At 61.6% G+C, this 56,867-nt stretch carries 55 protein-coding genes (2 of these 55 cut by a window edge); 27 read left to right on the top strand and 28 right to left on the bottom strand.

Annotated elements, in window-relative coordinates; genetic code table 11:
- On the bottom strand, nt 1-189 hold the beginning of the coding sequence (locus tag JO965_RS21010) for a site-specific integrase (protein WP_203440941.1). 1,005 nt of this gene lie to the left of the window's left edge; only the first 189 of its 1,194 coding nucleotides appear in the window; its start codon is at nt 187-189; the stop codon falls past the left edge of the window.
- Nucleotides 190-1,040: 851 nt separating this feature from the next.
- On the opposite strand from JO965_RS21010, the gene JO965_RS49210 reads away from it, so the two are divergent.
- The 4 genes from JO965_RS49210 to JO965_RS20990 all read left to right on the top strand — a co-directional run bounded on the left by JO965_RS49210 (nt 1,041) and on the right by JO965_RS20990 (nt 6,333).
- Nucleotides 1,041-2,342 (top strand): M10 family metallopeptidase C-terminal domain-containing protein, encoded by a 1,302-nt coding sequence (locus JO965_RS49210; protein ID WP_203440940.1) that lies wholly within the window; start codon nt 1,041-1,043, stop codon nt 2,340-2,342.
- A gap of 291 nt (nt 2,343-2,633) precedes the next feature.
- On the top strand, nt 2,634-2,921 hold the full coding sequence (locus tag JO965_RS21000; protein ID WP_203440939.1) for a hypothetical protein: 288 nt from the start codon (nt 2,634-2,636) through the stop codon (nt 2,919-2,921).
- Between the two features lie 173 nt (nt 2,922-3,094).
- Nucleotides 3,095-4,069 carry an EamA family transporter RarD gene (gene rarD, locus JO965_RS20995; RefSeq protein WP_203440938.1) on the top strand — a complete coding sequence of 325 codons (975 nt, stop codon included), beginning with the start codon at nt 3,095-3,097 and terminating at the stop codon, nt 4,067-4,069.
- Between the two features lie 95 nt (nt 4,070-4,164).
- Nucleotides 4,165-6,333 carry a mechanosensitive ion channel family protein gene (locus tag JO965_RS20990; RefSeq protein ID WP_203440937.1) on the top strand — a complete coding sequence of 723 codons (2,169 nt, stop codon included), beginning with the start codon at nt 4,165-4,167 and terminating at the stop codon, nt 6,331-6,333.
- 20 nt (nt 6,334-6,353) lie between these two features.
- On the opposite strand, the gene JO965_RS20985 is transcribed toward JO965_RS20990, so the two are convergent.
- The 8 genes from JO965_RS20985 to JO965_RS20950 form a co-directional block, all read right to left on the bottom strand.
- Nucleotides 6,354-7,196, bottom strand: a complete 843-nt coding sequence (locus JO965_RS20985; protein ID WP_203440936.1) for an amidohydrolase — start codon at nt 7,194-7,196, stop codon at nt 6,354-6,356.
- A 5-nt stretch (nt 7,197-7,201) separates the two neighbouring features.
- A complete protein-coding gene (locus tag JO965_RS20980; RefSeq protein ID WP_203440935.1) occupies nt 7,202-8,215 on the bottom strand; it encodes an aldo/keto reductase in 1,014 nt (337 codons plus the stop codon).
- A gap of 323 nt (nt 8,216-8,538) precedes the next feature.
- Nucleotides 8,539-10,107, bottom strand: a complete 1,569-nt coding sequence (locus JO965_RS20975) for a polysaccharide lyase family 7 protein (protein WP_203440934.1) — start codon at nt 10,105-10,107, stop codon at nt 8,539-8,541.
- 529 nt (nt 10,108-10,636) lie between these two features.
- Complete coding sequence (locus JO965_RS20970; RefSeq protein WP_203440933.1) at nt 10,637-11,164, bottom strand: hypothetical protein; 528 nt, start codon at nt 11,162-11,164, stop codon at nt 10,637-10,639.
- Nucleotides 11,165-11,363: 199 nt separating this feature from the next.
- On the bottom strand, nt 11,364-11,609 hold the full coding sequence (locus JO965_RS20965; RefSeq protein ID WP_203440932.1) for a hypothetical protein: 246 nt from the start codon (nt 11,607-11,609) through the stop codon (nt 11,364-11,366).
- A gap of 170 nt (nt 11,610-11,779) precedes the next feature.
- Entirely contained in the window at nt 11,780-13,495 is a 1,716-nt protein-coding gene (locus JO965_RS20960) for a methyl-accepting chemotaxis protein (protein ID WP_203440931.1), read from the bottom strand.
- A gap of 271 nt (nt 13,496-13,766) precedes the next feature.
- Nucleotides 13,767-14,705, bottom strand: a complete 939-nt coding sequence (locus JO965_RS20955; protein ID WP_203440930.1) for a dihydrodipicolinate synthase family protein — start codon at nt 14,703-14,705, stop codon at nt 13,767-13,769.
- A gap of 32 nt (nt 14,706-14,737) precedes the next feature.
- Entirely contained in the window at nt 14,738-16,471 is a 1,734-nt protein-coding gene (locus tag JO965_RS20950; protein ID WP_203440929.1) for an IlvD/Edd family dehydratase, read from the bottom strand.
- Between the two features lie 162 nt (nt 16,472-16,633).
- Between JO965_RS20950 and ytfQ the strand changes: the two genes are divergently transcribed.
- From ytfQ to mmsB, 8 genes are all read left to right on the top strand, one after another.
- The gene (gene ytfQ, locus JO965_RS20945) at nt 16,634-17,596 is read left to right on the top strand and encodes a galactofuranose ABC transporter, galactofuranose-binding protein YtfQ (RefSeq protein WP_371826811.1); all 963 of its coding nucleotides are present in this window, start codon (nt 16,634-16,636) and stop codon (nt 17,594-17,596) included.
- A 130-nt stretch (nt 17,597-17,726) separates the two neighbouring features.
- Entirely contained in the window at nt 17,727-19,235 is a 1,509-nt protein-coding gene (gene ytfR, locus JO965_RS20940) for a galactofuranose ABC transporter, ATP-binding protein YtfR (protein WP_203440928.1), read from the top strand.
- On the top strand, nt 19,236-20,240 hold the full coding sequence (gene ytfT, locus JO965_RS20935; protein WP_203440927.1) for a galactofuranose ABC transporter, ATP-binding protein YtfT: 1,005 nt from the start codon (nt 19,236-19,238) through the stop codon (nt 20,238-20,240).
- Nucleotides 20,237-21,196, top strand: coding sequence for a galactofuranose ABC transporter, permease protein YjfF (yjfF, locus tag JO965_RS20930; RefSeq protein WP_371826810.1), 960 nt, complete (start codon nt 20,237-20,239; stop codon nt 21,194-21,196). Before ytfT ends, yjfF begins: the two co-directional genes overlap by 4 nt.
- Before the next feature lie 20 nt (nt 21,197-21,216).
- Nucleotides 21,217-21,987, top strand: a complete 771-nt coding sequence (locus JO965_RS20925; RefSeq protein WP_203444288.1) for a FadR/GntR family transcriptional regulator — start codon at nt 21,217-21,219, stop codon at nt 21,985-21,987.
- Between the two features lie 347 nt (nt 21,988-22,334).
- A complete protein-coding gene (gene chvE, locus JO965_RS20920) occupies nt 22,335-23,348 on the top strand; it encodes a multiple monosaccharide ABC transporter substrate-binding protein (RefSeq protein ID WP_371826895.1) in 1,014 nt (337 codons plus the stop codon).
- Between the two features lie 84 nt (nt 23,349-23,432).
- Nucleotides 23,433-24,962 (top strand): multiple monosaccharide ABC transporter ATP-binding protein, encoded by a 1,530-nt coding sequence (mmsA, locus tag JO965_RS20915; protein ID WP_203440925.1) that lies wholly within the window; start codon nt 23,433-23,435, stop codon nt 24,960-24,962.
- A gap of 91 nt (nt 24,963-25,053) precedes the next feature.
- Complete coding sequence (gene mmsB, locus JO965_RS20910) at nt 25,054-26,163, top strand: multiple monosaccharide ABC transporter permease (RefSeq protein WP_371826894.1); 1,110 nt, start codon at nt 25,054-25,056, stop codon at nt 26,161-26,163.
- A gap of 88 nt (nt 26,164-26,251) precedes the next feature.
- Here the strand turns inward: mmsB and JO965_RS20905 are convergent, their stop codons facing one another.
- Nucleotides 26,252-26,563, bottom strand: coding sequence for a hypothetical protein (locus JO965_RS20905; protein WP_203440923.1), 312 nt, complete (start codon nt 26,561-26,563; stop codon nt 26,252-26,254).
- 182 nt (nt 26,564-26,745) lie between these two features.
- Complete coding sequence (locus JO965_RS20900; RefSeq protein ID WP_203440922.1) at nt 26,746-26,919, bottom strand: hypothetical protein; 174 nt, start codon at nt 26,917-26,919, stop codon at nt 26,746-26,748.
- Nucleotides 26,920-27,149: 230 nt separating this feature from the next.
- Between JO965_RS20900 and JO965_RS20895 the strand changes: the two genes are divergently transcribed.
- A complete protein-coding gene (locus JO965_RS20895; protein ID WP_203440921.1) occupies nt 27,150-27,377 on the top strand; it encodes a hypothetical protein in 228 nt (75 codons plus the stop codon).
- Between the two features lie 78 nt (nt 27,378-27,455).
- Here the strand turns inward: JO965_RS20895 and JO965_RS20890 are convergent, their stop codons facing one another.
- The 4 genes from JO965_RS20890 to JO965_RS20875 all read right to left on the bottom strand — a co-directional run bounded on the left by JO965_RS20890 (nt 27,456) and on the right by JO965_RS20875 (nt 29,858).
- Nucleotides 27,456-28,163, bottom strand: a complete 708-nt coding sequence (locus tag JO965_RS20890) for an outer membrane protein (protein ID WP_203440920.1) — start codon at nt 28,161-28,163, stop codon at nt 27,456-27,458.
- 294 nt (nt 28,164-28,457) lie between these two features.
- The gene (locus tag JO965_RS20885; RefSeq protein WP_203440919.1) at nt 28,458-28,895 is read right to left on the bottom strand and encodes an NUDIX hydrolase; all 438 of its coding nucleotides are present in this window, start codon (nt 28,893-28,895) and stop codon (nt 28,458-28,460) included.
- Between the two features lie 62 nt (nt 28,896-28,957).
- Nucleotides 28,958-29,443: a phasin family protein gene (locus tag JO965_RS20880; RefSeq protein WP_203440918.1), complete on the bottom strand. Its 486-nt coding sequence runs from the start codon at nt 29,441-29,443 to the stop codon at nt 28,958-28,960.
- 34 nt (nt 29,444-29,477) lie between these two features.
- Entirely contained in the window at nt 29,478-29,858 is a 381-nt protein-coding gene (locus JO965_RS20875; protein ID WP_203440917.1) for a phasin, read from the bottom strand.
- A 200-nt stretch (nt 29,859-30,058) separates the two neighbouring features.
- Between JO965_RS20875 and JO965_RS20870 the strand changes: the two genes are divergently transcribed.
- The 3 genes from JO965_RS20870 (at nt 30,059) to JO965_RS20860 (ending at nt 35,973) form a co-directional block, all read left to right on the top strand.
- Entirely contained in the window at nt 30,059-32,719 is a 2,661-nt protein-coding gene (locus JO965_RS20870; protein WP_246776638.1) for a PAS domain-containing protein, read from the top strand.
- Nucleotides 32,719-33,177 carry a GNAT family N-acetyltransferase gene (locus JO965_RS20865; RefSeq protein WP_203440916.1) on the top strand — a complete coding sequence of 153 codons (459 nt, stop codon included), beginning with the start codon at nt 32,719-32,721 and terminating at the stop codon, nt 33,175-33,177. The genes JO965_RS20870 and JO965_RS20865 overlap by 1 nt, the downstream gene beginning before the upstream one ends.
- Before the next feature lie 72 nt (nt 33,178-33,249).
- Nucleotides 33,250-35,973: a bifunctional acetate--CoA ligase family protein/GNAT family N-acetyltransferase gene (locus JO965_RS20860; RefSeq protein ID WP_203440915.1), complete on the top strand. Its 2,724-nt coding sequence runs from the start codon at nt 33,250-33,252 to the stop codon at nt 35,971-35,973.
- A gap of 178 nt (nt 35,974-36,151) precedes the next feature.
- Here the strand turns inward: JO965_RS20860 and bfr are convergent, their stop codons facing one another.
- From bfr to JO965_RS20820, 8 genes are all read right to left on the bottom strand, one after another.
- Complete coding sequence (bfr, locus tag JO965_RS20855; RefSeq protein WP_203440914.1) at nt 36,152-36,640, bottom strand: bacterioferritin; 489 nt, start codon at nt 36,638-36,640, stop codon at nt 36,152-36,154.
- 81 nt (nt 36,641-36,721) lie between these two features.
- A complete protein-coding gene (locus JO965_RS20850; protein WP_203440913.1) occupies nt 36,722-36,979 on the bottom strand; it encodes a bacterioferritin-associated ferredoxin in 258 nt (85 codons plus the stop codon).
- 217 nt (nt 36,980-37,196) lie between these two features.
- Nucleotides 37,197-37,766 carry a putative glycolipid-binding domain-containing protein gene (locus JO965_RS20845; RefSeq protein ID WP_203440912.1) on the bottom strand — a complete coding sequence of 190 codons (570 nt, stop codon included), beginning with the start codon at nt 37,764-37,766 and terminating at the stop codon, nt 37,197-37,199.
- 72 nt (nt 37,767-37,838) lie between these two features.
- Nucleotides 37,839-38,414 (bottom strand): hypothetical protein, encoded by a 576-nt coding sequence (locus JO965_RS20840; protein ID WP_203440911.1) that lies wholly within the window; start codon nt 38,412-38,414, stop codon nt 37,839-37,841.
- A gap of 57 nt (nt 38,415-38,471) precedes the next feature.
- The gene (locus JO965_RS20835) at nt 38,472-39,143 is read right to left on the bottom strand and encodes a lactate utilization protein (protein ID WP_203440910.1); all 672 of its coding nucleotides are present in this window, start codon (nt 39,141-39,143) and stop codon (nt 38,472-38,474) included.
- Nucleotides 39,140-40,573, bottom strand: a complete 1,434-nt coding sequence (locus tag JO965_RS20830; RefSeq protein ID WP_203440909.1) for a LutB/LldF family L-lactate oxidation iron-sulfur protein — start codon at nt 40,571-40,573, stop codon at nt 39,140-39,142. Before JO965_RS20830 ends, JO965_RS20835 begins: the two co-directional genes overlap by 4 nt.
- A gap of 9 nt (nt 40,574-40,582) precedes the next feature.
- Nucleotides 40,583-41,380: a (Fe-S)-binding protein gene (locus tag JO965_RS20825; protein WP_203440908.1), complete on the bottom strand. Its 798-nt coding sequence runs from the start codon at nt 41,378-41,380 to the stop codon at nt 40,583-40,585.
- Complete coding sequence (locus JO965_RS20820; protein ID WP_203440907.1) at nt 41,377-41,766, bottom strand: cytochrome c family protein; 390 nt, start codon at nt 41,764-41,766, stop codon at nt 41,377-41,379. The genes JO965_RS20825 and JO965_RS20820 overlap by 4 nt, the downstream gene beginning before the upstream one ends.
- Before the next feature lie 135 nt (nt 41,767-41,901).
- Here JO965_RS20820 and JO965_RS20815 point away from each other — a divergent pair, with 135 nt between their 5' ends.
- From JO965_RS20815 to JO965_RS20780, 8 genes are all read left to right on the top strand, one after another.
- Nucleotides 41,902-43,335, top strand: coding sequence for an FAD-linked oxidase C-terminal domain-containing protein (locus JO965_RS20815; RefSeq protein WP_203440906.1), 1,434 nt, complete (start codon nt 41,902-41,904; stop codon nt 43,333-43,335).
- Nucleotides 43,332-44,528 carry a glycolate oxidase subunit GlcE gene (glcE, locus tag JO965_RS20810; RefSeq protein ID WP_246776637.1) on the top strand — a complete coding sequence of 399 codons (1,197 nt, stop codon included), beginning with the start codon at nt 43,332-43,334 and terminating at the stop codon, nt 44,526-44,528. The genes JO965_RS20815 and glcE overlap by 4 nt, the downstream gene beginning before the upstream one ends.
- A 1-nt stretch (nt 44,529) precedes the next feature.
- Entirely contained in the window at nt 44,530-45,147 is a 618-nt protein-coding gene (locus JO965_RS20805; RefSeq protein WP_203440905.1) for a DUF2585 family protein, read from the top strand.
- A gap of 9 nt (nt 45,148-45,156) precedes the next feature.
- Complete coding sequence (gene glcF, locus JO965_RS20800) at nt 45,157-46,509, top strand: glycolate oxidase subunit GlcF (RefSeq protein ID WP_203440904.1); 1,353 nt, start codon at nt 45,157-45,159, stop codon at nt 46,507-46,509.
- A 211-nt stretch (nt 46,510-46,720) separates the two neighbouring features.
- Nucleotides 46,721-48,121 (top strand): chromosome partitioning protein ParA, encoded by a 1,401-nt coding sequence (locus JO965_RS20795; protein WP_203440903.1) that lies wholly within the window; start codon nt 46,721-46,723, stop codon nt 48,119-48,121.
- Between the two features lie 428 nt (nt 48,122-48,549).
- On the top strand, nt 48,550-49,401 hold the full coding sequence (locus JO965_RS20790; RefSeq protein WP_203440902.1) for an SDR family NAD(P)-dependent oxidoreductase: 852 nt from the start codon (nt 48,550-48,552) through the stop codon (nt 49,399-49,401).
- A 10-nt stretch (nt 49,402-49,411) separates the two neighbouring features.
- The gene (locus JO965_RS20785; protein WP_203440901.1) at nt 49,412-49,993 is read left to right on the top strand and encodes an NUDIX hydrolase; all 582 of its coding nucleotides are present in this window, start codon (nt 49,412-49,414) and stop codon (nt 49,991-49,993) included.
- A 57-nt stretch (nt 49,994-50,050) separates the two neighbouring features.
- Entirely contained in the window at nt 50,051-50,758 is a 708-nt protein-coding gene (locus JO965_RS20780) for a DUF2076 domain-containing protein (protein WP_203440900.1), read from the top strand.
- Between the two features lie 51 nt (nt 50,759-50,809).
- Here JO965_RS20780 and JO965_RS20775 read toward each other — a convergent pair whose 3' ends face one another.
- The gene (locus tag JO965_RS20775; protein WP_203440899.1) at nt 50,810-51,139 is read right to left on the bottom strand and encodes a multidrug efflux SMR transporter; all 330 of its coding nucleotides are present in this window, start codon (nt 51,137-51,139) and stop codon (nt 50,810-50,812) included.
- A gap of 120 nt (nt 51,140-51,259) precedes the next feature.
- Nucleotides 51,260-52,021, bottom strand: coding sequence for a L,D-transpeptidase (locus tag JO965_RS20770; protein ID WP_246776636.1), 762 nt, complete (start codon nt 52,019-52,021; stop codon nt 51,260-51,262).
- Between the two features lie 206 nt (nt 52,022-52,227).
- Here JO965_RS20770 and JO965_RS20765 point away from each other — a divergent pair, with 206 nt between their 5' ends.
- On the top strand, nt 52,228-53,073 hold the full coding sequence (locus tag JO965_RS20765; RefSeq protein WP_203440898.1) for a DMT family transporter: 846 nt from the start codon (nt 52,228-52,230) through the stop codon (nt 53,071-53,073).
- Nucleotides 53,074-53,172: 99 nt separating this feature from the next.
- On the opposite strand, the gene JO965_RS20760 is transcribed toward JO965_RS20765, so the two are convergent.
- Nucleotides 53,173-53,661, bottom strand: coding sequence for a PaaI family thioesterase (locus JO965_RS20760; RefSeq protein ID WP_246776635.1), 489 nt, complete (start codon nt 53,659-53,661; stop codon nt 53,173-53,175).
- Nucleotides 53,662-53,720: 59 nt separating this feature from the next.
- Nucleotides 53,721-54,155 carry a MarR family winged helix-turn-helix transcriptional regulator gene (locus JO965_RS20755; protein ID WP_203440896.1) on the bottom strand — a complete coding sequence of 145 codons (435 nt, stop codon included), beginning with the start codon at nt 54,153-54,155 and terminating at the stop codon, nt 53,721-53,723.
- Between the two features lie 196 nt (nt 54,156-54,351).
- Between JO965_RS20755 and groES the strand changes: the two genes are divergently transcribed.
- Both groES and groL read left to right on the top strand, forming a co-directional pair.
- Entirely contained in the window at nt 54,352-54,642 is a 291-nt protein-coding gene (gene groES, locus JO965_RS20750; RefSeq protein ID WP_203440895.1) for a co-chaperone GroES, read from the top strand.
- Nucleotides 54,643-54,696: 54 nt separating this feature from the next.
- The gene (gene groL / locus JO965_RS20745; protein WP_203440894.1) at nt 54,697-56,343 is read left to right on the top strand and encodes a chaperonin GroEL; all 1,647 of its coding nucleotides are present in this window, start codon (nt 54,697-54,699) and stop codon (nt 56,341-56,343) included.
- A gap of 84 nt (nt 56,344-56,427) precedes the next feature.
- Here groL and gstA read toward each other — a convergent pair whose 3' ends face one another.
- A protein-coding gene (gene gstA / locus JO965_RS20740; RefSeq protein WP_203440893.1) for a glutathione transferase GstA crosses the window boundary here: on the bottom strand, nt 56,428-56,867 show its 3' portion. It continues 175 nt past the right edge of the window; the window shows 440 of its 615 coding nt (coding positions 176-615); its start codon lies beyond the right edge, outside the window; the stop codon is at nt 56,428-56,430.

Raw genomic sequence — 56,867 nt, 5'->3', positions numbered from 1 at the left:
CAACGCCTCGACGGTGCCGAGGCTCACCCGCCGCTGCTTCGAGCCTACACGGTACTGGGCGATCCAGGTCCGCTTGCCGCCGGCTCGGATGCGAAGGCCGAAGCCGGGCAGGGCATCGTCGAACACGAGCAGCTCGCTCTTGCCCGGCGGCAGCGTCAGGCGAGCGACATTGGGCTTGGTCAGGCGCATCGTGGCCTCGCTGGGAAGCATATGGGAAGCAATCTCGCGATCCAGTATGATCGCTTCCGGCCTCATCAGACTGAGGGTATTGGCAATTTTAGGCGGAAAAGTGGACGTTCTGATGCTTCCCAATCACTCGTGATCACGTAGAACCCCGGATTGTGGATCTGGGGGTCCCCCGTTCGAGCCGGGGCGGCTGTACCACTTCAAAATCAAAGATTTTGGCGGTTTCGAACCCGCGACCCTGTGCTCTCCCCTGAGACTTTGAACATCTGCTCGTCGTTGGAAGATTGCACTCCTTCTTTCCGACAGGTCTCGATGTCCGTATTGCGGGATCATGATCAGCCGCCAAGCTGGTGCATTGGTTTTAGGCATTCTGAACGCTTCATGGTTGTCCTTCGATCATGAACTGAACGGGGACATACGTTCTCCTCGGGCTTACGATGCCTGCGTTTCTGGCGCTCACGATGGCCAGTGCCCGCCTAGCGAAGACAATCCTGCCTGCTTGGAGATTTTCTCGGCGAAGTGGATTCGGGTCGTCGTCAAAATGCGGCAAAGCAAAGAAAAGCAATAGTTTCACGCAAATGGAACCGGCTCTAGCCAAGCCCTGAACTTCGTGCGGTTACAGAGTGCCATCAAGGTCATTTTCAACAAGGAGCCGCGTATTCCGTCTGATGATGCGGATGGATCGCGCCAACGCGCCAGCGGACATCACTGTGCCAAAATTACTTTATATCTGCTTACTCTCTGGAGTGACGCGTCCTCCCGAATAGATCGGCACCGATACTCTTTCTTCGAAGGCACCCGAGAATGTGCCTCTTAGCATGACGGCGCTCGATCTCTGACCGGAGATTCAGGTCATGGCGACATATCCGGGATTCATCCGTGCGTTGCGCAATGAGAGCGTTGAGACCGCTACCTGGCGCTATTATCGGAATACGGCCGACGGAGAGCCGGTCACTGTCACCTATAACTTCATGGCCAGCCCCATGGGGCCCGCTTGGTACGGCGATCCGAGCTACCGTTTCAAGGTTTATTCAACTTCCGACAAGGCTCTCATCGAGACCGCGCTTCGTGCCTTCAGCACAATTTCGGGCGTTACCTTCGCCAAAAGTGCTTCACAAAATGCGGATTTGATGTTCGGCCAGTTCGACATCAGCGGCAGCGTCGCTGGGTATGCCGACATGCCATGGATCGACAAAACCGGTTCAGGGACTCAAAGCAGTCAGATCATCATGATCGATGTGGCCCAGCCGCTGGCCACGACAGGCTGGGGCTATCAAGTGGTCCTGCACGAGATCGGGCATGCCTTGGGACTGAAGCACACTTTTGAAGGACGGAATCGCCTCTCGCTCGCCGATGACAATACGGACAACAGCGTGATGTCCTACACGCAGGGTGTTACCTCTTACGGTCTTGGACCGTATGACATCATGGCTCTTCAGAGCATCTATGGGCCGGCAAATGCACGACTAGGTTCGTCCACCTACAAGTTCGGCGCGAACAAAATCATCTGGGACGGAGGAGGGACCGACACCATCACCGCGGCCCATCTGCGTGAGAAAATCACTCTCTATCTGGATGACGGCACGCAAAGCTACATCGGGCGAAAGCATGCGATCCTGACGAGTAAGCAGGTTTGGCTCGGACATTTCACCATGATCGAGAACGCCGTCGGCGGCGCCGGAAACGATGCGATCTACGGAAACGAGCTGGCCAACAATCTGAAGGGTGGATCGGGCGATGACAGGCTGACCGGCCGCGCTGGCGACGACCGGCTCTACGGCGGCGGTGGTAACGATCATCTTTCCGGAGGCGCAGGTGCAGATACCTTCTACGGCGGTTCGGGGAAAGATCGATTCATCTTTAAGGCGCTCAGCGAACTTGGATCGTTAGACGCCTTCGATCGCATTCAGCAGTTCGACAGGAACGATGTTCTGGACTTTCGCTCCTTCGATGCCAATCCGGCGGCATCCGGTCGGCAGAAGATCAAGTTCACCGGAAATTTCAGCGCAGATGTTGAACATCAAGCCGTGGGAACGGCGTATTATAACCGGGTCGCAGACAAACTGATGATCGAAACGACGGGCGACGGCGTCGCCGATTATCAATTGGCGATCAAGGGCGTGGACGTACTGAAGTCCGCTTACTTTCTTGTTTGAGTGTTGGCGATCGCAGGAGCCAAGTCTTCATCCCTGCAGCATCCGATATGGATGAGCCTCCGATCACCGCGCTTCGTGTCGGACAGCGTCCTCAATTCATGATAGGATATATTGTTTGGGAAGTCGACACGGGCTCTCCCACCGAGCCCCTTGAGAAGGCTCTTGATCAGGTTGAGCCATACCTCGACTGAAAATTTTTCGATTCTTTGAGGAATAAAGCATCGATCAGAGTGTCTCAGGGAAGCGGTTCTGCGCCGGAACTTCTGGTCCATCTGCGGGGGAATGGGTCCGATGCCTCGTGTAATTCCTAAGATCGCCGACGATCCGTTCGACGGGCTGCGCCTGCCCGTGAACATTTGGAAAGCCCTTGAGGACGCGCATATCGCCAGCCTCGAACAGCTCAAGACCATGATCCCCACCATCGAGCAGGTGCAGGGCATTGGGCCGGAGGAGGCCCAGGTGATCAGAGACAGGCTTGAGCGTCTGGCCACACGGCGTGTCGTCCGGGTCAGGCTGATCTTTCCCAAGCGGCCTCGCAGTAAAAAACGAGCCGTTCGACGGACTGCAAATCGCTCGTGATGCTGATCTCTCCTTCCATGCGTTCTGCCGTCCAGCATGGACCGGATTGGCCTGTTGTCTCACCAACATCGGGGCTATCACCTGCACCTGAATTGAAATAGGACCGGGCGAGCGAGGGGACCTCGCGGAGCAAGGCCCGCCCTCTGAGGATCGGGCGGGGCTAGAGGCTAATCATGGAAACAGAACTAGTGACTTCCGAGGCGCGTCGGGCACGGGCCGGCGTTCTTTATGCCTTGGCGGCATTCTTCATGTGGGGCCTTGCCGTTCCGCTGCACTTCAAGCTCGTGTCGGCCGTGCCAGCTCTGCAGATCCTCGCTCAACGCATAGTCTGGGCGAGCGTGTTCGCGCTAGGTCTGATCCTCGTCGGCCGGCAATGGCGCAAGCTTGTCGAAGCGCTGACCTCCGGCAGATGGCTCCTGCTGCTGTGCCTTTCGGCTGGCCTGATCGCCATCAACTGGCTCGTCTATATCTGGGCCGTCAATTCCGGGCACCTCGTTCAGACAAGCCTCGGCTACTTCATCAATCCACTCCTCAACGTCGTGCTGGGCGTTCTCTTTCTCCGGGAGCGGCTGAGCCCGGCGCAGGTCGCTGCCTGCGTGATTGCTGGACTGGGTGTGCTCGTTCTTGCAATCTCCTCAGGTGAGATGCCCTGGGTCGCGCTGGTCCTGGCCTGCAGCTTCGGCTGCTACGGTCTCGTCAGGAAGATCGTGCCGGTTGCTCCTCTGATCGGCTTTTGCACCGAGTCGCTTCTGCTCACCCCTTTGGCCCTGGGCTATCTGGCCTGGGCCGCCGCGAATGGCCAATCCGTGGCGTTCCAGGGCGATTGGAGCCTCGACGCTCTCCTCATCCTGACAGGGCTTAGCACCGCCTTGCCCCTTATCTGGTTTGCGGCAGCCGCTCAAAGGCTGAAGCTCTCTACCATCGGCCTGCTGCAATACCTGGCGCCCTCGGGCCAGCTTGCGCTCGGCGTTCTCGCTTATGACGAGGCTTTCGGGTGGATCGATGCCCTTGCTTTCGGGCTGATCTGGATCGCCCTTGCGATTTACACTATCAGTGCCCTGAGATCGGCTCCGCCGGTGCCTGAGCCAGAGAACCGGTTAGAGAATGGCTTGCGCCTTGCCGAAAAGGGCATTCCGACGGCCCGGTAGACTTTTTGACGGCTTGGCCTGATGCTGTGGGGCAACCGCGGCCGGGCCTGCGCGATGACTTTCAAGTCAGGCCCTGAAGAGGACGCTAGTCTGCGATGCTTGGGCGCCTGTGGGTCAAAGTGCTGTCAGCAGCCTTTTATGGTGTGGCTCTCCTGTTTCTGGCCACCGTCGCTCCTCTAGGAGCCAAGGCACAGCCTGCACCGGCTCCGAGTCCTCCTCCACCCCAGATCCAGCAATTGCTGCAGCTCCTGCAGGATCCTGCCGTCCGCTCATGGATCGACGAGCAGCAGAAGTCTCCCGTTGCAACGACAGCCCCTGCGGCCGCTCCGACGACATCGGAAATCATGATGCAGCGGATCACGGGCCTGCGGGAGCGCCTTGCCGCCCTCGCGGCTGCCGTGCCACGGCTTCCGGACGAGTTTCGGAGTGCATCCGGTCGACTCCTTGAAGAGTTGCAGGGGCGAAGGCCGCTCGCCGTAGTGCTTCTCATCATCGGATTCCTCGCCCTGGGGGCAGGGGTCGAGTGGCTCTTTCGACGGGTGACGGGTCCGTCTCGACAGCGGATTGCAACCCGGCCCGTGTTCGCTACCTCCGAACGCCTACATGCGGTTGCCTTGCGTTTCGTTTTCAATCTGGCCGACATTGCGATTTTTGCGGTCGGAAGCATTGGAGCCTTCCTGGCGCTCGACTGGCCGCCGCTCCTCAGGCAGGTGGTGGTCGCCTACCTCTTCGCTGCCGTCATGCTGCGGCTGTTCCTGATGGTGAGCCGGTTCCTTCTTGCGCCAAACCATGCCGCGTCAGGAGATACCGAGCGGTTCCGCCTGATTCCGACAGGCGCTGCTGCCGCGCAGTTCTGGCACCGGCGCCTCGCCCTGTTCGTCGGCTGGTTCGCCTTCGGGTGGGCCACCGTCGATGTGCTCAAGATCCTGGGCTTTACGCCGGAGGCGCGCGCCGTGGTGGCTTATGCCCTCGGCCTCGGGCTACTCGCCATCGCCCTCAACGTCGTCTGGACACGGCCCACGCCGGCACCAAGCGCAGCCCCGGAAACCGGAGCGCCGAGGCGCGTGTCCCATATGGTCGCGGCCAGCCTGCTTTCCGTCTATTTCGTTCTTCTCTGGGGCCTCTGGGTGGCAGGTCTCATGGGCTTCTTCTGGCTTGCCGTCATCGCCCTCCTACTCCCGGTTGCCATCTCCGTTACGGAGAAGGCCAGTCGCCACGCCCTGCGCCCGCATGAGGAATCGGAAGCCTCGCGTCAAACAGGTTTGACGACGGTTTATCTGGACCGCGGAATCCGGGCGCTGCTCATCGCCGGCGCCGTGTTGCTGCTGGCCGATGCCTGGCACATCGATCTCGTCGAGATGACAAGCCGCGACACGCTTCTGACGCGCCTCCTCCGAGGCGCCCTGAGCGCCGTGGTCATCCTGCTCGTTGCCGATCTGATCTGGCAGGTGACGAAGACCTTGATCGACAGGCGCCTCACACGCGCACAGATTGTCACGGCCACGAATAGTGGAATCGCTTCGCGCGAGGCGCGGCTACGGACGCTCCTGCCGATCTTCCGCAATGTGATTTTTGCCGTTCTGGCGGTCGTCGCGGTGCTGATGGTTCTCTCCGCGCTGGGAGTGGAAATCGGTCCGCTGATCGCAGGCGCAGGTATTGCGGGTGTCGCCATCGGCTTCGGTGCGCAGACGCTGGTCAAGGACGTGATCAGCGGCGTCTTCTATCTCCTCGACGATGCATTCCGAGTCGGCGAATACATCCAGAGCGGCAGCTACAAGGGGACGGTCGAATCCTTCTCCCTGCGCTCGGTCAAACTGCGCCACCATCGCGGACCGGTTTACACAGTGCCCTTCGGCGAGCTTGGGGCGGTGGAGAACATGAGCCGTGACTGGGTGATCGATAAGTTCCAGATCGGCATTACTTATGACTCCGATCTGGAGAAGGCACGCAAGCTCATCAAGAATATCGGTCAGGACATGGCTGCCGACCCGGAATTCGGTCCGAACATCATTGAGCCTTTGAAGATGCAGGGTGTCGAGCAGTTTGGAGAGTTTGCAATTCAGATCCGCTGCAAGATGACGACCCGACCGGGCGAGCAATTCGTCATTCGACGTAAGGCCTTCGCCCGCATCAAGAAGGCATTCGAAGATAACGGGATCAAGTTTGCAGTCCCGACAGTTCAGGTCGCTGGTGGTGGCGAAGCGGCGCCTGCCATCGCGCAGGAGGGGCTTCAACTCGTCAAGCCGGCAGGTGCTGCAGAATAAACCCTACAGCAACTTAACCATCAGATCGCTTCTCCACTTCGATTCATGCCTAGCTTGTAGAAAAGGCCGGCATTCGTGCCGAAGACTGCATCGTGATGGCGGGTCGGGACGAAATCCTGGCACATGGCAAGCCAATCCGCGTAGTCACCGGCAAGCCTCAGGACTGGCCAGTCGCTGCCCCAGATGAGGCGCTCCGGGCCGAACAATTCGAGAAGCGCATCGGCATAGGGCCTGATCGCCGCCGCATCGCGCCGCTCTCCCGCCTCGGTCAGAAGACCCGACAGCTTGCAATGGACATTCGGAAGCGCGGCCAGGCCGCCCATGGCTTCGCGCCATGGGCGGATCTCCCCGGCTGCGATGCGCGGCTTCGCTCCATGGTCGATTACGATGGGAAGATCGGGATGACGCTCAGCAAAAGCCGTCAATGCCCTGAGATGCTGTGGCATCACCAGGGCATCGAAGCGCAGATCCACGTTCTTCATGGCCGCGATGGCAGGATCGAGACGCGGGTCGTCGATCCAATCCACGTCCGCGATGTCCTGCAGCATCGGCCGAAGGCTCTTCAGTTTCGGATGGGCTGCGAGGCGCGTGATATGACTTGCGGCGTCGGAAGCCTTGAGATCGACCCAGCCCACGATGCCAAGGATGAAGGAATGCCGATCCGCCAGTTCCAGCATGAAACCGGTGTCGTCCATCGTCGGCAGCGACTGCACGAGAATTGTACCGCCGATGCCGCATGCCTGTAGGGTCGATTCCAGATCGTGTGGCATGAAATCGCGATGGATCTCTGCAAGATCTGGCGGCGGCCACTGGCCTTCTCGGTTGCGCATCAGCCAGAAATGCTGGTGAGCATCGATCCGCATCGGACTCACTCGCCTTCGCCGGGGAGGGGAGCGGCTTCGTTCACCAATCCGAACTTCCGGAGTTCCGTCCAGAATTCTGCCGGGATGCCGCTCTCAAACCATTCCACGTTGGTCTTAAGCTGCTCGGCATTGCGGGCGCCGGTCACGCAGGAGACGACGGCGGGATGGGCCATGGGAAAGTGAAGGGCCGCCGCCGGCAGTGGCACATCGAATCTGTCGCACACGTCTTTCAGCGCCTGGACGCGCTGCACGACATCCGGTGGAGCATCTTCGTAATTGAACTTGTTGTTGCCGGCGAGGATACCCGAATTGAACGGGCCTGCGATGACGATTCCGGTTCCTGCGCGAACGCATTTCTCCATCAAGGGAAGGCTCATCTGCTCCAGCAGCGTGTAGCGGCCCGCCAGCATGACGACATCGAGATCTGCTTCCTGCATGGCGTCATGAACGACTTCCGCCTCATTGACGCCGAGCCCAATGGCGGTGACACGCCCGCTGCCGCGCAATTCCAAAAGCGCCCGGAATCCACCCCCGGTGGTGAGCTGGCGCCAGTAATGTTCATGATTGTCGCCATGGGTATAGCGGCCGATATCATGGATGTAGAGAATGTCGATCTTGGTGATGCCGAGGCGCTGCTGGCTGTCCTCGAAGGATTTCAGGATGGCGTCGTAGGTATAGTCATAGGTGGGGCGGAACGGGAGGGGATGGACCCAGCCATTCTCCTCGTCGCTGACGCCATCGTCGGGCACCATCAGGCGCCCCGCCTTCGTGCTGATGACATAGCTGTCCCGCTCGCGGTCGCTCAGCAGGACGCCGAGGCGGCGCTCGGAGCGCGTGTAGCCGTAATAGGGAGCGGTATCGAAATACCGGATGCCCTGGGCCCAGGCGGTCTCGGTCGTGGCCTGAGCCTCGGCATAGCTGGTCGGCGCATAAAGCCCTCCCATCGGTGCGCTGCCAAGTCCAAGCGCGGTGAGGGACAGGTCCCTACGGGGAAGCGTACGGTGCTCGGAGACTTTCATGACAGGCCCTCGATTGTCGCCCGACAGGGAGATGCCGCCCACCGCGCCTTTCGAGGCTTGGTCGGACTGTCGATGTAATGGCGGAGAAGAGCTGTCACGTCTCGCATGCTTCCTCCCTCTGCAACATGACCCTGTTCTCAGCAGGGCTTCTTTTGAGAATTGTCGTTGGCCAATGGAGTATGGCCGGGAGGAATAATTGGTCAAGTTGAAAGGGTAAGGCCTACAGCGTCGATCCAAGATGCTTCGAGACTTCATGCTCGGCGCAACGAAAAAGCGGCTCCGGTCCGGACCGGAGCCGCTTTCAAAAGTTCAATAAGACTCGCTTAAATGACGATGAAGTCGGCAGCCGTGAGCTTGGCGAGATTCTCGATGACGGCGAACTTCACCGCGGCCGTGGAGCCGGTGCCATCCGCGTCATAGGAGAGTGCGCCAGTCTTGTTGTCGTAGATGATGCGGTCGCCGGAATCCAATGCCTTCGACCCGACGACGAAGCTGCTCGAGGAAAGCTTGCCGTACTTGAGCTTGGTGAACGCCGTATCGTTGAGGCGGATCGTGTCGTCGGCGACATTGAAGTCGACGATCACGTCCACATTCTTGGTGCCCGGCTTGGTGTCGAAGGTGAAGCTGTCCTTGCCGGCGCCGCCGATCAGCACGTCACTGCCGTTCTTGGCCCAGATCTTGTCATCGCCGCCCTTGCCGTCGATCAGATCGTTGCCGGACGTGCCCGTCAGGCTGTTGGCACTGCTCGTGCCGTTGATCGTCTTAGTGGTGATGGGACGCAGCGAGGGCGTCGGGGTCGGAGTGGGCATTGGAGCCGTCTCGGCCACGTCGGCGACCTTGAAGGTCACGGTGCCGGTGTCGGTGTCGCCGTCCGCGTCCTTGGCCGTATAGTTGAAGCTGTCCGAACCGAAGAAGTTGGACTTCGGCGTGTAGACGAAGGAGCCGTCGGCATTGAGCTTCACGCTGCCGCCCTGAGCGGTGGCGAAAGTGCCGGCCGTTGCTGTCTTGCCGCCATCGGCCGCAACGTCGTTGGCGAGAACGCCCTGTGCCGCGGAGACCGTAAGGACCGAATCTTCCGTCGCAGCATAGGCGTCGTCCGTCGCGGTGACAGAATTGTCGCCTGCGCCAGGATTCGGCGTCGGGGTCGGCTGCGTCGGTGTGGTGACGGTGCCATTATGGTTGAAGCTCAAGGCATAGAACGAGGTCTGGCCGTAGCCTGATCCATTGCTCTCGTTCGCACCGAGATAAGCGCCGGCCTTGAAGTAGAACGTATCCGACTGCCACACGCTGTTGATCTTGCTGACCGATTTGTAGATCTGGCCGTCGGCGAAGACCGTCACTTCGAGGTTATCGCCCTTGGCGTTGATCGTATAGGAGAAGCGCTCGTCCAGGGACACGTCAGGCTGCTGGCCCGAAGCGTTCACGAAATAGAACTTCGTCTCGCTGTTGTTGGAACCGGCCTGATCGTTGGCGAAATAGAGCTTGCCGTTCTCCCAGTAGAGACGAACCAATTCGTCGTCCTGGCCGTGGATCTGGCCGACGATGATGCGCCCGCCCGCGCCGTCGCGGTTAGGAGCGGCATCGACCTCGAGAGTCGCGCTCATGAAGCCGCCGGTCTTGAGATCCCAAGCGGCATTAGCGGTGCCGTTCATCTCGCGCAGCTCAGAACGGGCGTAGGAGGAGCCGCTGGTGGTAGCGCCCTCGACCGGAGCCACGAAGGTCATCGCCCCGTCGGCAGCGGTGTAGAAATACTTGGAATGCTGGTAGCCCGAGAGATTTTTCACTTCCATGGCATTGCCACTGAAGCCGCCATTCGAATCCACGGGAAGGGTGATCTTCCAGTTGGACAGGTCAAAGTTGCCGCTCGGCGCGACAGAAGAATTCAAAGCCATGTTGTCTGCCCCAAAATTGAGCGAGCCCCTTTCGCGAGGCTTCTGAGTAAAAATTGTGCCGTTCTACGGAGAATTTGCCAGGATAATGGCAGGAAGAAACGCAGGGTACATACAGGTAGAGATGAACGCTAATCTATACGTTCATATTACTGCGGATCTCAAGATTTATATCTCGCTATCCGCTGACGGTGTTGTGAATATTGAATAAGGCAACATCGTGGCGTTGCAAGGAGAATCTTACTCGAAGGTTAAGGATTCTATCGCTCAATAAGATTATAGAGATTTACAAGGATTATAAACCTTGAATTTATTATCGCGAATAGTTTGTGTGCTCGGCTAAAAACAGATGAGTGATACTCACGGTGCCTGATGTAGAGGTTGCCTCGAACCTTCCCAAAGAAAGAGCGCCTCGTCGATTGGCGCTCTAGGTAGGTCGCGGTTGCGACCAGAGGGAGGACCGTGCCAGCCAGGCACATGAGAAGGCTGCGCCTGAAAGGTAAACGAGTCGTTACGAAAGACGATAAGACGGCTAGTCTTTCAGGATATCTTCCGGCCGTGTGATGTCCTGCAGATCCGCATTCTGAACAGGCCCGTAGCCGAAGCGCTCCGCGAGGGCATCGAACGAGTCGCTCATGTCATGCCCGCTCTGCACACCATGGCAGACGGCGAAATACTCGATGACGGCATTCTCCTCTGCTCCGGAGGGCGATGCCAGGTTCAGGACGGCCACTTTCCACTGTCCGCCATCGCTCTGCCAGATCGCCGAGGGTTTCGTCTTGGAGCAGAAATAGAAACCGGTTGACACCGCGCCACCCGTCCTGGGGCTGCGCTTGTCATAACTGCCGTTCGGGTGATGGGAGGTCCATTCCTTGGAGACCACCTTGAAGAGGGCACCGTTCGCGTTGGAGCCGACGATGTCCCGGCTCTCGATGCTGAACCAAGCGCAATAATCCATCCGGCAGCGCCCCTGCATCAGTTCGGCCGAAAGCGCAGTTGTTCCGCCCGATGTGATCCCGGCGATGCAGGTGAAGAGAACGGCGGCACGGACGATCGTCATGAAAACCCTTCACGAGCGGCGTGGCCCATCAGTGCAATACCAGGAGCCAGCCAACCAGCGCCACAGGGGCGATGATGCCGAGAACGAAGGAAACAGCACCGTGGGTCATAAAAACCTCCTGCCGATTTCCTTAACGTAGTCTTAAAGGCCGCCGGAAGCGGTGCGCTGCAGCACGTGCTATGGACGCAGATGCCCCGATTCAGGATTTCTGATCGTCCGATGGCCCTGATTCAGGAGGAGAGGCCGTGGCTGGTCCGTCTTCGGCAGGCGTGCCGTTCCGGGCCTTGCGCTTCTTGTCGAGCCATTTGAACAGCATCCACCCCAGACCCGAGCTGAGGGCCGCGATCACCACAAGGCCGGAACTCGGATAATCACGGAAGTTGATACGCTTCGTGCCATTCAGCTCTTCCAACTCGTCGTCCGGCTGTTCGTCTGTCTCGGGCATGAAACGCGTCTCGTAGGGGATGCCTCCCATATAAGTCCCGCAACGAGGGTTTCCATCGCTTTCTGAAAGCGATGGTATGATCTTGAGAAACCTCTCATCTGACGAGGGCAAAAGAAAACGCCCGGCTCGAGCGAGCCGGGCGGGAATGTTGGGTTCTGTTGGACCAGGGTTCAGGCCGCCTTCACGCCTAAGAGGAAGGCCGAAACCTCCTGGCCGAGATCGCTGGAGTGGCGGGCCAGTTCCCGTGCTGCGCCCAGCACCTGGGACGCTGCCGTGCTCGTCTCGCCGGCGCCATGGTGCACGTCCGCGATGCTGCCGGTCACGGCCTCGGTGCCGCGTGCTGCCTCCTGCACGTTGCGGGCGATCTCGGCCGTGGCCGCGCCCTGTTCTTCCATGGCTGCGGCAATCGAGGTGGAGATCTGCGACATCTCAGTGATGGTGCGGGCGATCTCCTGGATCGCCGCCACCGTCTGCTGCGTCGCCTGCTGCACTGAGCCGATCTGGGCCGAGATCTCCTCCGTCGCCTTGGCCGTTTGGGTGGCGAGATCCTTGACCTCGGAGGCCACGACCGCGAAGCCCTTGCCGGCCTCGCCGGCGCGGGCGGCCTCGATGGTGGCGTTGAGGGCCAGCAGGTTGGTCTGGCCCGCGATGGTGTTGATCAGTTGCACCACATTGCCGATCTTCTCGGCACTGGCCGCGAGCTCCTGCACGGTTCCGCTGGTGCGCTGGGTGCCGGCGACCGCCTTTTCCGCCACCAGGGAGGACTGGCTGACTTGAGCAGCGATCTCGCGGATCGAGATGGAGAGCTCTTCCGTGGCGGCGGCCACGGTCTGCACGTTGGAGGAGGTCTGCTGCACCGCGGAGGCGACGCCGACCGATTGCTGCGTGGTCTGGTTGGCAACCGCCGTCATCGATTGCGCGGTGGCCTCCATCTCGGTTGCCGCGGAGGACAGGCCCTGCGTCAGGGCCGAGACGTTCGTCTCGAACCGCTTGGTCAGCTGATCCAGCACCTCAGCGCGACGCGTCTTTGCATCGGCTTCCAGCGCAGCTGCTTCATCGGCCCGCTTCTTGGCGATCATGGCATCCTTGAAGACCTGAACGGAGCCGGCCATCACGCCGATCTCGTCGCGGCGGGACGTTCCCTCGATCGCCACGGAGAGATCGCCACCGGCGAGCGAGCCCATATTCGCAACGAGCTTCTGGATCGGCTTGGAAATGCTGCGTCCGAGACCGAATGCGATCAGGAGGAGGAGTGCTGCAGCACCGGCGACGAGCGTCAGGAACAGATTGCGATAGGACGCGGCAATCGCGGCGAGGTCATCGATATAGACGCCGCTACCGATCACCCAGCCCCATTTGTCGAAGTTGGCGGCATAAGAGAGTTTCGGGAGAGGCTCCGGCTGGTTCGGCTTCGGGAAGAGATAGGCAACGAAGCCGCCGCCGGCTTTGCCGGCATCTCCGATCTCCTTGAGAAAGGCGACCCCATTGGTGTCCTTCACCGCAGAGTTGTCCTTTCCTTCCAGGGTCTTGCTGAAGGGATGCATCAGCATCACCGTCTGATAATCCTGGATGAAGAAGTATTCGGAGCCGCCATAGCGCAGAATGCGCAGCATTTCGGAAGCGCGCTTCTTCGCTTCGTCCTCCGACATCTCGCCCCGCTTCGCACGGGCTTCGAAATCGGCCACGATGCTGACCGCCGTCTCGACGAGGTGCTTCAGCTCATTCTTCTTCTGCTCGGTCAAGACGGTCGAGATCGTGAACGAACCGAAGATTGCGAGCGCGATCAGGGCGACAATTCCTGCTGCGATGCCGGCATAGAACCGGCCGGCCACGCCGGTGAAGGAACGTGTCAGTTTGTTTCGAATGGTAGAACTCGTGTCAGACATTTTTCTTTGTGAACCTGCCCGCATCGCCACGGGGGGCGCGTGCCCCCGCGACACGCTCTACCAGGTCCTGCAAGTCTCAAAGAAGTGCTTTGTAAGTCAATAAGTGGAAACACTTATCGTTTCTGTAGTTGTTGTTATCCGTTTTTTAATAGACTTAATAACGGGCAGGGTTGTGATGTGAATATTGTCATTGATCAAAAGAAAAGACCGTGGATCTTTTCAGATCCACGGTCAGTTGAACTGAGATCATCCGGCAAAAATCGGGATCGTCTTACCGGCCCCAGCGTAACACGATAGGATCGAGGCGGCGGGCGACTTCGATCAGGCCCTTGCGTGTTTCGGGATGCAGGGGTTGAAGCGGATGACGGACGGCTTCCGACCGGATCACGCCACCTTCCTTCATGAGCGCCTTGGCGGCAGACAGGCCGCATTGCCTGTTTTCATAATTGATCAGCGGTAGCCAACGCTCGTAGGCAACGAGAGCCTCCTCCCGGTTGCCGGCCATGTAGGGATCGATGATCTTGCGAATGCCGTCCGGATAGGCTCCGCCCGTCATCGCGCCTGTTGCACCTGCATCGAGATCAGCCATCAGAGTGATCGCCTCCTCGCCGTCCCACGGTCCCTCGATGGCATCTCCGCCAAGCGAAATCAGCTCGCGCAACTTGGCCGCCGTACCGGGTACTTCGATCTTAAAGTAAGAGACGTTGGCGATCTCCTTCGCCATGCGCGCGAGGAAGGAGGCTGACAGGAATGTGCCAGCCATCGGCGCGTCCTGGATCATGATCGGAATGGTGATGGCATCCGAGACCCGACGGAAGAACTCGTAGATCCCAGCTTCCGACACGCGCAAAGTCGCGCCAAAGAAGGGCGGCATGATCATGACCATGGCCGCGCCCGCAGCCTCCGCCCGCCGGCAGCGCTCGGCACAGATCTCGGTTGAGAAGTGGCTGGTCGTGACGATCACAGGAACCCGGCCGGCGACATGGTTGAGCACCGTCGTCATCACGGATTCTCGCTCGCTGTCGGTCAGCAGGAATTGCTCGGAGAAGTTGGCGAGAATGCAGATTCCGTCGGAGCCCGCGTCGATCATGAAGTCGATGGCGCGCTTCTGGCCTTCGAGATCGAGCTTGCCGTTGTCATCGAAAATGGTGGGGGCCACGGGAAACACGCCGCGGTACGGGCGCGTGGAAGTCTTGCCAGACAAGGACATGGTTTCTCCCTTCAAGGTTCAAGATGTCGTGTTCAGTGGTTGTCGCGCGGGACGGGCGATCCAGTCCGTCCGACGAGAAAGTCCAGATCGACACCTTTGTCGGCCTGTAGAACATGGTCGATATAGAGCTTGGCCCAGCCGCGATCCGCATGCGGGGCGGGCGGCACCCAGGCGGCGCGCCGGCGCTCCATCTCCTCGGCCTCGACGTGAAGATGCAGGCTGCGCGCCGCTACGTCGAGGGTAATCAGATCGCCATTCTGTACCAAGGCGAGGGGGCCGCCGGCCGCAGCCTCAGGGGCCACGTGCAGCACCACCGTGCCATAGGCCGTGCCGGACATGCGCGCATCCGAGATGCGGATCATGTCGCGGACACCTTTCTTGAGCAGCTTCTGCGGCAACGGCATGTTGCCGACCTCCGCCATGCCCGGATAGCCCTTCGGGCCGCAGTTCTTCAGCACCATGATGCAGGTCTCGTCGATGTCGAGATCGTCATCGTCGATGCGGTGGTGCAGCTCCTCGATGGTCTCGAACACGACCGCGCGGCCCGTGTGCTGCATCAGCTCAGGGGAAGCGGCGGACGGCTTGATCACCGCGCCATTGGGGGCGAGATTTCCTTTCAGGATCGCGATGCCGGCTTCCGGCTTGAAAGGCTCCTCGAAGGTGGTGATCACCTCGCGGTTCCAGCACGGCGCGTCCTTCACGTTCTCCCAGATCGGCTTGCCGTTGACGGTGAGCGCGTCCTTGTGCAGGAGGCCGCGCTCGCCAAGCGTGCGCAGCACGACCGGCAGGCCGCCGGCATAATAGAAATCTTCCATGAGGAAGCGGCCGGAGGGCATGAGATCGACGAGGCAGTGGATCTCGCGGCCGAGCCTGTCGAAATCGTCGAGGGTGAGATCGATGCCGACGCGTCCCGCGATGGCGAGAAGATGCACGACCGCGTTGGTCGAGCCGCCGATGGCGGCCAGCGTCCGGATCGCGTTCTCGAAGGCTTGACGTGTCATCACCTTCGACAGCACGAGGTCCTCGTTCACCATCTCGACGATGCGCCGCCCGGCCATGCGGGCGAGATGGTTGCGCCGCGCATCGGCGGCGGGAATCGCAGCATTTTCCGGTAGGCCGACGCCGAGCGCCTCGACCATGGAGGCCATGGTGGAGCCGGTGCCCATGGTCATGCAGTGACCGGCGGAGCGGTTCATGCCGCCTTCCGCCTCATGAAATTCCTGCAACGTCACTTCCCCGGCGCGCAGCTGCTCGCTCATGGAAATGATGTTGGTGCCGGAGCCGATATACTTGCCGCGATAGACGCCGCGCAGCTGCGGGCCGCCCGAGACGCCGATGGTGGGCAGATCCGCCGAGGCCGCGCCCATCAGCAGGGCAGGGGTGGTCTTGTCGCAGCCCATGAGAAGGACGACGCCATCGAGAGGATGGGCGCGAATCGCTTCCTCCACGTCCATGGCTGCCAGATTGCGGAACAGCATGGCGGTTGGCCGCATGGTCACCTCGCCGAGGGAAGAGACCGGAAATTCGAGTGGGAAGCCGCCGGCATCCAGCACGCCGTATTTCACATGCTCGGCAATGGTGCGAAAATGCGCGTTGCAGGGGGTGAGCTCGGACCAGGTGTTGCAGATGCCGATCACCGGTCGGCCTTCGAACTGATCCTGTGGGAAGCCGCTGTTCTTCAGGAAGGAGCGGTAATAGAAGCCCATTTTATCCTGACGGCCGAACCAGGCTTGGCTGCGCAGCTGGCGTTTCTTGTCTTCGGTCATTCTCTCGGTGCCTTTGAAACTTTGCATCGCCTCGCCGAGCGAGGGTTTAAGTCCACGACTTTGGTTGAATAGGCGCTCAATTTGATTCATATAATAGTACTAATAGACAGCTGATAAGGCTGCTAAAGTCGAAGAGCAACGACAAATTTAGGGAGAATGTCCATGAAAGCCCGCTACCTTCTGACGACAATCGGCATGGCCACGCTGATGCTGTCCTCAGGCGTCACCTATGCCCAGACCAAAATGACCATCGGATTTTCGCAGGTCGGATCGGAATCCGGCTGGCGGGCCGCCGAGACGAAGGTCTCGAAGATCGAAGCCGAGAAGCGTGGCGTCGACCTGAAGATCTCCGACGCTCAGCAGAAGCAGGAAAACCAGATCCGCGCCGTTCGCTCCTTCATCGCACAGGGCGTGGATGCCATCTTCATCGCGCCTGTCGTGTCGACGGGCTGGGATGCGGTCCTGAAGGAAGCCAAGGACGCCAAGATTCCGGTCGTGCTGCTCGACCGCTCCATCGATACGAAGGACGAGTCTCTCTACCTCACGGCCGTGACCTCCGACACCGTCTATGAGGGCAAGGTTGCCGCCGAGTGGCTGGCCAAGGAAACGGGCGGCAAGTGCAATGTGGTCGAGCTGCAGGGCACGGTCGGCTCGAGCCCGGCGATCAACCGCAAGAAGGGCTTCGATCAGGTCGTTGCCGCCAATCCCGGCATGAAGATCATCCGTACCCAGTCCGGCGACTTCACCCGCACCAAGGGTAAGGAAGTGATGGAAAGCTTCATCAAGGCCGAGGGTGGCGGCAAGAATATCTGTGCCGTCTATGCCCATAACGACGACATGGCGATCGGCGCCATTCAGGCCATCAAGGAAGCAGGCCTCAAGCCCGGCAAGGACATCAAGGTCGTTTCTATCGATGCCGTGCCGGATATCTTCAAGGCCATGGCCGATGGTGAAGCGAATGTCACAGTCGAGCTGACACCAAACATGGCAGGCCCGGCACTCGACGCGCTCATGGCCTTCAAGAAGGATGGCACGGCGCCGAAGAAGTGGATCCAGACGGAGTCCAAGGTCTATACGCCCGAGACGGCAAAGGCCGAGTACGACAAGCGCAAGGACCTCTACTAATATCGTCGAATGATCAGAGCAGCAGGCGGGCGATCGCCTGCTGCTTCGCTTGAGGGATTGAGCATCGGATCGATCCCAAAAGTGCAAATCCACTTTTGGGTCCGATGCTCTAGGGGCCGGTGAGGACGTGATGCCACCATTGACAGAGCAGCCTCAGCTCCTTGAGATCCGAGGTCTCACGAAGGGGTTCCCGGGCGTGCAGGCGCTCGACCATGTGGACTTCACGCTGCATGCGGGCGAAATCCACGGGTTGCTCGGTGAGAACGGTGCCGGCAAGTCGACATTGATCAAGGTACTGACCGGCGTCTTCAAGCGCGATGCCGGCACCATTCGCCTCGATGGACAGGAGATCGCGGCACGGGATCCTGCGGACGCGCTCTCGCTTGGCATCGGAACAGTCTATCAGGAAGTCAATCTGCTGCCGAACCTGTCGGTGGCGGAAAATCTCTTCATCGGGCGTCAGCCGCACCGTTTCGGCCTCGTGCGCACTGGGGAGATGCGGCGGCTCTCCGAAGAGCTTCTGGCAGGCTATGGTCTCGACATCGATGTCGCCAATCCCTTGAGCACCTATTCGGTGGCCGTTCAGCAGATCGTCGCCATCGCGCGTGCGGTCGATCTCTCGGCCAAGGTGCTGATCCTCGACGAACCGACGGCAAGTCTCGACGCGCATGAGGTCGGAACCCTTTTCAAGATCCTGAGGGATCTCAAGAGCCGCGGCATCGGCATCGTATTCGTCACGCATTTCCTCGATCAGGTTTACGCGGTCTGTGACCGGATCACTGTCCTGCGTAACGGGCGCCTCGTGGGCTCCCGTCCCATCGCGGAACTGCCGCGAATCGAGCTCGTCTCCATGATGCTGGGGCGCGAGCTCGCCGCGGAAGCTCTGCATCGCAACCAGCGTAGCGCCGTCACGGGCGAGCCGCTTGTCGCATTCAAGGATTACGGCAAGCGCCGTCTCATGGAGCCGTTCGATCTGGCGGTGCGCCCCGGCGAGGTCGTGGGCCTTGCCGGCCTCCTCGGCTCCGGTCGGACGGAAACCGCCAAACTGGTCTTCGGCATCGAGCGCGCCGACAGCGGTCAGGCCTTCGTCGACGGCAAGCCCGTGCGCATCGCCACGCCGCGCGATGCGGCCCGCCTGCGGTTCGGATTCACGCCGGAAGATCGCAAGACGGAAGGCATTGTGGCGGAGCTATCGGTTCGCGAGAACATCATCCTGGCTCTCCAGGCGCAGCGCGGGTGGTTGCGCCTGATCCCGAGGCGCAGGCAGGAAGAGATCGCCGACCGCTTCATCAAGCTTCTCGACATCCGCACGCCGGATGCGGAGAAGCCCATCGGTCTTCTCTCCGGCGGCAATCAGCAGAAGGCGCTGCTTGCCCGCTGGCTTGCCACCGAGCCTCGCTTCCTCATCCTGGATGAGCCGACGCGCGGAATCGATGTCGGCGCCCATGCGGAGATCATCCGTCTGATCGAACGGCTGTGCGAGGACGGACTTGCCCTTCTCGTCATCTCGTCTGAGCTGGAGGAGATTTCGTCCTACAGTGACCGGGTCGTGGTCCTGCGCGACCGGCGGCATGTGCGCGAATTGTCCGGATCCGAGGTGAGCGCCGATACCATCATGACAACTATCGCAGGCCATTGAATGAGCGGCATGATTCAGGCCAGTTCTCCCCGCACCCTTCCCAAGGGGCTGCCGCAGGTTGCGGCGCTCCTTCTCGTCTTTCTCGTCAACTGGCTCGTCTTCCGCGACTTCTTCGCCCTGCGCCTGCAGGATGGCCGCCTCTTCGGCAGTCTCATCGACGTGCTGAACCGCGGCGCGCCGGTTGCCATCCTGGCCTTGGGGATGACCCTCGTCATCGCGACCCGCGGCATCGATCTCTCCGTCGGCGCCGTCATGGCGATTGCGGGCGCGATGGCCGCGACATTGACGGCACAGGGCTATCCGCTTCCCGTCGCCCTGGCCGCTGCCGCAGGCATCGGCCTCGCCTGCGGCTTATGGAATGGCTTCCTCGTCGCCGTGCTCGAAATTCAGCCCTTCGTGGCAACCCTGATCCTGATGGTGGCCGGGCGCGGTTTCGCGCAGCTGATCACGGAGGGGCAGATCATCACCTTTGTGAGCGAGGGTTTTGCCGCCATCGGTGGCGGCTCCTTTCTGATGCTGCCGATGCCGGTCGTGATCGCCATCGTGATGCTGATCATCACGCACTTCATCGTGCGGTACACGGCCCTAGGTCTCTTCATCGAGTCCATTGGCGCCAATGTCCGTTCGAGCGCCTATGCCGGGATCGGCACCAAGGTCGTGACCATCGCGGTCTACATGTGGTGCGGCCTGTGCGCGGCGATTGCCGGGCTGATCGTGACGGCGGATATCCGCGGCGCCGATGCCAACAATGCCGGACTCTGGCTCGAACTCGATGCGATCCTGGCCGTGGTGATCGGCGGCACGTCCCTGTTCGGTGGCCGCTTCAGCCTCGGCCTCTCCGTCGTCGGAGCCTTGATCATCCAGGCGATGAACACGGGCATTCTGCTGAGCGGCTACCCGCCGGAATACAACCTCATCGTGAAAGCCATCGTGGTGCTCGCCGTTCTTCTCGCCCAGTCACCCGTTCTGTCGGCCGTCCGTTCCGTGTGGAAGGCAAGAGCATGATCAGGCGCCATCTTCCGGTTCTCATCACGCTTGCCGTCTTCGTCGTCGGCTACCTGATCTGCCTCGCGCAGTTTCCGAGCTTCGCTTCGACCCGCGTGATCGGCAATCTTTTGACCGACAATGCCTTCCTGGGCATCGTGGCGGTCGGCATGACCTTCGTGATCCTGTCCGGTGGCATCGATCTCTCGGTCGGCTCTGTCATCGCGTTCACCGGCGTGTTCCTCGCCGTCACCATCGAGAAATACGGCCTCAATCCCTATCTCGCCTTCGTTCTCATCCTGGGGATCGCCGCGCTGTTCGGGGCCGGTATGGGATTCCTGATCCACACTTTCCAGATTCCGGCCTTCATCGTGACGCTGGCGGGCATGTTCCTGGCACGCGGCCTGTGCTTCGTGCTCACCACGGATTCGATCCCGATCAACGCTCCCGCCTATGGCCAGATCACCGATATCGCCTTTCGGCTGCCGGGCGGCGGGCGGTTGACCGTCATCGCCATGATCATGCTGCTCACCTTTGCGATCGGCATCGTCCTGGCGCATTTCACCCGGTTCGGCGCCAACGTCTACGCGTTGGGAGGCAACCGGACCTCAGCGGAGCTGATGGGCGTGCCGGTAGGGAAGACCACCATCCGCATCTACATGCTGTCGAGTTTCCTTGCCGCCTTGGCCGGAATCGTTTTTTCCTTTTATACCTCCGCTGGCTATTCACTGGCTGCGACCGGGGTCGAGCTCGACACCATCGCAGCGGTTGTCATCGGTGGTACACTGCTGACGGGAGGTTATGGGACGATCATCGGCACGCTTGTTGGCGTGCTCATTCAGGGATTGATCCAGACATACATCACGTTCGAGGGAACCTTGAGTTCCTGGTGGACCAAGATCGCCATCGGCGCCCTGCTGTTCGCATTCATCGTGCTGCAGCGGGGGCTTTCGGCGGCATCCCTTCGAACAAGGTAGAGTAGGAAAGCAGGTTGACGATGTTGAACGGTGTCCAGCGGCCTTCGAGAGCGCGATCAGCCCATGATCTCGTCGCCCATGGGATCGGCCATGACATCATGCAGGGTCGCTTTCCCGTCGGCAGCACCCTGCCGGGTGACGCAGAGCTGATGGAGCTTTTTGGGGTTTCTCGGACTGCCTTGAGGGAAGCCATGAAAACCCTGGCGGCGAAGGGGTTGATCGAATCCAAGACGAAGGTCGGCACCAAGGTTCTCGACCGCAACAACTGGAACATGTTCGATGCCGACATTCTCGAGTGGCATCTCGAGATCGGGGTCGATGCCCGCTTCCTCGGATGGCTGTTCGAGATCCGGCAGATGCTGGAGCCCCTGGCCTGTTCCACCGCCGCGGTGCGTCGCACGCCGGAGCAGCTCAAGGAGATGCACAGGGCGCTGCAGGCCATGTATCAGTGCGAGACCAGCCGCCAAGGCTTCACCAAGGCGGATCTCGCCTTCCATCAGGCCATCCTGGAAGCCTCCGGCAATCCCTTCCTGCAATCGATCGGCTCCGTCATCGGCGCGGCGCTCGCCACGTCCTTCACGATCAGTTCCCCGGTTTCCAGCGACGACCGCTTCAGGGAGGTCATGCGGCAGCATCAAGCGGTGTTCGATGCCATCGAGCAGCGCAATCCCACCGCCGCAAGCGATGCCATGTCCGAGCTGATCCTGCAGGCGGCGGAGCGGGTCCAGATCAAGCATGTGGAAAGTTCGCTGGCGACGGTCCAGATTCATGCCTTTTCGGGCGTCGAGTAGTTCGGTCGTTGCCGGGTTTCCCGAAGGATTCGGGATAGCAGGGCTCGCTGGGAGTTCTGTTGTGCAAAAATAGTATTATAGTATGATTTATTGGCTGGCATGAGAGGTCTAACACTCAGCCTGTGAGAGGGGAGTAGGGCTGTCCCACAGGGCAACCCCGCTCATCATAGGGGTCAAAAGCGGCAGCTGGCCAGCATCGAAAGCCCAAGCCGACCTGGAGCCCTAAAGCGAAGAACGCTGAATATGCGCCGGGCACAATGATGTCGTTCCGGGCATGGACGAGAGGGAGAACGACCTTGAAGACATACACGACCACATTGGCGGCCGTGGCTCTTGGAGCCTTCGGCATGCTCGGCGCCGCCCAGGCGCAGGATAAAGGCACGGTCGGCGTGGCCATGCCGACGAAGTCGTCCGCGCGCTGGATCGACGACGGCAACAACATGGTCAAGGTGCTCAAAGAGAAGGGCTACAACGTCGACCTGCAATATGCGGAAGACGACATACCGAACCAGCTCTCACAGGTTGAGAACATGATCACGAAGGGCTCCAAGGTTCTCGTCATCGCGGCCATCGATGGTACGACGCTTTCCGATGCCCTTCAGCAGGCTGCCGACAAGGGCATCAAGGTCATCGCCTATGATCGCCTGATCCGCAATTCCAAGAACGTCGACTATTACGCGACCTTCGACAACTTCCAGGTCGGCGTGCTCCAGGGCGGCTATATCGAGAAGGCGCTCGGCCTGAAGGAGGGCAAGGGCCCGTTCAACATCGAGCTGTTCGGCGGCTCGCCCGACGATAACAACGCCTTCTTCTTCTACAACGGCGCCATGTCCGTGCTCGACCCCTACATCAAGAGCGGCAAGCTCAAGGTTGCCAGCGGCCAGACCGGCATGGACAAGGTCTCGACCCTGCGCTGGGATGGCGCTGTCGCCCAGGCCCGCATGGATAACCTGCTCTCCGCCTTCTACACCGACAAGCGTGTCGACGCGGTTCTCTCGCCTTATGACGGCCTGAGCATCGGCATCATCTCCTCGCTCAAAGGCGTGGGCTACGGCACGCCGAAGCAGCCGATGCCGGTTATCACCGGCCAGGATGCGGAAGTGCCCTCGATCAAGTCGATCCTGGCCAAGGAGCAGACCTCGACGGTGTTCAAGGATACTCGCGAGCTTGCCAAGGTGACGGTCAACATGGTCGACGCCGTGCTCTCCGGCAAGCAGCCGGAAGTCAACGACACCAAGACCTACGAGAACGGTGTGAAGACCGTTCCGTCCTACCTGCTGAAGCCGGTCAGCGTCGATGCCTCGAACTGGAAGGAAGTTCTGGTCGGCAGCGGCTACTACAAGGAAGACCAGTTCAAGTAATTGGTTTTCGCGAAGAGTGGACCCTGCGCACTCGCGCAGGGTCCTTGCTCATTTCTGGAAGGCTTTGTTGCCTGAGGTTATGCGATGAATGCGATCCTTGAGATGCGGGGGATCACCAAGACGTTTCCGGGCGTGAAGGCGCTGGATAACGTCAACATCACCGTCAAGGCCGGCGAGATCCACGCGTTGGTGGGCGAGAACGGGGCCGGAAAATCCACGCTGATGAAGGTTCTGAGCGGCGTCTATCCGCACGGCTCCTATTCCGGCGAGATCCACTACGAGGGCGAGGAACGCCGCTTCTCCGGCATTGCCGACAGCGAGAAGCTCGGCATCATCATCATTCACCAGGAGCTGGCTCTTGTGCCGCTTCTGTCGATTGCGGAAAACATCTTTCTCGGCAACGAGCAGGCCAAGTACGGCGTCATCGACTGGTCGGCTGCATTTGCAAGAACGAAAGAGCTGCTGAAGCTCGTCGGCCTGAAGGAATCGCCCGAGGAGCTGATCACCAATCTGGGCGTCGGCAAGCAGCAGCTCGTGGAGATCGCCAAGGCGCTTTCGAAGAAGGTGAAGCTTCTCATCCTCGATGAGCCGACCGCGAGCCTGAACGAAAAGGACAGCGATGCGCTCCTGAACCTGCTGCTCCAGTTTAAGGCGCAGGGCATCTCCTCGATCCTGATCTCGCACAAGCTGAACGAGATTTCGAAGGTCGCCGATTCCATCACCGTCCTGCGCGACGGCGGCACGGTCGAGACGCTCGACTGTCGGGCACAGGAAGTAAGTGAGGACCGCATCATCCGCGGCATGGTGGGCCGCACCATGGAGGACCGGTACCCGAAGCGCGAGCCGAAGATCGGCGAGACCATCTTCCAGGTGGAGAACTGGTCGGCCTATCACCCGCTCCACAGCCATGTGCAGGTGGTCAAGAACGTCAACCTGAATATCCGGCACGGCGAGATCGTCGGCATCGCCGGGCTGATGGGGGCAGGCCGGACCGAGTTCGCCATGAGCCTGTTCGGCCGCAGCTACGGCCAGAACATCTCGGGCCGGGTGACGCTGCACGGCAAGGAGATCGATGTCAGCACGGTGGAAAAGGCCGTTGCCAACGGGATCGCCTATGCCACCGAGGACCGGAAGACCTACGGTCTGGTCCTGGCCGAGGACATTCGCAAGAACGTCACGCTCGCCAATCTCGAGGGCGTGTCCAAGAACCTCGTCATCGACGATATCCAGGAGCTTGCGGTCGCCAACGACTACCGCGCCAAGATGCGTATCCGCAGCCCCAGCGTATTCCAGGAGACGGTCAATCTCTCCGGCGGCAACCAGCAGAAGGTGGTGTTGAGCAAGTGGCTCTTCTCCGATCCGGAGATCCTCATTCTGGACGAGCCGACCCGGGGCATCGATGTCGGGGCGAAATACGAAATCTATACGATCATCAACAGGCTGGCCGATGCCGGCAAGGGTGTCCTCATGATATCCTCGGAGATGCCGGAACTGCTCGGCATGTGCGACCGGATCTATGTCATGAACGAAGGATCCCTGATCGCCGAGCTCGATATTGCCGAGGCATCCCAGGAAAAGATCATGCACGCTATCGTTAAGTCGGGGAGACGCTGAGATGGACACCAGGACCGCCGACGAGCTTAACGTCCCCCAGCAGAAGACATCGTGGTTGGAGTTCGCCAAAACCCATTTCCGCGATTACGGCATGCTGCTGTCGCTTCTGGTCATCATGCTGTTCTTCCAGGTGGTGACCGACGGCACACTCCTGCGGCCGCTCAACCTCACCAACCTGGTGCTTCAGAACAGCTACATCGTCATCATGGCGTTGGGCATGCTTCTGGTGATCATTGCCGGACATATCGATCTTTCGGTCGGCTCCATCGTCGGCTTCGTCGGCGGACTTGCAGCCATGATGATGGTGCGGTGGGGAATCGATCCTGTCACGACCACCATCGCCTGCCTCATCGTGGGCGGCATGATCGGCGCGGCGCAAGGCTACTGGGTCGCTTATTTCAAGGTGCCGTCATTCATCGTCACGCTTGCCGGCATGCTCGTCTTCAAGGGCCTGACCCTGGCGCTGCTCGGCGGCATGTCGGTCGGTCCCTTCCCGGTGGTGTTCCAGCGCCTGAGCTCCGGCTTCATTCCGGACGTCTTCGGCGGCGAGGGCTTCAACTACACCGCTTTATTCCTCGGCGCCGCCAGCGTGGCTGCGATCATCTATTTCAGCTTCCGCAGTCGCACCAATCAGCTGAAGCATGCGGTCGAGACGGCACCCTTCGGCCTGTTCCTGTTCAAGAACGGTCTGCTCGCTGTTCTCGTGATCGCGTTCTGCTACCTGATGGCGACCTATCGCGGTCTGCCGAACGTCCTTGTCATCATGGCAGTGCTGATCGCGCTCTATGCCTTCGTGACCAATCGCACCACGATCGGCCGGCGTATCTATGCGCTGGGAGGCAATGAGAAGGCGGCCAAGCTGTCGGGCATCAAGACCGAGCGCCTGACCTTCCTCACCTTCGTCAATATGGGCGTGCTGGCGGGCCTTGCCGGCCTGATCTTTGCCGCTCGCCTCAACACGGCGACCCCGAAGGCCGGCCTCGGCTTCGAGCTCGACGTGATCGCAGCCGTCTTCATCGGCGGCGCCTCGGCCACCGGCGGCGTCGGAAAAGTGACGGGCGCGGTCATCGGCGCCTTTGTCATGGGCGTCATGAACAATGGTATGTCGATCCTCGGCATCGGTATCGACTACCAGCAGGTCATTAAGGGCCTCGTGCTGCTCGCGGCCGTCTCCCTTGACGTCTACAACAGGAAGAAGTGAGGGCTGGCGTCAGGCCATCAAGTTCTCAGCACAACGGCGAGCCTCGCGCTCGCCGTTTTCATTTTGAGTTTATTGGAACAGCGCGGCTTCAGCGAGCCGCCGTCATGCCGGCTGCTTCAGGCACCGGGCTCTTGGTCAAGGTCATCTTATTGGCACTGCGGTCGCAGGACACGGTAACGAAGCCATCCGACGCGTTGATCCGAACCGTGACCACATCGCTTGTGTTGACAAGCTTGACAGGTTCCTCGTCCACTTCCTGCGCAGCCTCGTTGATGATGGAGAGGCATTCGCCGAATGGCATGGAGGCAATGCGGGTATCGGCGGACTGAGCCAGAGCAGCCGAGCCGGCAGCAAGGGCACCGAGGGCGCCGAACATGATTGCAAGCAAAGAGGAGCGCATTGACCGATTCTCCCAACGCTCGGAGATCACCACGCCCGAGGCCTTCCCGATGTGTCCTATCGCACACGGGGAAGGAACGTGCCTCACCATGGACCGTTCCTCGCTGTCAATGTCGCAGGGGAGGGGTGCTCGCCGTCATCGACAGATATCGCACGACCACCGTTAGAGATGTCTGAAGAACCTTAGCCGCTCGACTCCTTCTGATGTCCGGACATCTGGCGCCCTCGTTGCTCGGCTCTTTCCAAGGCTTCAGCGAGAAGGTGGCGGCTCTGCATCAGGGCATGCTCATCCGGCATCGCCACGCTCAACGTGGCGAGGATCCGTTCAGCCTCCATCTCATGGCGTATTTCAGGCATGACAATCTCCAGCAAGCTATGCTGATGCAACTGCCTATCGTCCCTCAGGTTCCTGTCCGTCGCATCGGTACGGTGAGGCGACATATTTATGACGTAATAATATCTAGCTTGAACAACATTGCTTGACGGTTTCAGGGACTATGTTCCTGGCCGGCAAAATCGATTAATGCTAAGTCTCTCATATTACGCGTTCAGACATGATTCATCCCAAGATTGTCAGGGATGGTCCCATGACGACCAGCGGACCAGACCCTTTGAAGGATGCTCTCGTTCTCCAGGCTCGGGTGAGGGGCTTGCAAGCCCTGCTCGAATTGCAGCGCTGGCAAATCGAGGTGCTCAACAACAGGCTTTATTCGTCCGAGCCGGGCGGCGTTGCTGCGCGACGTCTGCTGGACCTCAAGCGAAGCGAGACAAAGAGGGATGCGTTCAAGGTGCCGGAGGGCATGAACGATCCCTGACAGGACAGTTGATCCCCAGCCATACAAGAAGGCCCGGTGCTGCCACCGGGCCTTCAGCTTTTTCGGGCTGCTGCGTGATCAGTTGAACTTGTAGTTCACGCCAGCGCGCAGCACGCCGAATTCTGCATCGCGATCCACGTTCACGCGTCCGCCACGGTCGTAGTTGTCCTTCGTGTCGAGATCGACATAGAGGCCTTCGACCTTGGCGGTGAAGTTGTTGGTGATGGCGTATTCCACGCCGCCGCCGAGGGTCCAGCCCCAGTTGATCTCGTCGCCGCTGTGATAGCCGAGCAGCGGATCGTAGCCACGGTTGCCGCCGATATCGCCATAGGCGAAGCCGCCGGTGCCATAGACGAGGGCGCGGTCGAAGGCGACGCCGGCGCGGGCGCGGATCGTGCCGAAGAAGCCATCCGAGTCACCCGGGTAGTAGGTGGTGCCGTAGGAAGCGCCCTTGTTGCCGACCGCAGCATACTGAAGGTCCGTCTCGAGGCCGCCCACAAACATGCCGAATTGGTAATTGTAGCCAGCCTGGGCACCGCCGACGAAGCCGCCGCCGCGGCGACCTTTGACCGTGCCGAAAGCAGGATCGTAGAAGCGGCTGTCGCCGACATTCCAGCCGTAGCCGGCATTGAGACCGGCGTAGAAGCCGGTCCAGGTGAAGACCGGAAGTGCATTATAGGCGGGAGCAGGAGAATAGCGGCCCGGCAGATCAGCCGCGTGGGCCGTCGACGCCGCAATGGCGAGAGCCGCTGTGGCAGCGAGCAGTCCAAGAGCAGAGGTACGCATTACTGTTTTCCGTGCTTAACATAAAGATCAGATAGGCATTTATTGCCTGTCGCGGGTCTAATAAGGTATCGCGAGAGATTGTTGCAATATCGGCGACCGTAACCATTCGAAACATGATTGACGGTTTATGAATGTTTACTGCCCATCAACCATGCTGCCGATGATCGTCTTGAGATAGCCGGCGATTATGTGCAGATCACAGCGTGAAGTTCGGCCGTGAGGCCTCAAAGCAAGAGACAAAACTTGGCGTCGCCCTTTTTCGGGGCGAGGCCTTTTTGTCGTCTCGTGCTGTGTTCAGATGTCGCTCAGGTTCGAAGCCGAGGCCAGAGCGCGTCGGGCAATCACATCGACATCCGCACTCATGGCCAACGTGTTCGGATCGAGTTCCGAAATAGGAAGCCAACGCGCTTCGAGAGCATCATCGCCAGCGATCGGCTCGCCTGAAATCCACCGACATTGCACGGCGATCAGGATGTAATGCTGCTGAATGTCACCACCTGCATCCCGCACCAGAATATCGAGCGTGGTGATGATGCCTTGGGCTTCCGCATGGACAGCGGTCTCTTCAAGAAGTTCTCGGGCCGCTGCCTCCTTGACCGTCTCGCCGAACTCGATCTTGCCGCCGGGAAAACCCCACAGCCCGGCATCGGGCGGATTGGCACGCCGCACGAGCAGTGTCCGGTTGTCACGGATGACGACGGCGATGACGGCGGGAATTGGTGAAGGCGACATGAAAAAGGCCCGGCCTGGAAGGGCCGAGCCTTAACGCATGATGATGCTGACGAACAGCGGAGTTAGCGGCGAAGCGTCGATTGCAGCGGCTCGAGGCTCTTGGTGAACCAGAGCGCCGTGGTCTCGGCGATGTCCTTCCACTGGGCGGACGCCGTCTCGTAGGCCTGGCGCGTTGCTTGGCTCTGAGCCTTGAAGGCCTCTGGCAGGGGGGAAGGGCTGATCGCCGAGCGCCAAAGATCGAGAGCCACATCGCGCTGCGTGTTCACCGCGTCGATGATTTTGTCGTTCACCTCAAGGGCGCCCTTGGCCGATGCGGCCACAGCCTCGCTCACGGCCTGACGGAAGACGTCACCCTGCTTCTTGGCGGAAGAGAAGATGGCTCCTGCCTCAAGGGGAGTCGTGGCAATCGTGGGAAGGGATGCGGGCTTCGCCTCCACAACGGCTTCGACGATCTCGGCTGCCGAGACTGCTGCCATCTCGACCAGATCGTCGGCCTTCTGCACGCTCTTCACTGTACTCTTGGCTCTGGGCTTCTTCACTTCCGCCATCGTGACGTCCTCGCAGGTTTTAGGGAGAAGGAGATTACTTCTTGGATCCCGGCTGCTTCATGGCCGACTGGGCCAGGGAGCCGAATTCCTTCATCTGGGTCTGCATAGCCTCGAACTGAGTCCGGACGAACTCGGCCTGGATCTGCATGGCCTCCTGCATGTCCTTGGCGCGCACCATCTTCTGGGCAAGGTCGAAGGCAGCAGAGAGGTTCTGCTCGGTATAGGAGAAGGTCTTGCGGGCGGCGTCCTTGGCGCTGGCCTGGACGGTATTCGCCGAGCCTTCGAACGTATCCGCCGTCTTCTGGGCGGCGTTCATGAAGCCATCGATGGCCTTGCGGGCCTGCTCGACGCTCTTTTCGGCGAAATCGCGCATCTCCGGGGGAATCTCGTAACCTTGGGTCGGGTTCGTCGCCATGGGGTGCTCCTTGTCGTTAAGGCATTTGTGCAGTGCAATATCACATTGTGCGCCGCAAAATCAACTCCCTATGCCTCGCCTATTAAGGTTACCTCAAAGTAAAAGGATTCAAGTGTCCCGCCTTGCATGCTTGGCCGCAGATATTAGTCTAGAACCTCTCCAAGAGGTGACTCTGAGGCAGTTCACAGCAAGGGCCGTTGATGACGGGTGGTCCCGATCCAATTGAAGCGCTGATCGCGCGGCTTGCCGCCGAACCGGACTTGAGCCTTCTGGCCGGTCCTGGGGCGGGCGTGCTCGTCTGGGATCAGGCAGGAGAGAGGCTGCTCTGGACATCGCCGGCCGCCGAGGGATTGCGGAACGCCTTCACCGATGAAGCCGGCCGGGTAACCTCGGGCTTCAGGGCGCGTGATCGTATCAAGGCGTTGGCCAGAGGGCTGGCGCCCCGACATGGCATCCGGCAGGAGCGCCTGAGGCTTGATCCGACCCGCCCCTGGCTGCCGGTCGCAACCGTCTGTCGCCTAGCATCCCTGGAGAACGGCGAGACGGTTCTGGTCACGGCTTTCCTCGGGGCCGTACCCAAGGCATCCTCTCTCTCGCGCAGGGTACCGCGGGCTGAGCCGACGAGCCCTGAGACTGTCACGCATACCGAAGCCGCTCCTCAGTCGGAAAGGCGTCCTGGCCCGATCCGGTTCATCTGGCACACGGATGCGGAAACACGTTTCACCGATGTATCGCCCGATCTCGCCCAGACTGTCGGAGCCATGGCCGGCGATATCGTCGGGCAGACCTGGGAGGAGGTGTCCGGTTCGGTCGTCGAGGATCCGGATGGAGCCGTCGCGGCTCTGTTTGCCCGTTGCGAGACCTGGAGCGGTCGCACGGTCCTCTGGAGCATCGACAATTCGCGCCAGCAGGTCCCCGTCGATTGGGCCGGCATGCCGGTCTTCGGTCCGGGGCGGCAACTCATCGGCTTCCGGGGCTTCGGCCTCCTGCGCATGGATGCCGTTCAGGAACGGGAGATCCCGGACGCCGCAGCCGATCTGATTGCGCAAAGTCTGGTCAACGACGAGACGCTCCCGTTCCGTCCGCCCGAGGAAATACCGTCGGAGGAGCCGGCGGCTGAGCCCGCGCCGTCGGAGGAGGAAACTTGGTTCTCGAACCTTCGCGACCAGGTGGCCCAAGCGCTTGCCAGCACCAATCCGCCCGAGCCGGAGCCCATCGAACGGGACCGCCCGGCCGAGAAGCCGACTCAGACATCGGGACTCTCCAATGCGGAGCGCAATGCCTTTCGGGAGATCGCTCGCGCGCTCGGAGCGCGCCTGGAGGAGGACGCGCCTAGTCCTGAGGAAGCGGCCTCCGAGGAACTGGAACCTGTTGCCGAAGCGGCACCGTCTCTTCCGCCGCCAGCCGGCCCGGCCAATGGCGATCGCATCCTCGACCGGCTGCCGATCGGGATCCTGGTTCATCGCGGCGAGAGCATTCTGTTTGCCAACCGCTTCCTTCTCGACCTGACCGGCTACGACGATATCGAGCAGATCCGGACCGACGGCGGTCTCGTGCATCTGTTCCGCGGCTCTCCGGCGCTCGGAGAGGCAGGGGGTGAGGATTCCGCTCTTGCGCTCACTAACCGCCAGAACGAGAACATCGCTGTCACCGTGCGCTCCTCATCCACCGATTGGGATGGCGAACCGGCGGATCTCATGGTCATCGGCAAGGCTTCCAGGGTGGATGCTCCGCCGCCCTCTCCGGACAGTCGCATCCATGAGCTGGAGGCGATCCTCGACACGGCGACCGATGGTGTCATCGTGCTCAACGAGACGGGGCGCATCCTCTCCCTCAACCGCTCGGCCGAAGCGCTGTTCGGCTACGACGAACGGGCAGTGGCGGGCGATGCGATTACCGTCCTTCTCGCACCCGAAAGCCATATGGTCGCCCTCGATTATCTCGAAAGCCTGCGCTCGCCGGGCGTGAGAAGCCTGCTCAACGACGGGCGCGAGGTGCTCGGCCGGGAACGCCAGGGCGGCTCGATCCCGCTCTTCATGACCATGGGCCGCCTGGGCGACGGGCCGAACCGCCGGTTCTGCGCGGTTCTTCGCGACATCACCGTCTTCAAGAAGGCGGAGGGTGAGCTGATCGGCGCCAAGCACGCGGCCGAGGAGGCGAGCGCCCAGAAGTCCGACCTCCTGGCCAAGATCAGCCACGAGATCCGCACGCCCTTGAACGCCATTCTCGGCTTTGCCGAGGTCATGCTGGAGGAGCGGTTCGGAGCCATCGGCAACGACCGCTACAAGGAATATCTCAAGGACGTTCACGCCTCCGGCTCCCACGTGATCAGCCTCGTGAACGATCTCCTGGATCTGGCGAAGATCGAGGCCGGCCGGTTGGAACTGTCGTTTACGGGCGTCAGCCTCAACGAACTGGTTTCGTCCTGCGTGACCCTGCTCCAGCCGCAGGCCGCGCGCGACCGCATCGTCATGCGCACGAGCTTCGCGCCGAAGCTGCCCCCGGTGGTGGCGGATGAGCGCTCCATGCGTCAGATCGTGCTCAACCTCGTCTCCAATGCCATCAAGTTCACGGATGCGGGCGGGCAGGTGATCGTCTCCACGGCGATGACCGACCGGGGCGAGGTGGCGTTCCGGGTGCGCGATACCGGCATCGGCATGACGCCGGAGGAGGTGGAGGCCGCTCTCGAACCATTCCGCCAGCTCGCCACCTCGCGCAAGCGCGGCGGCACGGGGCTCGGGTTACCGCTGACCAAGGCGCTCGTCGAGGCGAACCGCGGCGCGCTGCAGATCGCCAGTCAACCGAGCGAGGGAACGCTGGTCGAGGTGATCTTCCCGCCGACACGAGTTCTGGCGGAATAGTGACCCGCTTCACCCTGCGTCGAGCGTTCCTGTCGGACATGCCGATTGTCGCGCGTCTGAACCGCCATGTGCGCAGAACCTGTCTGCCTTATCTGCCCGATCTGCACACGCCAGATGAGGACCTGGCCTTCTTTCAGGAACACGTCTTTCCGACGTCGGAGGTCTGGATTGCGGAGACCGAGGGGCAGCTGGTCGGCTTTGCCGGGGCAAGGCTCGATTGGCTCGACCACCTTTATGTCGATCCGGCCTGGCACAGCCGGGGTGTGGGGCACGCTCTCTTGTCAGCCGTCAGAAAAGAGCGATCTGAACTGAATCTCTGGACGTTCCAGGACAATGCGCAGGCGCGCCGCTTCTACGAGCGGCAGGGCTTCCGGCTGATCGCCACGACCGATGGTTCCGGCAATGAAGAGCGCATGCCGGACGTCCATTATCGCTGGGTGCGCGATCAATCGACATGACGGCGCCTATTGCGGTTATGAGACGTTGCAATAGGTTCTGCCTTGTAAGGCTCCACGAGACGAAGGATCGCCATGTCTACCTATCGCCTCGACAAGCTGCTCGCTCCCCGTTCCATCGCGGTGGTTGGCGCTAGCCCGCGTCCCGGTTCCCTCGGCCTGACCTTTCTGCGCAATCTCATCGCAGGCGGCTTCGAGGGAGACCTTTTTGCCGTCAATCCGCATCACATTGAGGTCGAGGGAAGGCCCTGTTTCCCGTCCCTGTCTCAGCTTCCCGAAACGCCCGATCTCATCGTCGTCGCGGTGCCGCCTGAGCGCGTGCTTGGCGTGATCGAGGAGGCGGGGAGCGTGGGGGTATGCGCCGCCATCGTGGCGACGGCCGGCATGGGCTATGGTGCGGGCTCTCTGGGCGATCAGGTCAGACTTGCCGCGCGCGCCCATGGCCTGCGCATCGTCGGCCCCAACTGCATCGGCGTGCTGGCGCCGCGCGCCAAGATGAATGCGAGCTTTGCGGCCCACAGCGCCAAGCCCGGCGATCTGGCGCTCGTGTCTCAGTCCGGGGCGGTGGCGGCGGGTCTCGTGGAATGGGCGGCACAGCGGCAGGTGGGATTTTCCGCCATCGTGTCCTTGGGCGACAAGATCGACGTGGATTTCAGCGACTGCCTGGATTTCTTCTCCGCCGACAGCGGCACCCGCGCGATCCTGCTTTACATCGAGTCCATCGACAACGCCCAAAAATTCATGTCGGCGGCCCGCGCCGCCGCCCGCGTGAAACCGGTGGTGGTCATCAAGGCGGGACGGCATGCACAAGGCGCAAGAGCAGCAGCGACCCATACCGGCGCGCTCGCCGGGTCGGACGCGGTCTATGATGCCGCCTTCCGTCGGGCCGGTCTGCTGCGCGTGCTCGATCTCGACCAGCTTTTCGCTGCGGCCGAGACGCTCGGGCGGCAAAAGCCTTTCCCTGGCAATCGACTGGCAGTTCTGACCAATGGAGGTGGTGTCGGCGTTCTTGCCGTCGACCGGCTGATCGATCTCGGCGGGACGCTCGCTCCCCTGTCGGACAAGACACGGGAAATCCTCAACGCCATCCTGCCGCCGACCTGGTCCCATGGGAATCCGATCGACATCATCGGTGATGCGGAGCCGGCCCGCTACGCGGGGGCTCTCGAGGCGCTACTGGCCGACCCGGAGAACGATGCCATCCTCATCCTCAACGTGCCGACGGCGATTGCCGGTGCCTCGGACGTGGCTTCTGCCGTCGTGGACGTGATCAAGCGCGACCGCGCCAGGGGCTATCGCCAGAAGCCGGTCTTCGCCGCATGGATCGGCGAGGATCCGGACTCGGCCCGCGTCTTCGAGGAGGCGCGGATCCCGCATTTTGCCACCGAGGCCGATGCGGTGCGCGGCTTCATGCAACTCGTGCGCTACCGTGAGGCGCAGGACCAGCTGATGGAGACGCCGGACAACCTGCCTCACGACTTCGTGCCCGACACAGAGGCGGCCCGGTCTGTCGTCGCGCATGTTCTGGCTCAGAATCGCCGCTGGCTCGATCCGCTTGAGGTCAATGCGTTGCTGCGGGCCTATGACATCCCGACTGCTCCAGTGACTCTCGCGATCACGCCGGAGGAAGCGGCGGAGGCCGCTCGTCCGATCATTGCCGAGGGTGGTACAGTCGCTGTCAAAGTGCTCTCGCCCGATATCGTGCACAAATCCGACATCGGCGGTGTGAAGCTCGATCTGACGACAGAGGAGGTGGTGCGCAAGGCCGCGGCCGAGATCTTCGAGCGTGCCGCCCGCCTGAAGCCACAGGCGCACGTGACCGGCGTGACCGTTCAGCCGATGGTGCGGCGGGCCAAGGCCCGCGAGCTCATCGTCGGCCTGGCGGACGATCCGTCCTTCGGTCCCGTCGTGCTGTTCGGGCGCGGCGGCACGGCAGTGGAGGTCATCAACGACAAGGCGCTGGCCCTTCCGCCCCTCGATCTCAAGCTTGCGAACGATCTCATCGCCCGCACCCGCGTATCACGTCGCCTGAAGGCGTATCGCGACGTCCCGGCCGCCGATGAGTTCGCGATTGCGCTGACGCTCGTGAAGCTGGCGCAGATGGCGGCCGATATCCCTGAGATCCGCGAACTCGACATCAATCCGCTTCTGGCCGACCAGACCGGCGTGATCGCGGTCGATGCCCGGGTGGCGGTCGCGCCTGAAATCCGAAAAGGGAGCGGCCATCCGCGCTTTGCCGTGCGACCGTACCCGAAGGAATGGGAGCGGACGATCACGCTGCGCAACGGGCGGATGGCCTTCGTGCGGCCCGTGCGGCCCGAGGACGAGGAGGAGTTCCGGCGCTTCTTCGAGAAGATCACGCCGGAGGACTTACGCCTTCGCTTCTTCGCTCCGGTGCGCGACTTCAGCCACACTTTCCTCGCCCGCCTGACGCAGCTCGATTACGCCCGCGCCATCGCCTTCGTCGCCTTCGACGAAGACACGGGCGAGATGATGGGGGCGGTCCGTCTCCACGCGGATGCGAACCACGAGACCGGCGAATATGGCATTCTGCTCCGCTCCGACCTCAAGGGGCTCGGCCTTGGCTGGGAGCTGATGCGGCTGATGATCGAATGGGCGAAGGCGGAAGGCCTACGCGAGATCGAGGGTCAGGTCCTGCGCGAGAATTCTACCATGCTCGACATGTGCCGCAGCCTCGGCTTCTCGATCAAGATCGATCCGGACGATCCGGAGCTGCGCCTCGTCACTCTCCCGATTGCCTCCATCGAGGAGCCGGGGAAGCTGGCGCAATCGGCGTGAAACACAAAAGGCACGCCATGAAAGCGTGCCTTTATTATCTCCAGAAGCCTCATCCTGAGGAGGATCGCGTGAGCAGTCCGTCTCGAAGGGTGGGGCGTCTTCAGTGCACTCTGGAACCTCCTTCGAGACGGTCGCTCCACGACCTCCTCAGGATGAGGTTAGTTCCACAGAGCAAATCTTAATCGTGGTCGTCTTCGAGCCCGCCGATATGCTTCTGGGCATAGAGCTCGATGCCGACCTGCTCGACGAGGGTGAGCTGGGTCTCGAGGAAGTCGATATGACCCTCCTCGTCCTTCATCAGATCCTCGAACAGGTTCTTCGAGACGCGGTCGCCGACGCTTTCGCAATATGCCGCAGCTTCGCCATAGAGGTTGCGGGCGTCGTATTCCGCCGCGAGATCGGATTCGAGGATTTCCTGGACGGTCTGGCCGATGCGCAGGGGATCGAGCACCTGCAGGTTGGCGAAGCCTTCAAGGAAGATGATGCGCGCGATGAAGCGATCGGCGTGGTGCATCTCCTCGATGGATTCCTTGCGCCAGGTTTTCGCAAGCTCCTTGTATCCCCAATCGTCCAGGACCCGATAATGCAGCCAGTATTGGTTGACCGCCGTCAGCTCGCTGCGCAGGCCGCGATTGAGATACTCGATGACCTTGGGATCGCCCTTCATCCTACCCTCTCGTCCATTCGACGCCGGATGCGCCGGCTCCTTCTTTAGAGGATTTATGAACTAGGGCAAAAGGCACTTTTTTTAAAGAGTGGGTTCAGCCGCCACTTTTTCGAGGACGGTCGGACAGCAACCTCGGTTGCAGGCGGCAATGGGTTCCACGCCCGCATCGACGAGCGCTTGGTCCATGATGGCACGGATCGTCCGTGCGCAGCGCCCGCAATTGGGGCTGCAGCCGAGACAGCGATAGACCTGCGCCGGAGTGCGGGGACATTCCGGTCCCGGCTTAAGGCACGCTTTGACATCACCGTCGGAGAGGATGTTGCAGGAACAGACGATCATTTGTTGTTCTAGTTTAGAATTACTAAAAACTATATTAGATATCAAAGACTTACCGGAAAAGAGAGCCGGGCGCCAGTACTATTCCGTGTGCCCAGATGTCACGGTTAAGCTGTAACACTTAAGCGCATCGTGCGGACCCGTAAGGGCCGCGTCAGTGAAAAGTGGCTCTGGTTTTTCGCGCCGAACGATGCGCCGCTTGAGGGATCGATCAGATGCTCTAGCCGAGGCGCTTGAACAATTCGGGGTAATCGAGAACGAATCCGTCCTCATCCACGGGAAGGTCGGCGGTGAAGCCGCTCTCCAGGCTCTCGAATCGATAAAGCGAGCCTGCCTCAAGGGCCGTATAGCGCTGGTTGGCAGGCGCGACGGTCAATCCGGGTACCTCGATATAGCAGAGGCGGATGTCCATGCTCTCGCCGGTCTCCAGGCCAAGACGCCGGATCGGGAGCGTGTTCGTAAGCGGCGTCGCCTGGATGTCGATATCGATGCAGCCCTGAAGCCCCGGCTGGTCCTTGCCATTCTCCCGCCAATGCCCCCGACCATCGCTCTCCAGATGCAGCGCGTGGCCGGAGGTCGTTCTCAAGAGAACCTCCTTCGTATGCCACAGGGCATCCAGCTTGAGGCGATAGGAGAGGCCGAACTCGATTTCACCCTCCCGGGCAATCACGACGCCGGAAAGATCGAGCCCGCCATCGGCCGGGCGCACGTCTACGTGCTCCAGCCCCTCCTCCCAGCCGTCCCAGGCCGACCAGCGGATGGCGCGGAAGATGAGGGTCGGGATGGACATATCGAGGCTCCAAATCATCACAACAGGGAACGTTATTCTGCATACGAGAAGACATCCGAGCTATGGCACCCGCTATTCCGTCTCCTCCCCCGTTGGAGACACGGCTCCGTCAGCTACGCGCATGGCTGCGGCCGTTCCATTCAACGCGATAAGCGCAGACACAAAAAACAAGGCTGCAGAAGACAAACCAGGGTTTACTAGAAAAGATATGAAATAACTCAATATATCATGCAAATGATCGAGGGATGGAAAGCCATCTTCTATGGTTATAAAAAATATCTCCAACAATCGTATGACAGCTATCGATAGCACATAGCTTCCTAGTAGGCTTCCAAGTGTGCTGAGGATGGTCCCGGATCGGGTTGATGCATTCAGATAATATCTGAAGACAAGTGTTGACCCAACTATCAAAGAGGCGATGTAGATTCCTGGAAATATGTGGATGAAGTATGCATGTAGCTCATCCACGTAGGTTGGGCCTGAGCCATATCTCAGCAAGTTGATGAAATGGGAGAGGGTAATAATTCCGGTATTCATGCCCGCAAAAAGGGTTGCAACACGATAAAGTCCGTTCTGGCTTAAGAATGGAAGGCCGAGAATAAGCGGCGTGACGACGATGAATGCCCCCAGCCAGTATAGATAAACCATCGTACTCTCCTCGATCTTGAGGAGAGTTATGTATCAACGTTTCAAATATTTCCGTGCTCAGTCGCACACGACGATCACATGCAGCCGCCTTGGCCCATGGGCGCCGAGGAGCAGGGTCTGTTCGATATCGCCGGAACGGGACGGGCCGGTGATCCAGTTCACCGTGCGCGGCATGGTGCCCTTGCCATAGGCGAAGCGGACCTGACTCCAGACGGATTCGTAATCGCCGGCGATGTCCTTGGCCGAGACCACGATGATGTGGTTGTCGGGCAGGAAGTTGAGGGTCGAGGGGTTCTCATGGCCCGACACCATTGCCAGCGTGCCGGATTCGGCAATGCCGCCGAAGGCGTGGCTCACGGCATTGAGGTCGCTGCCCTGGCTTGGGCCATGGGCGATTTCGAGAGTCGTGTCCGACCAGGGCATGGCCTTGAGGCGCGGATCGTCGCCCATGCGCAGAGTCGCGGGCAGATTGTGGTTGCGCAGGAAGAGGGCGATGGATTGCGGCACCTCCGCCGGAGAGGCGACCTCCGTCACCGTGGCAAGCGCGGTTTCGACCATGGTCTTGAAGAGCGCGATCCGCTCCTCGCCCGAAACCTGTCCGCGCTTGGGGATCACGCCCTTGGGGGCGCGTTCCAAACGATCCGCCACGATCTGCTGGCGGATTTTCTCGCTGCCTTTGACGCCGAGCGACCGGCGAATGTTGGCGAAAATCTCGTCGCGGGCGCTCATGCGCGGGCTCCCTTGCGCTCGCGTTTCCAACGCTGCTGGAATGTCTCGCCCTGCGGGGCGGGGAAATCACGGTACTTGGTCCAGCCCTTGGCCATCGGCAGCCATGAGAAGCGTCCGCGCTGGCGGCCCGCAAGAGCCAGCGCGCCCATGGCGGCGCGGGTCGCGAGCCGGTAGAGGGCAGGGCGCTTGGCGAAGAAGCCCCAGAATTTCAGGCCCGAGCGCACGGTCGCCGGCGTCAGGTGCCGTTCGAATTCCCGCTCGCGCCAGTGGCGCATGAGCTTGGGCAGCGGAATCCGCACCGGGCATACGCTCTCGCAGCGCCCGCAGAAGGTGGAGGCGTTGGGGAGATGCCCCGCCTTGTCGACGCCGATGAGGGAGGGCGTGAGCACAGCGCCCATGGGGCCGGGATAGACCCAGCCATAGGCGTGTCCGCCGACCGCGTGATAGACCGGGCAATGGTTCATGCAGGCGCCGCAGCGGATGCAGCGCAGCATCTCCTCGAAGCTCGTGCCGAGCATGGAGGAACGCCCATTGTCGATGAGAACCACGTGATAGTTCTCCGGCCCGTCCGCATCCGCGCTGCGGCGGGGGCCGGTGGAGAAGGTGGTGTAGACCGACATCTCCTGGCCGGTCGCCGAGCGGGCGAGCACGCGCAGGAGCTGGCTGACATCCTCCAGGGTCGGCACGAGCTTTTCCAGCGAGGCGAGCACGATATGCGTCTTCGGCAGGATCTGGGTCAGATCGCCGTTGCCCTCGTTGGTGACGATGATCGAGGTACCGGTCTCGGCGATGAGGAAATTGGCGCCGGTAATGCCCACATCGGCCGCGAGAAAACGCTCGCGCAGCACCGCACGTGCTTCCGTCAGCAGCTGCACGGGCTCCGAGAGATCGCGCTTCGCGTCGAGATGGGTGTGGACGCGCCGGAAGTCCTCTTCCACTTGGCTTGCGTTGAGATGGACGGCGGGCGCGATGATGTGGCTCGGGAGCTCGTTGCGGAGCTGAATGATGTATTCGCCGAGATCCGTCTCGACCGGCCGGATGCCGTTCGCTTCCAGGTGATGGTTGATCCCGATCTCCTCGGAGATCATGGACTTGCCCTTGGTTACCGTCTTGGCACCAGCCTCGCGGCAGATGGTCAGAATGATGTCGCGGGCCTCGTCCGCATTGCGGGCGAAATGCACGTGCCCGCCGGAGGCTTGCACCTTTTCCTCGTAAGCTTCGAGGTAGAGGTCGAGATGCTCCAGCGTGTGGTTCTTGATGTCCCGTGCCGCATCCCGCAACGCCTCGAATTCCGGCAACTTGTCGGCCGCCGCCTTGCGCTTGTCGATGAAGCCCTGCTTCACGTTGCCCAGCGCCTTCTGCAGCTGATTGTCGTTCAGCGCCCGCGCGGCATTCTGCTTGAACTGGGGAGATGTGGAATGAACGGTCATAGGTGAGTTTTACTTGACGGTTTCAGCTTTGGCGACACCGATCGGCGGCTCGTCGGTCATGCCGGCCAGAACCTCCGCCACGTGGCGCACCTGGATCGGCTTGCCGTCGCGGGTGAGCTTGCCCGCCATGTTCATGAGGCAGCCGAGATCGCCCGCCAGCAGGGTCGGGGCGTGGGCCTCCTCGATGTTCTTGGCCTTGGCATCGACGATGGCGCCGGAGATATCGCTGTATTTGACGGCAAAAGTGCCGCCGAAGCCGCAGCAGACATCGCTGTCCTTCATCTCGACGAGGGTCAGGCCCTCGACGCTGGCGAGAAGCCGGCGCGGCTGGGTCTTCACGCCGAGTTCGCGCAAGCCCGAGCAGGAATCGTGATAGGTCACCGCGCCGTCGAAGGAGGCGTCGACCTTGGTGACCCCGAGCACGTCAACCAGGAAGCTCGTCAGCTCATAGGTCTTGACGGCGAGCGCATCGGCCTTGGCACGCCAGTTCGGGTCTTCCTCGAACAATTCCGGGTAATGGGTCTTGATCGTGCCGGCGCAGGAGCCGGAGGGAGCGACCACGTAGTCATAGCCGTGGAAGGCCTCGATCACCTGCATCGCCAGGTCCCGCGTCGTCCCCCGGTCACCCGAATTGTAGGCCGGCTGGCCGCAGCAGGTCTGGACGGGAGCATCGACGATGCAGCCGGCATCCTCCAGGAGTTTGACGGCCGCAAAGCCCACGGACGGGCGCATCAGATCGACGAGGCAAGTGACGAAAAGGCCGACCCGGGGCTTGCCGGGCCGGCCTTGGGAGGGCAGGTCGCTCATTGGGTCGCCTTCTTGCCCGAGGCGTCGAACTGCTTCAGATAGGCGACGAGGTCGTTGACCCGCTGCTCGTCCTTGAGGCCGGCATAGATCATCTTGGTGCCTGGAATCTTGGCCTTCGGATCCTTGATATATTCCCTGAAGGTCGCCTCATCCCAGGTGATGCCGGAGTTCTTGTTGGCGGGAGAATAATTATAGCCCTCGATCGACCCCGAATGGCGGCCGAAGAGGCCGTTCAGAACCGGACCCACGGCATTCTTCGCGTTTTCTCCGGTTTGGTGGCAGGCCCGGCATTGCGCAAACACCTTCTCGCCGGCAGCTGCGTCCTGAGCCTGGGCAGACCCGAGCCCCGCGAGAAGCAGGGCGGCGGAAAGAACGAAGGAACGCATGAAAAACTCCTTTGCTGGACACCTGTCCCATCTTAGAGAGGTTCTACATTATTAGAAAACGCCATCAGGAAAAGCCGCCTTATTGTTAAGGTAGCCATACCTTGAACGCAGCGATGATTCCCCAGGGAGGGTGTCATGACCATTGCATTTCCGAAACCGGACGAAGCGGTTTTGGCGCGCCGGAAGGACATCGTCGAGGGTTTGGGACGCCTTGTCGCGTCAGAGGCCCTGATCGTGTCCGAGGATGAGCGCCGGGCCTTCGAGACCGATGGCCTGACCGCCTATCGCCAGATGCCGCTGGCCGTGGTGCTGCCTTCCACGACGGAGGAGGTCTCGGCCATCATGCGCTTCTGCCACGAGAATGGCGTAAAGGTGGTGCCGCGCGGGGCGGGAACCTCGCTCTGCGGCGGGGCCATTCCACAGGAAGATGCCATCGTGCTCGGCGTCGCCAAGATGAACCGGGTGCTCGCCATCGATTTCGAGGGTCGTACGGCGCGCGTTCAATCGGGCATCACCAATCTCGGCATCAGCCAGGCTGTCTCTTATGAGGGCTTCTTCTACGCCCCCGATCCGTCGAGCCAGCTCGCCTGCACGATTGCCGGCAACATCGCCATGAATTCGGGTGGCGCCCATTGCCTGAAATACGGCGTGACCACCAACAATCTTCTGGGCGTCACCATGGTGCTCCTCGACGGTACGGTGGTGGAGATCGGCGGCGAGCATCTGGATGCGGCGGGCTACGATCTCCTCGGGCTCGTCTGCGGCTCGGAAGGCCAGCTCGGCGTCGTGACGGAAGCGGTGGTGCGGATCCTGCGTGCGGCTGAAGGCGCGCGGCCGGCTTTGTTCGGTTTCAGCTCGGTGGAGGATGCCGGCGCCTGCGTGGCGGCGATCATCGGGGCAGGCATCATTCCGGTGGCTCTCGAATACATGGACAAGCCCGCAATCCAGATCTGCGAGGCCTTTGCCCATGCGGGCTATCCGCTCGACGTGGAGGCCATGCTGATCGTCGAGGTCGAGGGCTCGGATGCGGAGATCGACGACATGCTCCGCCGCATCGTCGCCATTGCCGAGCCGTTCAAGCCGAAGACCATGAAGGTCTCGCAATCCGAGGCCGAGAGCGCCGCGATCTGGAAGGGCCGCAAGTCGGCCTTCGGTGCGACTGGCCGCGTTGCCGATTACATCTGCATGGACGGCACGATCCCGACCGGCCAATTGCCTTACGTGCTCAATCGTATCGACGAGATCGTGAAATCCTACGGGCTCGGCGTCGCCAACGTGTTCCACGCCGGCGACGGCAATCTGCATCCGCTCGTCATGTTCAACACCAACGTGCCGGGCGAGATGGAGAAGGCCGAGAAGGCGGGCGAGGATATCCTCAAGCTCTGCGTCGAGGTCGGCGGCTGCCTGACCGGCGAGCATGGCGTCGGCATCGAGAAGCGTGATCTCATGACCCATCAGTTCAACGCCACGGATCTGGAACAGCAGATGCGTGTGCGCGGCGTGTTCGACCCGCTCTGGCTGCTCAACCCCGCAAAGGTATTTCCGCTCGAAGGAAGGCTCGCCGCGTGATCGTCGATTCCCCTTGCCATACCCCCCGCGACGAGCAGGACGCTTCCATCATCATCCGCGAGGCTGCCGATAGAGGCACGCTTCTGAACGTATCCGGAAACGGCACCAAGGCGACGATGGGGCGTCCGAACCAGACCGATGCCTCGATCTCGTCGTCGGCCATGACCGGCATCACGCTCTACGAACCGGCGGAACTGGTGATCTCCGCCCGCAGCGGCACGCCGGTGCTGGAGGTCATGCGCGTGTTGGCCGCGAAGGGGCAGGAACTGCCGTTCGAGCCCATGGATTACCGCGCCGTTCTTGGCACCAAGGGTGAGCCGACCATCGGGGCGGTCGCGGCCATGAACATTTCCGGTCCGCGCCGCATCATGGCGGGTGCCGCCCGCGATAGTCTGATCGGGGTGCGCTTCGTCAACGGACGCGGCGAGGTGGTGAAGTCCGGTGGCCGTGTGATGAAGAACGTCACAGGCCTCGATCTCGTGAAGCTCATGGCAGGCTCCTGGGGCACGTTGGGTTTTCTCACCGAGGTCACCTTCAAGGTGCTGCCCAAACAGGAGCGCATGGCGACCCTCGTCATTCGCGGGCTCGACGACAAGCAGGCTATCGAGGCCCTGTCGATGGCGCTCGGATCGCCCTTCGACGTGACGGGCGCTGCGCATGTTCCGGACCGCGACCGGAAAGGTGGGAATACGCTGATCCGGCTCGAAGGTTTCAGGGTTTCCGTCGATTACCGCGTGAACGAACTCAAGCGCCTGCTGAAACGCTTCCGCTTCATGGACATTCTCGAAGGTGTCGGGGCCGAGGCGCTCTGGCAATCGGTGCGCGATGCGACGCTGCTGACCGATCAGGGCAATCGCGCGATCTGGCGTGTCTCCACCACCCCGACAAAAGGCCCCGATTTCGTTGCCCAGGTCGCGCAATCTCTCGATGCACAATGGTTCTATGATTGGGGCGGCGGGCTCGTCTGGATCTCGACACCGATCGACGACGATGCGGGTGCCTCCGTCCTGCGCGAAGCGACCAGAACCTTCGGCGGCCACGCCACCCTCGTGCGTGCGCCGGCCGAGACCCGCTCCATTCTCGATGTGTTCGAGCCGCAATCCGAGGCGCTGATGACCATCACGCGCGGCATCAAGGCCTCCTTCGATCCCGCCGGAATTCTCAATCCGGGCCGGATGTATGCGGGAATCTGAGATGGCAGGTACGGCTTCTCTCGCGCCGGAGGCAAAGACCTCGAGCGGCTCGCGGACGGCGCTCATCGTCGGGCTTGCGCTGGGGCTCATTGCGCTCGCTGCCGCGATCCTTCTGGTGATGGGCCGCACGCCGATCTGCAAATGCGGCACGATCGAGCTGTGGCATGGGATCGTGAAGGATTCCGGCAATTCGCAGCATCTGACCGACTGGTACACGCCCTCCCACATCATCCACGGGTTCCTGTTCTATTGCGGAGCCTGGGCGATCGGTATCCTGCGCGGAAAGGCACTTCCGTTCGGCCTTGCCCTCCTGCTCGCCATCGGGCTCGAGGCGACGTGGGAAATCGCCGAGAACACCGACGCGGTCATCGAGCGCTATCGTGCAACGAACATCGCTCTCGATTATTATGGCGACAGCGTCATCAACTCGGTTTCGGACATTGTTGCCATGATCGCCGGCTTCGTGCTGGCGCGGTTCTGGCCGGTCTGGCTGACGGTTCTGGCAGCGGCGGTCATGGAAGCGTTCGTCGGGTTCTGGATCCGCGACAACCTGATCCTGAACATCATCATGCTGATCCATCCCGTTGAGGCCATTAATCAATGGCAAGGGGCGATGTGAGATAAAACAATGCAAACCAATTTCACGCCCGATCAGCTCAGAGATCCCGCCATGGCAAGTTCGGAGAAGATTCTCCGGACCTGCGTTCATTGCGGTTTCTGTACCGCCACATGCCCGACTTACCTGCTTCTCGGCGACGAGCTCGATTCCCCGCGCGGACGCATCTACCTGATGAAGGACATGCTGGAGAGCGGGAAGCCAGCGTCGCCGGAGGTGGTGAAGCATATCGACCGCTGCCTCTCGTGCCTGTCCTGCATGACGACCTGTCCGTCCGGCGTGCATTACATGCATCTGGTCGATCACGCCCGCGCCTATATCGAGGCCACCTATACGCGGCCCTGGCATGACCGGCTCCTGCGCTGGGTGCTGGCGAGCGTTCTGCCCTATCCGGCCCGCTTCCGCTTCGCGCTCGGCGCGGCGATGCTGGCCAAGCCCCTCAAGGGCGTGATCGGCGCGCTGCCGCTTCTCGGTACCCGCCTGCAGGCGATGATCGATCTGGCGCCGGTGAAGGTCCCGGCCCGCTCGCCCTTCGACCAGCCCGGCACTTTCAAGGCGCGTGGAGAGCGTCGGGGCCGGGTCGCCATCCTGTCCGGCTGCGCCCAGCCGGTGCTCAAACCCGGCTTCAACGAGGCCGCTATCCGCCTCCTCAACCGCCACGGCGTTGACGTGGTCCAGCCCAAAGGGGAGGGGTGCTGCGGCGCGCTCGTCCACCACATGGGCCGCGATGAGGAGGCCCACGGCTTCGCCAAGCGCAATATCGATGCCTGGATCGCCGAGATGGACGGAGAGGGGTTAGACGCCATCATCATCACGGCGTCGGGCTGCGGTACGACGATCAAGGATTACGGCTTCATGTTCCGGGAAGACCCGGACTATGCCGAGAAGGCGGCCCGTGTCTCCGCGATCGCCAAGGACATCACCGAATACGTCACGTCCCTGACCCTCATGGAGCCGGTGCGCGAGACGGATCTGGTGGTGGCCTATCATTCCGCCTGCTCCATGCAGCACGGACAGGCGATCCGCACCGAGCCGAAGACGTTGCTGAAGCGGGCGGGCTTTACCGTGAAGGATGTGCCGGAAGGGCATATCTGCTGCGGCTCGGCCGGCACTTACAACTTGCTCCAGCCCGAGATCGCCGTGCAACTCAGGGCGCGCAAGGTCGCCAATATCGAGCGCACCAGGCCCGACCTCATCGCCACCGGCAATATCGGCTGCATGACCCAGATCGGGAAGGGGACCGACATTCCCATCGTCCATACGGTCGAGCTTCTCGATTGGGCGACTGGTGGCCCCATGCCGGAAACCTTGGAGGCGGCAGGGTTTCAGAAGCGCGGTCAGCCGTTAACCATCGCAGCAGAGTGAGGCTGCTACACTCTTACGCAACGAAATTTTATTTCCAAACTGAGCCCTTCTGAGCTAAAAGTTAGGAAAGTGTAAATTTCAGGGGCGTAAGGGCCGGCACATGTCTTCGGGTTGGACGTCTTTCAGAAACCGTTTTGGCAAGAAGCAGGATGAGGCTGATTCTGAGGGCCTCCCTCAGGTTTCCGCTGGCCCTGTAGCTACGGCCATGCCCGTGGCCGCGCCTGTGGAGAAGAGCGAGACGATCGTCGTCCGCCCCAATGGCGCGCTCGATTCCGTCGGCCAGAAGAACGAGCTGATCCGTGTCCGCTTCGCCAACATGATCGACCGGCTGGAGGAGATTCGCAGCCTCAAGGAGGATTTCGCCCTCCTCAACGAGCCGGTGAACGACCTCATCCGCAGCTATCCCCAGCTTCAGTCGCGCCTTCTCGAAACCGAGGCGGTGCTCAAGCAGGAAACCGAGACGACCATCGCCCTGCGCCGGGAGCTCGGCGACCTCAACAACCTTCATGCCCGCACGTCGGACGACCTGAACTCCGCCGTGTCCCAGCTACGCAAGGCCGAGACCAAGGTCCGCGAGCAGGATTCCTTCATCGAGGACCTGCGCCTCAACGTGAAGGACAAGGAGGCCATCGTTGGCGACCTCGAGAACCAGCTCGCCATCGAGACCGAGCGCGCCCGCAACATCACGGAAGAGAACCAGGCCCTGCGTCTCGAAGCCCAGGAGGCCGACCAGACCGTGGCCCGCGCCGAGCGGGAGCTCATCGAGACCCGTGAGCGCAATGGCCTGCTCGATCACGAGGTCAAGCGCCTGCAGAAGGTGGCGGAGGAGCAGAACTATCGCCTCTCCAGCCTGACCAACCGTTATGGCGAGCTGGAGACCCAGCTCGAGTCCACGCGCCAGCGCGCCTCCGAACTCGAGACCAAGCTCATGGCCGAGCAGGTGCTGCGCCAGCGCCTGGAAACCCAGATCGATTCCGAGCGCTCGGCCCACCAGACCGATCTCTCGGCACTCGACATGAAGATCGAGGGCCTCAATTCCCGCCTCTCCGCCACGGACAAGATCCTGGCCCATACCCGCGACCAGTTGCGCGACAAGAACGAGGCCCTGCGCGGCGTCGAGCGCAATCTCAAAGAGACGACCATCGAGAAGAACACCCTCGACCGCCGCCTGGAGGCGACCCAGCAGGAGGTCGAGCGTCAGGTGGCCATGGTCAACGAGCTCCAGCGCTCGCGCATCGAGCTGCAGGAGCGCGTCGAGATGCTCAACAAGGCCATCGCGGCCAAGGACTTCCAGATCGAAAGCTCCGACAACAAGCTCGCCAGCCTCTCCGAGCGCATCGACCAGCTCACCAAGCGCTTCGACCAGGAGCGCAGCACGCTCGAATCCGCCAACCGCCGCCTCACCGAAGAACTGCAGAACGAGAAGGCCGAGCGCTCCCTCGTGCAGGGCGCGCTTGAGATCGCCCGCGAAAGCCGCACCAAGATCCAGAAGAAATACGTGGCGCTGCGCAAGAAGACCCGTCTCGACACGCAGGAAGAGGACCCGATGCTCTTCGACGAGGATGAGATCGAGACCAATGTCCGGCCGTTGAAATCGCCGGACGCGGAGTAAGCAAGATACCTCCAAAGCCCCGCAGAGTTGCGGGGCTTTTTTCTTTGGAGAGGGCGTTCACGGAGCACTGTGGGAGCGCCGTGTTTGATCGTATCGTCAGCACTCTCCCTCCCTCGTCATCACCGGCCTCGTGCCGGTGATCTCGATCCGAAAGGCACTGTGCTTCACAGCATCGGGATGGCCGGCATAAGGCCGGCCATGACGTCGTAGTTGTCATCCTTAGGCCAAGCGAAGCGAGGGAAGGGGATCCACGTACAAGCACGGTGCTATAGATTCCCTTCCCCTCCGCTGACGCTCCGGCCGGGAATGACAATGCGGAGAACGATGTGACGAACGCATATAGCCAATCACTCCGCCGGCCTTGGCGAATGATCCGCTGCGCGCCACTTTGGGCTCATCGTCGAATCGCAAAACGAAGGATCCCAGCGATGGCCCAGCATCCAGCAATCGCCTCTGGCCGCGTCGCCGTCATCACCGGAGCCGCGAGCGGCATCGGGCTTGCGGCCGCCAAAAGGTTCGCGGAGCTCGGCATGAAAGTCTGCCTTGCGGATCTGGAAGGTGAAGCGCTCCGGCACAGCGCGGAGGACGTGGCACGCGTTGCCGGCAAACCGGAGAACGTCCTTGCAGTCGCGACCGATGTCGGGCGGCTGGAGGGTGTCGAGAACCTCAAGGAGAAGGCCTACGCCGCCTTCGGCGAGGTCGCCGTGCTGATGAACAATGCCGGGACCGAGAGCGGCGGGCAGATGTTCGGCGACCTGACACGCTGGCGCGCCATTCTGGAGACCAATCTCTGGGGCGTCATCAATGGCGTGCAGGTCTTCGCGCCGGCCATGATCGACCAGAAAAGCCCTTGCGCGATCATCAACACGGGATCGAAGCAGGGCATCACGACGCCGCCGGGCAATACCGCCTACAACATCTCCAAGGCCGGCGTGAAGGTCTTCACCGAGGCGCTGGCGCATGACTTGCGCAACCGGCCCGATTGTCAGGTGAGCGCGCATCTTTTCATCCCGGGCTTCGTCTATACGGGTTTCACCAAGGCGAGAGGCATTTCCGAGAGACCGGCCGGTGCCTGGGAGCCGGAACAGGTCATCGATTTCCTGCTGCAGGCTCTGGAGCGAAACGACTTCTACGTGCTCTGCCCCGACAACGAGACAACGCGGGAGATGGACGAGAAGCGCATCCGCTGGGCCGCCGAGGACATCATCGAGAACCGCCCGCCGCTTTCGCGCTGGCATCCGGACTACAAAGATGCGTTCGCGAAGGTGATGGAAGGTTAGAGACTTCGTCATGAGTTTCGATTCGGCAGCCTTCCGGCATCAGGTCAAGGCGATCCTCGACGATCACGCCAGGGCGTTCGGGTCGCCCGATGACAGGCATGCAATCCTGCGCCGCCAGATCGAAAGCGGGGATGACATTCATTCCCGCCGCACCTTTCCGGGCCATGTCACGACATCGGCCTTCATCCTCGACCGGACGGGGCAGAACATCCTCCTGATCCACCACCGCTCTCTCGACCGCTGGCTGCAGCCGGGCGGCCATTATGAGGCGCCGGAGGGTCTGCCGGACTCGGCTCTTCGGGAGGCGGTGGAAGAGACCGGCTTGCATGGACTTGTGATCGACCCGTGGCATGACATCTCCGGCATGCCCATCGACATCGACAGCCACCGTATCCCGGCACGGCCCGAGCGGAATGAGCCCGAGCATTGGCATTTCGATATCCGCTATGTCGTGAGAGCAGGGGAGGGCAGTGCCATTCAGCCCGACCTGCGGGAGGTGCATGGTGCCGAATGGCGCGACCTTCACGATTTGGAAAGCATCGCACCGCAGGCGCTGCAGAATATGCGCAGGCTCGGCCTTGTCAGCCCCTAACAAAAGCCGGGGCCATGCTTACATCCTCCTCCAACGATCGATTGCAGGAGGCATGCCATGAACGATCAGGAACGCCAGGTCATCAACGATATCTTCGGACGCCTGGAGCAGGTGGCGAACCAGCCGCGCGATCCGGAGGCCGAGCGCTTCATTGCCGAGAAGCTGCGCCAGCAGCCCTATGCGCCCTATGCTCTGGCGCAGGCCGTCTTCGTTCAGGAACAGGCCTTGGCCAATCTTCAGGCCGAGAACGAGCAGCTGCGTGCCGAGCTCGATCGCGCCAGCCGCCAGCCGCAGCAGGGCGGTTTTCTGTCCAGCATCTTCGGCGGTGGCGTTGCGTCGCGTCCGCCGGGACCGGCCTATAATGCGCCGCCGGCCCGCCAGGCCTCGCCCTGGGGCCACGCCCCACAACATCCGCAGCAGCATTACGGTGCTCCCCAAGGCGGCATGATGGGCGGCGCGCCCGGCCCATGGGGCGGCATGCAGCGCGGCGGTGGAGGCGGCTTCCTTGGAACTGCCCTCTCGACAGCGGCGGGCGTTGCCGGCGGCGTGATGATCGCGAATGCCCTGAGCCATGCCTTCAGCGGCGAGAACAATCCGTTGAGCAATGCCGCATCTGCGGCCGGTCTCGGCGGTGCCGACCAAGCGGCGGAAGCCGGCAATGCCGGCATCACGGATTCTCTCTATCAAGACGCGAGCCAGCAGGAAGATCAGGGCGATTTCTCCGACTTCGGCGGCGATGGCGGAGACGAGGGCGATTGGGCCTAAAGGTCGCTCACCTGCGTTCGGAAGCGCCCGCCATTCGGCGGGCGTTTTGTTTCAGTGGCCGGCGGTCTTCGAGAACACATTGATGATCAGCACGCCCGCCAGGATGAGCGCCATGCCGATGACGGCGGGCAGGTCCAATGCCTGGCGATAGAGGAGGAGGCCGGCAAGCGCGATCAGCACGATGCCGACTCCGGACCAGATCGCATAGGCGATGCCGATGGGAATCGTGCGCATGGTCAGGGACAGGCAGTAGAAGGCCAGTCCATAGCCGACGATCACGATGACGGAGGGCCAGAAACGCGTGAAGCCTTCCGCCGCCTTCAACGCCGATGTGGCGATGACTTCGCTGATAATGGCGGCGAAGAGATAGGCGTAGTTCATGGCATTCCTCATGCGATGGGCAATGCTGCCTTAGATCAGACCGCGTGCGATTCTCAAAAGCGAGTGGCCGGGGCGAGCCCGGCCATCACAAGCAATGATGAAACGCGATGATTGGTGCGATCAGATCACGATGACTCTCGTTCCGACCTTCACGCGGTTATAAAGATCGACTACGTCCTCGTTGAGCATGCGGATGCAGCCGGAGGAGACGGCCTGTCCGATGGTGTGCGGCTCGTTGGTGCCGTGGATGCGGTAGAGCGAAGAGCCGAGATAAAGGGCCCGCGCGCCGAGCGGGTTGTCCAGTCCGCCTTCCATGAAGCGGGGGAGGTCGGGACGGCGGCGCCGCATCTCGGCCGGCGGACGCCAGGACGGCCATTCGCGCTTCATCGAAACCGTCTTGCGGCCGGCCCATTCGAAGCCGGGACGCCCCACGCCGATGCCATAGCGGATGGCGCGTCCGCCCGACTGGACGAGATAGAGGAATTTGTCGTTCGTATTGATGATGATCGTGCCCGGATTCTCGCCGCCGCGATAGGATACGAGCTGGCGCTGGAACTGCGGCGCGATCGCATAATCGATGCTGTTGTCGTATCCCGTGCCGTTCCCGTAATCCTGTGGCAGGGACGCGACCACGCTGCCCGTGGACTGCACGTCGTAAGGATAGACGGCCCCGCGATAGGCCCGAGCGCGAGAGGCAGGGCGCGTCACGAGAGGATAATTCTCGGCATAGCCATCCTCCGTGTGTGCATAGGGATAATCGTAGCCCGGAGAGATGTAGGTGTTGCCGTAGAAATGGCCATTCCTGGCGATGGGCTGTGCGGAGGCCGCAGCAGGAAGAAGGACGGCCAAAAGCATTGCGGAGCAAGGGATCCAAGCGCGCATCGAAGTATCCTCGTCTGTGTTTTGCAGAATAACGGGAAGCGCGGCTTTTGTTTCCGCCAAGCTCGATGAATTTATGCGTAAGTCGGAAGAGCGCTTTCCTGTCGATGCGCTGAAAAGAGGGGTGAAGCCTCAAGGAAAGTGCTGTAAGAGCCTCTTTTCTCGACGGCGCTCATCCCGGACGCCGGTTTTCACATCGTCGTGACATCATGAAATTCGGTCCCGCCCTCCGGGCGGCCGCGGGCATCGCGGTTCTGTCCATCATGGATGCGGTCATCAAGGGGATGTCCGCCCATTACCCCACCTTCCAGGTCGCCTTCCTGCGTTTCGCCTGCGGCTCGCTGGTCGTGGCCGGTGTGGTCGCTGTCCTGAAGCCCGGCTGGCCGAGCCGCGAGACCATCGCGGCCAACTCACTCCGCTCGGTGATCGCAGTCGTGACGGCGGTGAGCTTCTTCTACGCGCTGGGTCAGTTGCCCCTGGCCGAAACCCTCGTGCTGTCGTTCCTGTCGCCAATGTTCATCGCCCTGTTTGGGATGCTGCTGTTGCGGGAGAGGGTCGATGCCCGGATCGTCGGCGCCATTGCCATCGGTTTCGCCGGAACGCTCGTCGTCGTTCTCGGTCAGACAGGGGAGGCCGGTGCCGCCCGCTCTTGGGCCGGCGTCGCCGCAGCACTGACATCGGCGGTGACATACGCACTCAGCCTCGTGCTATTGCGCCAGCGCGCCCAGCGGGACAAGTTCCTGCATATCGTCATCTTCCAGAATTTCGGACCATTTCTCCTGGTCGCGCCGTTCGGCCTCTGGGCCTGGCAGCCCCTGGATTACACCCATCTGGCCTGGTTCATGCTCATGGGCGTTCTCGGCGTGATCGGCCACGTGCTCATGGCGACCGCCTATGCCAAGGCGGAAGCTGCGCGGCTGGCTCCGCTCGAATACACCGCCCTGATCTGGGCGGTGCTGATCGGCTACGGGGTCTTCAGCGAGATCCCCACCTGGGCGACACTCGGCGGCGGCATTCTCATCGTCGCCGCCGCGATGCTGACATCCAAACGTTAGAGCATCGGACCCAAAAGTGGGCCCACTTTTGGGTCCGATGCTCCACTCTTTGAAGAGCGCATCGTGCGGAAAACCGGGTCCACTTTTCCGCACGATGCGCTAGGCCGCCTTACGGGCGGCCGCGTCGAAGATCATGCAGGTTTCGGTGCCGTGGGCGAGAAGTCGGCCCTTGGCATCGAAGAGCTTGCCCTCCGAGGTGGCGAGCGTGCCGCCGCGATGGACCAGGACACCCTCGCAGGTGACCTTGCCCATGTTCGGCAGGATCGGCCGAACGAAGTTGAGCTTCATCTCTACCGTCGTATAGCCCTGGCCGGCCGCCAGGGTCGTGTGGACGGCGCAGGCCATGGCGCTGTCGAGGATGGCGGAGGTCCAGCCGCCATGGATGGTCCCGAGTGGATTGAAGAAGGCTTCCGTCGGCTCGCCCTCGAAGATCACCCGGCCCTCCTCCACATGGGTCATGTAGACATTGGTCGAGCGCGAGAAGGGTGGGGCCGGGTGGCGGCCCTCGAGCATGCTGCGCAGGAAGGCGAGCCCCGGCTCGGCCGTCAGAACGTCCCGCGACACGATCCCATGAACCCGCTCAAGCATCGCCATCTCCATCTGTGCATCTACACAGTATGGCAGGACTCGAGGTGGCGCAATGGCTTTCAAGAAGGGTAGGTCGCCTTGCGCAGGGCGCGCATGGCCCGGCGGGCCTCCTCCGCATCCGTGTCCTTGAGCTTGGATTCCAGCTGGCCCTGCGCCTGCTGCCAGAGCGGGATAGCCGCTTCCAGGATGGCTTGTCCGGCAGGCGTCAGCCTGTGCCGCAGGCCGCGGCCGTTGCCTGGGATGGGTTCGATCCAGCCGTTCTGGGTCAGGACCCTCAGGTTGCGCACGAGGGTCGTGCGTTCCAGCCCGAGCCGGTCGGCCAGAACGGTCTCGGAGGCCGTCGTCCCATGGCCGATGGCGCCGAGGATGCCGAATTGGGGGAGCTTCAGGCCCAGAGGGCGAAGCGCCGCCTCATAGGTCCGGCTCAGGAGACGGGCCGTCATACGGGCATGGAGGGCGAAACAGGTTCGGCCGATGGCTTCCAGGTCGGTCATGAAACGATCATGCCCCGTGCTTATGAGGGGTCAAGGCTCTCTTTTTTGCGGCTGACCTTAAGGCAGATGTCTTGACTCCCCGTCGGCATATGCCTATCTCGCGGCCAGCGTTAGCACTCATCAGTGAACAGTGCTAACAGCCGCAAGACCAGGGTACAGCCAGAGGGGCTGTGCCAAAAGTCAAAGGGGAAGTTCCATGAAGTTCCGTCCGCTGCACGACCGTGTTGTCGTCCGCCGCATCGAGGCCGAAGAGAAGACGGCCGGCGGCATCATCATCCCGGACACCGCCAAGGAAAAGCCGCAAGAGGGCGAAGTCGTCGCCGTCGGCCCCGGCGCCCGTGACGAGAGTGGCAAGGTCGTCGCCCTCGACGTAAAGGCTGGCGACCGCGTGCTCTTCGGCAAGTGGTCCGGCACCGAGGTGCGTATCGATGGCCAGGATCTCCTGATCATGAAGGAATCCGACATCATGGGCGTCGTCGCGAAGTAAGTTCGCCAAAAAGCCCTTTCCTGAATTTTTTGAACATACCTGGAGGCAAAGCCCATGGCTGCCAAAGACGTTAAGTTCTCCTCCGATGCTCGCGACAAGATGCTGCGTGGCGTCGACATCCTCGCCGATGCCGTGAAGGTCACCCTGGGCCCGAAGGGCCGCAACGTGGTGATCGAGAAGTCCTTCGGCGCTCCGCGCATCACGAAGGACGGCGTCACCGTCGCCAAGGAAATCGAGCTGGCCGACAAGTTCGAGAACATGGGCGCCCAGATGGTGCGCGAAGTGGCCTCGAAGACCAACGACATCGCCGGTGACGGCACCACCACCGCGACGGTTCTGGCCCAGGCCATCGTCCGCGAGGGTGCCAAGGCTGTGGCCGCCGGCATGAACCCGATGGACCTCAAGCGCGGTATCGATCTCGCCACCGCCGAGGTCGTGAAGGACATCCAGTCCCGCGCCAAGAAGGTGAAGTCCTCCGACGAGGTCGCCCAGGTCGGCACGATTTCCGCCAACGGCGACAAGGACATCGGCGAGATGATCGCCCATGCCATGCAGAAGGTCGGCAACGAGGGTGTCATCACCGTCGAGGAAGCCAAGACCGCCGAGACCGAGCTCGACGTCGTCGAGGGCATGCAGTTCGACCGCGGCTATCTCTCGCCGTACTTCATCACCAATGCCGAGAAGATGGTGGCCGAGCTCGAGGACCCCTACATCCTCATCCACGAGAAGAAGCTCTCCTCGCTCCAGCCGATGCTGCCGATCCTCGAGGCTGTCGTTCAGACCGGCAAGCCGCTCCTCATCATCGCTGAGGACGTGGAAGGTGAGGCTCTCGCCACCCTCGTGGTCAACAAGCTGCGTGGCGGCCTCAAGATCGCGGCTGTGAAGGCTCCGGGCTTCGGCGACCGCCGCAAGGCCATGCTCGAGGACATCGCGGTCCTCACCGCCGGCCAGACAATCTCCGAAGACCTCGGCATCAAGCTCGAGACCGTGTCCCTGCCGATGCTCGGCCGCGCCAAGCGCGTCCGCATCGAGAAGGAAAACACCACGATCATCGACGGCGCCGGCCAGAAGGCCGACATCGAGGCCCGTGTGGCTCAGATCAAGGCGCAGATCGAGGAGACCACCTCGGACTACGACCGTGAGAAGCTCCAGGAGCGTCTCGCCAAGCTCGCAGGCGGCGTCGCGGTGATCCGCGTCGGCGGCGCGACCGAGATCGAGGTGAAGGAGAAGAAGGACCGCGTCGACGACGCTCTGAACGCCACCCGCGCTGCGGTGGAAGAGGGTATCGTCCCCGGTGGCGGCACGGCTCTGCTGCGCGCCAAGGGTGCGGTCGCGAAGCTCACGACCGACAACCCGGACGTCCAGGCCGGTATCAAGATCGTCCTGCGCGCCCTTGAGGCTCCGATCCGTCAGATCGCCGAGAACGCTGGTGTCGAAGGCTCCATCGTCGTCGGCAAGATCAACGACAACACGAAGTCTGACACCTTCGGCTTCAACGCTCAGACGGAAGAGTTCGTGGACATGCTCCAGGCCGGTATCGTCGATCCGGCGAAGGTCGTCCGCACGGCTCTGCAGGATGCGGCTTCGGTCGCCGGCCTGCTCGTCACCACCGAGGCCATGGTTGCCGAGGCTCCGAAGCGTGAAAGCGCTCCGGCGATGCCGGGCGGCGGCATGGGCGGCATGGGCGGCATGGACTTCTAAGAAGTCCTCGCACCGCGCGAATAAAAAGAAGCCCCGGAGCAATCCGGGGCTTTTTCGTTGTCCGAAGGAATGCTGCGATCCGCGTTAAGCGGCTTGCTTCAGGCCTTCGGCCTCGAGGGCTTGCTGCACGCTCGGGCGCGATGCGACGCGGGCCTGGAAAGCTTGCAGGCTCGGGAACGGCGACAGGTCGATGCCGTGGAAGTTCGTCCAGTTGACGACGGTGAAGAGATAGGCGTCGGCGATGGTGAACTTGGAGCCCGTCAGGAACGGCTGCGAGGCGAGTTTCTCGTCGAGATAGGAGAAGCGAGCGGCAAGACGCTCCTTCGTGGCGGCCTTCATCGCATCCGGAGTGGCCGGGTTCCACAGGGGTCCGAAGCCCTTGTGGATCTCGGTGCTGATGAAGCCGAGCCATTCCAGCAGGCGATAACGCTCCATGGTGCCGTGGGCGGGCGCAAGATCCGTCCCGGGCTGGCTGTCCGCCAGATATTGGATGATGGCGCTGGCCTCGGTGAGCACGGGCCCGT

The sequence above is a fragment of the Microvirga sp. VF16 genome, from assembly GCF_016864375.1.
Lineage (GTDB): Bacteria > Pseudomonadota > Alphaproteobacteria > Rhizobiales > Beijerinckiaceae > Microvirga.
The sequence above is the reverse complement of the archived record's forward strand: the minus strand, read 5'-3'. Positions and strand labels throughout refer to the sequence as shown.

Coding starts and splice junctions, on each gene's coding strand:
- JO965_RS49210 (WP_203440940.1), top strand. CDS start 1,041: ATGGCGACATATCCGGGATTCATCCGTGCGTTGCGCAATGAGAGCGTT.
- JO965_RS21000 (WP_203440939.1), top strand. CDS start 2,634: ATGCCTCGTGTAATTCCTAAGATCGCCGACGATCCGTTCGACGGGCTG.
- rarD (WP_203440938.1), top strand. CDS start 3,095: ATGGAAACAGAACTAGTGACTTCCGAGGCGCGTCGGGCACGGGCCGGC.
- JO965_RS20990 (WP_203440937.1), top strand. CDS start 4,165: ATGCTTGGGCGCCTGTGGGTCAAAGTGCTGTCAGCAGCCTTTTATGGT.
- JO965_RS20985 (WP_203440936.1), bottom strand. CDS start 7,196: ATGCGGATCGATGCTCACCAGCATTTCTGGCTGATGCGCAACCGAGAA.
- JO965_RS20980 (WP_203440935.1), bottom strand. CDS start 8,215: ATGAAAGTCTCCGAGCACCGTACGCTTCCCCGTAGGGACCTGTCCCTC.
- JO965_RS20975 (WP_203440934.1), bottom strand. CDS start 10,107: ATGGCTTTGAATTCTTCTGTCGCGCCGAGCGGCAACTTTGACCTGTCC.
- JO965_RS20970 (WP_203440933.1), bottom strand. CDS start 11,164: ATGACGATCGTCCGTGCCGCCGTTCTCTTCACCTGCATCGCCGGGATC.
- JO965_RS20965 (WP_203440932.1), bottom strand. CDS start 11,609: ATGCCCGAGACAGACGAACAGCCGGACGACGAGTTGGAAGAGCTGAAT.
- JO965_RS20960 (WP_203440931.1), bottom strand. CDS start 13,495: ATGTCTGACACGAGTTCTACCATTCGAAACAAACTGACACGTTCCTTC.
- JO965_RS20955 (WP_203440930.1), bottom strand. CDS start 14,705: ATGTCCTTGTCTGGCAAGACTTCCACGCGCCCGTACCGCGGCGTGTTT.
- JO965_RS20950 (WP_203440929.1), bottom strand. CDS start 16,471: ATGACCGAAGACAAGAAACGCCAGCTGCGCAGCCAAGCCTGGTTCGGC.
- ytfQ (WP_371826811.1), top strand. CDS start 16,634: ATGAAAGCCCGCTACCTTCTGACGACAATCGGCATGGCCACGCTGATG.
- ytfR (WP_203440928.1), top strand. CDS start 17,727: ATGCCACCATTGACAGAGCAGCCTCAGCTCCTTGAGATCCGAGGTCTC.
- ytfT (WP_203440927.1), top strand. CDS start 19,236: ATGAGCGGCATGATTCAGGCCAGTTCTCCCCGCACCCTTCCCAAGGGG.
- yjfF (WP_371826810.1), top strand. CDS start 20,237: ATGATCAGGCGCCATCTTCCGGTTCTCATCACGCTTGCCGTCTTCGTC.
- JO965_RS20925 (WP_203444288.1), top strand. CDS start 21,217: ATGTTGAACGGTGTCCAGCGGCCTTCGAGAGCGCGATCAGCCCATGAT.
- chvE (WP_371826895.1), top strand. CDS start 22,335: ATGCTCGGCGCCGCCCAGGCGCAGGATAAAGGCACGGTCGGCGTGGCC.
- mmsA (WP_203440925.1), top strand. CDS start 23,433: ATGAATGCGATCCTTGAGATGCGGGGGATCACCAAGACGTTTCCGGGC.
- mmsB (WP_371826894.1), top strand. CDS start 25,054: ATGCTGCTGTCGCTTCTGGTCATCATGCTGTTCTTCCAGGTGGTGACC.
- JO965_RS20905 (WP_203440923.1), bottom strand. CDS start 26,563: ATGCGCTCCTCTTTGCTTGCAATCATGTTCGGCGCCCTCGGTGCCCTT.
- JO965_RS20900 (WP_203440922.1), bottom strand. CDS start 26,919: ATGCCTGAAATACGCCATGAGATGGAGGCTGAACGGATCCTCGCCACG.
- JO965_RS20895 (WP_203440921.1), top strand. CDS start 27,150: ATGACGACCAGCGGACCAGACCCTTTGAAGGATGCTCTCGTTCTCCAG.
- JO965_RS20890 (WP_203440920.1), bottom strand. CDS start 28,163: ATGCGTACCTCTGCTCTTGGACTGCTCGCTGCCACAGCGGCTCTCGCC.
- JO965_RS20885 (WP_203440919.1), bottom strand. CDS start 28,895: ATGTCGCCTTCACCAATTCCCGCCGTCATCGCCGTCGTCATCCGTGAC.
- JO965_RS20880 (WP_203440918.1), bottom strand. CDS start 29,443: ATGGCGGAAGTGAAGAAGCCCAGAGCCAAGAGTACAGTGAAGAGCGTG.
- JO965_RS20875 (WP_203440917.1), bottom strand. CDS start 29,858: ATGGCGACGAACCCGACCCAAGGTTACGAGATTCCCCCGGAGATGCGC.
- JO965_RS20870 (WP_246776638.1), top strand. CDS start 30,059: ATGACGGGTGGTCCCGATCCAATTGAAGCGCTGATCGCGCGGCTTGCC.
- JO965_RS20860 (WP_203440915.1), top strand. CDS start 33,250: ATGTCTACCTATCGCCTCGACAAGCTGCTCGCTCCCCGTTCCATCGCG.
- bfr (WP_203440914.1), bottom strand. CDS start 36,640: ATGAAGGGCGATCCCAAGGTCATCGAGTATCTCAATCGCGGCCTGCGC.
- JO965_RS20850 (WP_203440913.1), bottom strand. CDS start 36,979: ATGATCGTCTGTTCCTGCAACATCCTCTCCGACGGTGATGTCAAAGCG.
- JO965_RS20845 (WP_203440912.1), bottom strand. CDS start 37,766: ATGTCCATCCCGACCCTCATCTTCCGCGCCATCCGCTGGTCGGCCTGG.
- JO965_RS20840 (WP_203440911.1), bottom strand. CDS start 38,414: ATGGTTTATCTATACTGGCTGGGGGCATTCATCGTCGTCACGCCGCTT.
- JO965_RS20835 (WP_203440910.1), bottom strand. CDS start 39,143: ATGAGCGCCCGCGACGAGATTTTCGCCAACATTCGCCGGTCGCTCGGC.
- JO965_RS20830 (WP_203440909.1), bottom strand. CDS start 40,573: ATGACCGTTCATTCCACATCTCCCCAGTTCAAGCAGAATGCCGCGCGG.
- JO965_RS20825 (WP_203440908.1), bottom strand. CDS start 41,380: ATGAGCGACCTGCCCTCCCAAGGCCGGCCCGGCAAGCCCCGGGTCGGC.
- JO965_RS20820 (WP_203440907.1), bottom strand. CDS start 41,766: ATGCGTTCCTTCGTTCTTTCCGCCGCCCTGCTTCTCGCGGGGCTCGGG.
- JO965_RS20815 (WP_203440906.1), top strand. CDS start 41,902: ATGACCATTGCATTTCCGAAACCGGACGAAGCGGTTTTGGCGCGCCGG.
- JO965_RS20805 (WP_203440905.1), top strand. CDS start 44,530: ATGGCAGGTACGGCTTCTCTCGCGCCGGAGGCAAAGACCTCGAGCGGC.
- glcF (WP_203440904.1), top strand. CDS start 45,157: ATGCAAACCAATTTCACGCCCGATCAGCTCAGAGATCCCGCCATGGCA.
- JO965_RS20790 (WP_203440902.1), top strand. CDS start 48,550: ATGGCCCAGCATCCAGCAATCGCCTCTGGCCGCGTCGCCGTCATCACC.
- JO965_RS20785 (WP_203440901.1), top strand. CDS start 49,412: ATGAGTTTCGATTCGGCAGCCTTCCGGCATCAGGTCAAGGCGATCCTC.
- JO965_RS20780 (WP_203440900.1), top strand. CDS start 50,051: ATGAACGATCAGGAACGCCAGGTCATCAACGATATCTTCGGACGCCTG.
- JO965_RS20775 (WP_203440899.1), bottom strand. CDS start 51,139: ATGAACTACGCCTATCTCTTCGCCGCCATTATCAGCGAAGTCATCGCC.
- JO965_RS20770 (WP_246776636.1), bottom strand. CDS start 52,021: ATGCGCGCTTGGATCCCTTGCTCCGCAATGCTTTTGGCCGTCCTTCTT.
- JO965_RS20765 (WP_203440898.1), top strand. CDS start 52,228: ATGAAATTCGGTCCCGCCCTCCGGGCGGCCGCGGGCATCGCGGTTCTG.
- JO965_RS20760 (WP_246776635.1), bottom strand. CDS start 53,661: ATGCTTGAGCGGGTTCATGGGATCGTGTCGCGGGACGTTCTGACGGCC.
- JO965_RS20755 (WP_203440896.1), bottom strand. CDS start 54,155: ATGACCGACCTGGAAGCCATCGGCCGAACCTGTTTCGCCCTCCATGCC.
- groES (WP_203440895.1), top strand. CDS start 54,352: ATGAAGTTCCGTCCGCTGCACGACCGTGTTGTCGTCCGCCGCATCGAG.
- groL (WP_203440894.1), top strand. CDS start 54,697: ATGGCTGCCAAAGACGTTAAGTTCTCCTCCGATGCTCGCGACAAGATG.